We start from the raw sequence: 56,630 nt of genomic DNA, 5'->3' as shown, positions 1-56,630 counted from the left end.
GATGGATAAGGGATGGCTGCGCCAGGCACCGAGACCAACCTCTGCCTCACAGCATTAAGGCCTAAATCGGCGAGGTTCTGTTCAGTTAGCCCCTTCCCAGCCAAGGCAAGTTGGAGAATAGGTACAGTTGAAGCACTGTAGTTAAGAATGATAGGAGGTTGTGTACCAGCTGGCATCAAACGCAACATGGCCTGTGATATAGAGGTTACCTGAGCGTTGGCCGTTGCGATATTTACGTTTGGATGGAAAAATATCTTCACGATACCGAAGCCAGTATATGAGTTAGCCTCAATGTGTTCGATATCATTTACGGTCGTAGTAAGCGCCCTTTCAAATGGCGTCAACATACGACCTGACATCTGATCTGGGGACATGCCGGTATATTGGAATGCAACCGCAATTACCGGGATGCGAATCTCAGGAAAAATATCTGTTGGCATCCTTAGTGCAGACAAAACTCCACCAATCAAAATTAGAATTGCCATTACGATAAATGTGTAAGGGCGACTCAGTGCAATCTGTACTATCTTGACCAACTCAGGCATCCTCCTTTCAAGTGATGGGGTTTTGGAATTGAAGAGTTAAGAAACTCAGTTAAAAGTTGAAGGGGCCGAACTTGTGCTGACTTTGGGGAATTGAATCAGCATATGGCGGGTAAGGACTATCTTTTGGCTTTTTGGTTAAGTCAGGGTAATCATTTTCTTTATTGAGCTTTTCTGGTCGAGGATGATTATTGATAAAGGCTGCAACGTCATAAGCCTCATCGTCTGTTAACAGTGGCTCATTTGCATGAATACCAAATGGCATGTTGCCTTTAATGTATTTGGCAGCGGTTAGAATCCTTGCCATGCCGGCACCATCATTGAATGAGTCAGGCCCCCATAATGGAGGGAAGATGTAGCCACCCTCACGCAATCCATTTGCCCCCAGCTTGCCTTGACCATCAGCACCATGGCAGCTGATACAATGTTTCCCATAAATAACTGCGCCATTGGTAGGACTTGCAGCCCTTGCAGGTATCTCAAACTTTGTGAAACCCTGTCCGATGATACGTTTGCCTACAGGCGTGCCTTGGCTTAGATGTTTCATGTAGGCCACGATGGCATGCATCTCTTCGCTTTCAAGTTTCAATGGTTTGCCATTGAGACTTCTTTCAAAGCATCCGTTAATCCGCTCTTCAAGTGTTGCTAAACGCCCTTCACGGCCAAGGAAGATAGGAAATACATTCGTCAGACCCACATAAGGTGCTGCAAATGGTTTAGTGCCGCTGTTCAGATGGCAGTTTGCGCACGCAAGACGATTGCCACTGGTTGGATTATTTGAATATGGTCCGAGCAGAGCATAGGTCTCGGATATCAGTGTTTTTCCATACGCAGCTAACTTCCCTTGTTCAGTCTCAGGGAAAGGCGCTGCCTGAAAGTCTTCAGGAATTGACTCTAGACCTCCTGCGTACACTATTCGTGCAAACAAAAGAAACATAAAAATACAGCCATAAACTATGGAATGAGGGGCTTCTCTTGATGACAAGTCGAAATTCCTTGTGAATCCAATACAGTTAACCGATAACACTATACATATTGATTATTAATAAATAAAATTAATAAAAATTGTTAATATTACAAATTAATTTTGTATACATAAAAATGCAAATTACACTTAGACAGCTACAAATTTTTGTTCAAACGTCCAAGAGCGGCAGCACTATTGCTGCAGGTAAAAAAATCGGCCTAACGCAGTCGGCCATTAGTGCGTCCATATCAGAACTAGAAAAAACCCTGGGCATGCCTCTGTTTGATCGAATATCAAAAAGAATCTTCATCAATGACCACGGTAGAGCATTTCTTCCTAAAGCACTTGAGCTGCTTAACTCAGCAAATCACTTACAAACCACATTTCAAAGTAACCAACCTTCACTTTTGGAGATTGGCGCAAGTTTCAGTATTGGCAATTATTTACTCCCCCAATACTTGTCAAAATTGTGGAAGGCACAAAATGTGAACCTTGGAATTGAAGCCTCTCCACTCAAAATCACTGTGGCAAACACAACGGAAATTGCCAACAAGGTCGCGAACTTTGAAATTGATTTAGGCCTCATTGAAGGCACTGCTCAACATCCAGACATTCGAGTTGATCGATGGATTGAAGATGAGTTAGTCATTGTCGGCTCTGCTCAGCATCCATTAGTACGAGCTTTAGCTGGTAAATCCGCAACTTATACGCAGCTCAGTAAAGTGAATTGGCTACAAAGAGAGCCTGGCTCAGGTACCCGTGAAATTCTTGAACAGGAACTGCTAATTAACTTACCCTTCATCAAATCGAGTCTAGAATTTAATGATCATCAAGCTATTAAACAAAGTGCCGCTGAAGGCTTAGGAATTGGCTGCCTATCAAAATTCGTAGTCAATGATTATCTTGAAAACGGAAAGCTCGTTCAGATCAAAACGCCAAAATGCCCAATCATCAGACACTTCAGCATTTTGATGCACAAGCAAAAACAAGTGACTCCTGGAATGCGAGTGATACTTGATCAACTTGGAGCATAGCAAAGTCAGTTTTCTGTTCAATATAAGAATGTCACGGCCACATTTGCTGAGCGGCCCATGCCTGGAACATTAATCCCCCATGGAATAATCCCTGACGTCATAGAAAACCCTTGGCCAAGATAAGCTCCCCCTAACGGCGAGTAATAAAGCTTATTCAGAGCATTCTCCAGACTCAAATCCACTTTCATGAATTTATTGCTGTAGCTAGTCCTTAGATTAAGCAAACCATAGCCATCTGTTTCTGTCTCATTTCTAATTGCTGATACATGAGTCTTGGCAGACACCATTTGAACCTCAGCCTGAGAAGTCCAACCTCCTAGTTTATGCTCCAGTGTGAATCGGCCATTCAACGGCATGATGTGGTACAAGTTGTCTCCGGTACTCGTATCCTCTCCTCTCACGTAACCCGCCATTGACTTTGCAGTCCACTGCCCGAATTGGCCATCTGTCACCAATACTCGATACGCAGAAAAATCCATCCCATATAACCTCGCAGATTGATTCGCATATTGGAGTGTCACGAAACCGTCAGTTCTGGTTGTATTTGCTGTTCCGCAACTAGCTAAAGTGCATCGCACTGCATTAATATAATCTTGGACATAAGTTAGATATACGCTAGCCTTCGTTCCCCACATGGAGCGATTTTCATCATGCCAATCCAAGGAGAAACTGGCTGTGTGAGCTACTTCAGGTTCAAGCGACGAATTACCTATGTATGCATTACCATCACCTGCAAAGTTGTTCATCAATGCAGCCATGGTGAAGGAAGACCATGGGTAGAGCTCATAAACGCTAGGAGATCTGCTTTTTCTAGCCAGGCCAAACTCATACGATTGAGTACGATCAGGCGTGTAGCGGGCTAATGCAGTCCAATCGTAATTTTGATCTCGTCTTCCCTGAGCCTTCGCATTGAACGCATTTGCATCCGTTTGATATACCCCAGGGCTGTAGCCCTGAACCTTCCCTGCATCAGCATTGATGATATCCGTTCGTAAGCCAAGCGAAGTCACCCAAGTCTCAGTCCAGTTACTATCAACCTCAGCAAATACACCAACTCTATCGCGCTTTCCATTTCTGACATTCCAAAAATTATCGCAACACATTGATCCCGGCCCCATGCCCTGTACAGGAGGCCACCAATCATCCAATTCATAGAGTTTGAAATCCCCCCCTACTTTGAACAAATGATCATTCCAGAATGGAAGTGATGCAGTAAGACTACCCCCTTCGGTCTGTGACTCAGAGAGCATGGGCATAGCGGGCATTGCATAACTTCGCTCGTATGACATATCCATGGCATGCTTAACTCGCTGCCGGAACAATTTGAGATTCAAGTCACCCCAATCAAACAAACCTGTATATCTGAAATTGAAGGACGTGTTTTCATTATTGGTCATGTCCATACGCTGGTTCGGAAATCCTTCGAACCCTACGCTTTGCTGACTAATCCCTAATTGGAATAAATGACCATCACGTTTGAAAGCCATATCCAGAGACTTGTTAACCGAGCCTGATATCGAACTAGATCCGACCTCATCTAAATCTGTTTTCTCCAAACCATTACGTAAAACTGGCGCCCATGTACTTGCATCTTTGAAATTCTTCGCTGCCCTATAATTTGAGGAGCTCAGATGAGACTCTGAGTACTGGAAGCTCAGTTGATCGGTAGCAAAGCCTGCGGAAGCGTTCCAACCATGTGCATACCCATTGCTTCTATAGAAGGTACCAACACTCCCATTTATAAGCTGCTTTCCCACCTCAGCAAAGACTGGACTTAACGAGGACACTTGTATCGTCCCACCAATACTATCCCCTCCCTCGCTCACCGGTGTGATTCCAGTAAAGGCTTTGACACTCCCAACTTTTACGGGATTAATATATGAAAGAATAGAATTCATGTGATTTGGACATGCTGCAGATAGGTCCATACCATCTACTTGAATCTTCAACCTTTCATCTGCCAACCCATGTATGGCTGGTAAAGCGGAGATCGCACCGGCCTCATTCACAGTCAGCCCAGGAATATCCTCTAACAAACGCGTAGTGTCCAAGGTGGTGGAGCTACGCGTCTTGATATCTCGCTCACTTATTTCTTTACCTGACAACGGAACAGAGTGCGCCCTTACGCCCTCGACTTCGACGACAGGAATATCCAACGCTGCAGATACTTCAGCAGTATCTGCATATGAGGGGGATGAAGCTAATGTAAGAAATATGACACTAAGCTGCACCGAAGCACTTAGTTTGACCGGTTGATATTTTGAGTGTGTCTTCATATGTGTCACCGCGCCTGAGCTCAGGCGCGGCATTCCTCCTTAATTTATCTACTGAGGGTTTTTTGTCTGGAAGACAGACCCATAAAAGCTAAACCCAGTAATAACATTGCATATGTCTCTGGCTCAGGTACTGGAACAGTCGTCATACTGATAACTTGTGAAAGTGGATAGCCACTCATGGTGCCAACTGAACCATAACCACTTGCTGAAGTACCTGTCATACATGAAGCACCCATGATTCCACCTGCTGAGCAATCTGCATAAGCCAGTTTGTTGATCTGAGCCTGAGTCAGTACCGTTAATGGATTATCAGGAACGAAAATTAAGGCGTAGGCATTACCTGGATTAGCACCTGCTGATGGAAAGCCATAGTAGATACCGCCAGCGGCTACTCCGGATGCTGGGCTCCATCCATTTCCACCGGCTCCTGTCCAAAAGGTATTTGTACTGTTATTTTTGAAAGTTGCTGCAAAAGTACCTCCCAAGGAGGCGTCATACCAAGAAACCAATTGGTAGTTCAAACTCAACCAAGTCATATTGTCGGCACCATTGATACCTGTACTTGCGTTGTAATTGACTGATCCAGTCATAGCCTCACTTAACTTTCCTGCTAAGCTAGTGATGGTTTTTGTAGTACTGTCATAGTTAAATGAACCCACAAAATATGTGTTTTTAGGCTGGGTGTCTGGCTCAAACCAAGTGGTTGTAATGTTGTAAGTTGCAACCGTGGCGAAGGCTGAATTGCTCAGTGCTAAAAAGGCTGTAGTGGCCAATAATTTATTAATAGTATTCATATCGATTCTCCAAATTTTGTAAGTGATTTAATGTGCTGTTGCCTTGCTGGAACGCCTAACCTGCCAAGCCAAGAACGAAAGACCTGCCAACATCAATGCATAACTAGTTGGCTCTGGAACTGCAGCAACAGATAACGTGGCGGAAAGTCCGTAATTGCGGACTGAGTTCAAAACATCGGATTTATTGGCAATGTCATTACCACCTACAAAGATGCTGTAGTCTCCTGCTGATAGGAAAAAGGTGCCTGTGACAGAGTGTGTAGTTGAGGACACTGAGCCTTGATATGTAAAACTCGTTAATGCACTTTCAACACCTGAAGGATCCCCATCTCCACCAATCTTCCAACTGCCTATGGCATTCCAAGAGCCATTAGTTGCACTGAAGTCAGAACCAGGCCCAATATTTGCCTGAGCCCATTCACTACGCCATGCCAACGATGCGGCAGAAGTGTCATAGTCCGCGCTAGTTTGAGGTGCAGGAAAAGGAGTTAAGGCCGCAAGACCAGAGTAAATAGAAAACCCTGGGATCAATCCGTCTACGGAGCTAGCTGTAGCGGATGGGTTTGCTATCACCGAGAAAGTTACCCATGCATCATTTAATAAGCTGAAACTAAAAGCTTTTGATTTGTGACTGTCACCCAAATTACCGTCAGCCGCATCGGCCCACGCATAATTGCCAGAAACAGCCTGATTACTGATAGTCGCACTAGCATTCTCAAGCCCCGAGAATGTCCCAAAGGCTCTACCGGTGTAACTTAAATGCGCAAACGCGCTCTGTGACATCGTAAAAAATGCCACCAAAACTAATGATTTTTTCATCTAACCTATCCTCTTGTTTGCTTCATTTAGGCGGATCAAATGAACTGAATAATTTCCTGTAAATTAGGAGTAAATATTCAGCCAAAAATAATCCGGTCAGCACGAAATGTGTGCTTTAAGGTTGAGTTAACAAGCGGTTTCGCCTGCAGATACGCATGACACGCCAATGGAAGGAGTGACCTGATCTCGCTTATCTGAAGAACGACTGCTTGAAAACTAGCTGAAGAATCGAGGGGGAGCGCGGGTTGTATGCGCTGTAGGTTTGAAGTTTGATACGACAGGAGCTTTATAGCTACTTAATGCAATCTTGGTCTGTGCAAGTTGAAATAATACAAATGAAGGATTTTGTGAAGGCACAACCACTTGATCGGCCGAGATATGGCAAAACGGACAATGGTTTAAGTGATGATCTAGTGAAATTGGTTTTTCAGATGGCTTGTATTTAATAAAAGTGGAAATTTGTTTACCTTGGGTAGTAATCACCTGTATTACTTTAGTGCCTTGAGTAGAAGAGCAAACTTGTTGGATGAAACTTGTTTGGTTATGCATTGGAAATGCGATACTCAAAGTAGGCACGAGGCTGATCAAAAGCATTGCCATCATGGCAATCCTTGCAATCATTCGTTGTACTTTTTGATTTCCCATATCCAATTTTAGCTTCTACTAGATTTTCAGATTATTATAATTCACCAGTCACCATTGGTGCCTGGTGATCACTCTCTTACTTGGTTACACTTTTCACAGCGTCTAAAGCACGCGCTGAGTATACCAATGCTGCACCTGCGTTCATCGCTACTGCTACTCCCAATGCCTCAGCGATTTCCGCCTCAGTTGCACCTGCTTTTACGGCAGCTTCCGCGTGAACAGTAATACAACCATCACAGCGCGTTGTTACGGCCACGGCCATTGAGATCAATTGACGTATTTTCTCATCCAGATTATTTGTTTTAGAGCCAGCTTTGCTAGCCATCATGTATCCGCCAACCGTATCTGGAGATAACTTACCCAAATCACCAATACGGCCCATTAGTTCGGTTCTATAATTTTCCCAGTTCATCATTTTTGTTTCTCCTGTTTCATTTATCGGAATCTCTGTTAACAGAGGTTATTTCAATAGATACTTCCATATCTATTGGAATGCGCCCCAATCATTCAATCACAGCCATTTAGGCCACATACTTGTGCACGTTCCTGGCTGGAGAGCTGCTGAGAGATCTTTAATGAATTTAGCGACTCCAGAATAGTTTCTGCAGGATGAGCACCAGACACAACGACTCGTCCATCAAACACAAACAGCGGAACACTACTTCCATATCTTGAAGATGCTGCTTCATCTTGATATACAAGTGCTTCCAGCCTTTTGTTTTGCCAGGCGTCGTCAATCACCACTGTTGAAATACCAGCTTTGATTGCAATTGACTTCAAAGAGTCTTTATCAAAAATAGACTTTCCATTTGATGTTGACTCCTCATAAAGCAGCTCAACTAGTGCGGCCTTACGTTTTGGATCAATGATTGCTTTCACCAATGCATGTGCTTGCAACGTATCCCCAAAAAGCATACTTTCGAAGTCATAAACCAAACCTTCAACTGCCGCCTGCTCTGCCACCATCCCCATAAGCTTGTTTGCTCTAGCTTCACTTCCAAACTTTTGGGCCACAGCGCTAGTAAATGATTCTGGCGCAGCATTAACAGACAGCCTAAACGCTCTATAAATGATCTCGACTGCATTTTTGTGCTCAAACTTTTCAAGTGCTTGTTCAAGGCGCCGCTTGGCAATCCAACACCATGGACAAATGAAATCAGACCAAATCTCGATCGTTATCACTTGTTGCGTCGTCATTAAAGTTTACCTCTCATCAGATTGAATAATTAGCCTGCATCGTTAACATACCATCCGGTTGGTATTTATGCAACTGAAGTATTACGATTGCTTAGATCCAACAACATTCATTCCTACGCCATGCAATCTGCCATTAGTATCAAGCTGGTATACAAGGGTCTGCCCTGTCATCGCTATTGAGGTGAAGTTCAAACCCAGCATTTCTGCAGCTAATGAAAGGTAACCTTGTATAACGTGGGTGTCTCTCCAAACCTGATTCTCTCCACCACTGATATACGAAGAGGTTTTACCAGGCTCAGCTACAAGCATAATTAACTCACCTTCCTGAATGTCAACCGCTCTATATAAGCTTCTCAGAGGTTTGGGGCTTAATCGCGTCACCGCCTCAAGGGTATGGTTGAAAGGGTTATATCTGCGTAAAACCTGCTCTCGTTGGTTCCAAGTCAGCATCTGTATCGGATAAACACTAGACTCTTCAAAGCATGGTCTCAAGCGCTGGTAATGGCGCATAGTGTGTTTCTCTGAAAACTGTTGCCTGGAGGTTAACCAAAATAATGCTCCAAGCGTCTCCAACGAAACCAATTTGAAGGCCTGTTTGGAATTTGCCCCAAATGGAATGTGGTCTACGGTATACGCCTGATAGTTTTCCGGGACTGGCAAGTGGATAGTGTCAGAGGATGCCCAATCAAAAGCTTGATATTGCTCATTTACCATACCCCTTCCCCCAGAACTTAAGACAACTGGTTTACTATTCATAATGACATCGACTCAGAGTTGGATGGCATCCGACGACGAATGCCATCTCAAGTGGTTAGGCGGCCTTATTCTGCTTTTTAACGTACAGGTCAGTAATCGTGCCCAAATTCATTTCCGCTGCGAAACAAATGGTTTCAGACAGCGTTGGATGCGGATGGATTGTTTGGCCAATCTCCCAAGCTTTAATAGAAGATTCGATTGCCAACACTGCTTCGGTAATGAGCTCACCGGCATTGGTACCTACAATTGCAGCACCTAGTAACTGATTGGTGTATTTATCAAAGATCAGTTTGGTCATGCCTTCTGTGCGATTGATAGACATCGCCCGCCCACTCGCAGCCCAAGGGAAAGAAGCAACCTCAACACCGATACCGCGTTCTTTGGCTTCATTTTCAGTGATACCTGCCCAAGCAATCTCGGGGTCTGTATATGCAACTGATGGAATAACAGATGCAGTGAACTCAGTGGTGTAGCCTGCAATAACCTCGGCAGCAATCTTGCCTTCATGGGTGGCTTTATGTGCAAGCATTGGATTGCCCACGACGTCACCGATAGCAAAGATGTGAGGCACATTGGTACGCATACTTTTATCTACCGGTATAAATCCTCTTTCATCGATATAGACACCGGCATGTTCCGCTCCAACTAAATGACCATTTGGCTTACGGCCAATGGCAACAAGCACTTTATCAAAGACTTCATCCTCAATATTATTGTCGCCAGAGAAACCAACATGGATGCCATCCTCTTTAGGGGTGACGTGATCTACTACGGTATTCACCATGATTTTTTCAAAACGTTTGGACATGCGACGATGTAGTGGCCGAATGACATCTTTGTCACTTCCCTTCATCAAAGTAGGAGAGCGTTCAGCGATGGTGATACGTGAACCAAGTGCATCGTATACTGTGCCGAGCTCAAGACCGATAATCCCACCACCCACGACAAGCAACCGCTCTGGAATGTCTTCTAATGCTAATGCCTTTGTCGAATTCATAATGCGAGGATCGTTTGGAACACCCGGCAAAATTGCGGGTGAAGAACCTACAGCAATAATCGCATTCGTAAATTTGATGATTTGAGTAGCTGAATCAGAGGTTTGGACTTTCAATTCATGAGAAGAGATGAAAGTGCCTTTACCTTGAATGACCTGAACTGAACGTTGCTTGGCCAATTGATTTAAACCTCCAGTCAATTGATCTACAACATTGTTAGACTTCCAATTCCTGAGAGCATCCAGATCAATAGTTGGCTTCGTAAACTTGATTCCGTGTGCACTCATTTCTTCTGCTTCTGTCAGTACCTTCGCAGCATGAAGTAATGCCTTGGACGGAATGCAACCAACATTCAAACACGTGCCGCCCAGAGCATCCCCTTTATCAACTAACACAACTCGGAGTCCTAAGTCTGCCGCACGAAAAGCTGCCGTATAGCCACCCGGTCCAGCGCCAAGAACCAATACATCTGCTTGGATTGCATCCGGTGTGTGATTTGTTTCTACTTTATGCATTTATTTTCCTCTGATCATTTTGTTTATAAATCCGCTGTTGCCTTTTGATTACCTATTAATGGTGAGGCTTGTTTATCAGCGTGGTAAGACGAACGAACCATGGGCCCACAAGCCGCATGCAAGAAACCAAACTCTTTGGCTTTCTCTGTATAAAATTCAAACTTTTCAGGAGTTATATATTCTTTCACTGGCAAATGGTGCTCACTGGGTTGGAGATATTGCCCAATCGTCAACATGTCGACTTCATGGTCTCTCAGGTCCTTCATCACATCCAGGACCTCTCTTTCGGTCTCCCCTAAACCAACCATTAATCCAGACTTGGTTAATACTTGCGGATTGTCTGCCTTGTAACTTTCCAGCAAACTTAGCGAGTGAAGATAGTCTGCCCCAGGCCTAACTTGCTTGTATAAGCGAGGTACCGTTTCAAGATTGTGGTTAAGCACTTCAGGAGGATGTTGACTCAAATTCTCTATAGCCACTCCTAACCGACCTCTGAAATCCGGGACCAGTAACTCAATGGTTATTTGTGGGTTTAACTGCCTTACAGATTTCACGCACTCCATAAAGTGCTGCGACCCGCCATCTAGTAGATCGTCTCTATCCACGCTAGTAATAACAACATACTTCAGCTTCAGGGCTTGAATAGCTTCCGCAAGATGTAATGGCTCTAGCTGATCTGGAGGTTTTGGCCTTCCGTGAGGGACATCACAAAAGGGGCAGCGCCGGGTACAAAGATCTCCCAGAATCATGAATGTAGCAGTACCCTTGCTAAAACACTCAGCAATATTGGGGCATGATGCCTGTTCGCAAACAGTCACTAGACTCTGCTCTCGGAGCAGATTTTTAACCTCCATAAACTTAGGCCCGTGGACTGGATGCATCTTTATCCAATTCGGCTTCTTAAGTCGGGGTTCGGGAACAATCTTAATTGGAATCCGAGCAGTTTTGGATTCGCCAGTCTCCCTGATTTCTGTCATTGGTCTCATTATTTCCAACCATTTAAAAAGCCCATTATTCAGTAGGAAATAATGGGCTTTGTATTAGTTAAACTCCAACGGCTGCCTTATAGCCGTCAACATCGATCAGAAGATCAAGCTCGCCTGGATTAGACATTTTGACTTTAACAATCCAGCCTTTGCCATGAGGATCATCGTTGATCAAAAATGGCTCTGAAGTGAGTGTTTTATTGACCTCCATTACCACGCCACTAACAGGCGCAATAAGGTCGGAAACTGTCTTTCGAGATTCCAGTGACCCAAATGGGACACCAAGAGAAATAGTGCTACCAACTGTTGGAGGGTATACCTCCACAATGTCACCTAATGTATCTTGTGCAAAATCGGATACACCGATTAACACGTCATCACCCTCGATTTTTTTCACCCATGCGTGCTCGATGTGATACAAACAATCATTAGCTAAACTCATACAAACCCTCCTGTTATTATTTATGTAGTTATTATTTACAGGTCGCTGGCAAGCCGTCTTTATTCCATTGCTCCATTCCACCAATCATGGAAACGGCCAGGCTGTAACCTAGCTTTTGGATGGACTGAACTGCAAGAGCGCTACGTGACCCGGATCTGCAATACACAAGCATTGGCAAATCTTTCTTCTGTAAATGTTCAAGCTCCTTGGAATTCTCAGGATCCAGTTTGAATTCCAGAACGCCACGAGGGACATTAACTGCACCAGCAATGTGCCCTTCAGCAAACTCACCTGGTTCACGAACATCCACTATCAAAGTCTTAGAATCTTTGATCATTTCATTCGCTTTATTGACATCAACTTCTTGAATGTCTTGTTTTGCCAATGCCACCATTTGTTTAGAGGTTAGAGTTTCCATATTTCATTCCATGTAGATACGAGAAGCTCACTGTTGCCAGTGAGCTCTATGGGGTTTATTGATTTAAAGCAAGAGAATGAATGGGATTACCATTCAGAGTCGTTTGGCCAGTTACCTTTTGAGCACGGGCTAAAATGTCCATAACAGGACAATGACCTTCAACAACCTCAATCAACTGCTCAATTGCTTTAGGGTCTGCTGAGCTACGGAGCGTAGTTGTATAAGAGATTTGTTGATAACCAGCACTGATTGACTGATCAATGCTCAGCAGGCCTCGCAGGTCCAGGTATCCTTTGACCTCTACTTTGCACTCATCCAGCTGGATACCCATGAATGCAGAGTACGCTGAGTACATGATTTCCTGGCAGGTGCCTAGTGCAACAAGAACCAGTTCTACTGGGTTCATGCCTTGATCACCACCACCCAGATCTGGCGGCTCATCAATGGTTAATGGAGGGAAGTTACGAACCGTTGCAGAACAACGAACATCCTCTTCTAATTTTGTTGAAGCACGGAAAACTACCCGTGATGCAGCTGGATTTGTTTTAATGTTTTCGATCAAACTACCTAAAGCGTGTTTTACTGACTCCTGAGACATTCTTAAACCCTCCTTGGTCGATTCATTTAGATTTTTAATTTGTACTTCGCTTACAACATTTGCGGATTTGTACCTCTTCCCGGTAAATCGGCGTTCCTTTTCAGCAAGACTGATGCCAAGCTAGATAAATGCTTGTTTTGTAGAGAGTTAATCGTTTTACGTTTGATTTAGTGCGTTCTGAACTGCGGTTAGCAGTGCCAAAAACGACATGCATATGTCGGATATGGCATGCAGATTGTCAAATTTGGCAAACGCTTGAAGGCCTAATAAAATGCTGAGAAGAGAGAGTGTTTTGCCCATTGTTAGACACGTTATGTCTCCCAGAAATGAGACAAAGTAGAACTGCTAACCCTTACAAAGCTGAGACTAGGCCTTGTAAGCTGTTAGGCCTGACTATTGAGATGTTATTCGACGAATTTACCGGCAGGATGTGTTTGATAGTATGGACATGCACGAGACTTTTGCGCAAAGTAAGCCGCCAACTGAACAACTTCCTCTTCAGTGACATCTTTGGCATGCGGCACTCTTAACTCAGCTGGTTGATTTTGTTGTCGGTACTCGGTCATTTTGGAAATGAAATATCGTTGATCCAACCCTGCAATACCAGGCACTAGTGAGTCACTTAGAGTATTAACCCCATGGCACGAGGTGCATGAATTCGCTATGGACTTGATCTGGAGGTTTACAGCGCCTGCATCCCCAGCTTGAAGGGTAGAAGAAATTACTGAAGCAATCAAAAGTGAGAACAAACGACTTGAATACAATTTGATTTCCTCAGTCAGCAGACGCCGTAAACTCTATTTTAGTACGCTATTTTTTACCTAGTTGACACTTACATCCGTCGAAGAAGTAAAAGTACCTCCTTCGTTATCTTTAATCACCACGGTAAGCTTGCCTGGCTCATTTGTTTTCAGGGGGAATTGAATATTTGGGTCTTCGCTCATCCCAATAAACGTGTCGGCATCCATGACAATCTTGTCATTGAATTTCGCAATAATTTTATTGATGAAAAATGCTGGTCTGAAACCTTGCGACACCAGATCGCGTTGAAGACCTGTATACATTGGGTGTTTGATCAATAAACGCGCCATTGCGATGTTCTGATCATTAGCGTCTGGTGAAACAGATAACCGCATTTTTCCAGCTGCTTGCTTAGCCGCTGCTTCGTCATCACCAATTGAACCTCCACAACCACCTGTCGCACGAATCGCAATTTTGTTCATCAAGTACTGCCCATCACTCGTTTCCGCGACCACATGGACAAATGAATCAACTTCAAGACGAATTCTTGTATTTATTTCGGCGCTTCCCGATTCAGGAGTGAAATGATAAACCGCCACCAATGGCACTGGATTTGCATCGGCAATAACAGAAACTGCCTTGATGTAGTTTCCATTTGTCATTGGGTGATTAATTTTGAAAGAGAATGGCACCTGTGCACCACTCTCAGCGCGACGAGGCGCCGTTAATTGAACTGAATCAGACTCTTGTAGCTGCTTATTAGGGAAATAATCGTTCTGCATTTGTCCCCAGTATTTATCGACAGCTTCAGCACTGGCTCCGAAAGATAGAGTTAGTGCAAAAATTGAACTGCAAATCAATGATATTTGTTTTACATGCATTTAAATTCTCCTGATTAACATACCTTCTGGTTGGTATGTTATTATTATGGTATTATTTGTCAATACCCAAAAGAACTAATTCTGGAGAACCTACGATGGCTACAACTAAAGCAGAAGCAGCTGCAGCATCCAAGGCTCGCATCCTCGAAGGTGCGCAAGATTTAATAATGAATCGCGGCTACGCAGCTATGACAGTTGATGCCATTTGCCAATCTGCTGGCATTACTAAAGGTGGCTTCTTCCATCACTTTGCCAATAAGGAGGCCTTAGGCGAGGCGGTATTAACAAAGTTCTGGGCGGATGTGGAAGAGCGTCAGGCTGCAGCTCCATATCATGCTAAGGCAAATGCGGTTGAATTCCTGGAAGGTTATATTGATCACGCAATCCTTTCGTACCAGGATCCAAAACTACAACAAGGTTGCATGCTTGCCATCTTCACTATGGAGCTGGCTGAAAGTAATCAAGCGCTGTTTGAGATTGCTTCAACGCATTTTGCTACTTGGCGCAAAGAACTCATTGAGATGTTCAATAAGGTTGCTGAACAAACGGGTCAAAGCATCGACGCTCAGACCTGGAGTGATTTTTACATTTCCACCTTGGAAGGCGCTTTGCTGTTAGCTAAAGCTAGTGGCGACCCCAAGTCTATTACTCGTTCACTAACCCTCTATAAGAAGCTGTTGATCGATTCAATTCGCAAATCGTAATCTTTCAACGAGTTTTACATTGCCCAAGGTTACGTTCACCTCGGCAATGATGGAGTGTTTGTATCATGGCTTTTTCGCTTCTAAGCTTTCTATTTTTCATATTCTTTTTTGCTGCGTCTGCCATTTCCCCAGCATATGTAATGCTGCAACATGAATGGCATTTCAATAACTTCCAGATGACGGTAGCTACTGCGGGTTATAGCCTCCCCTTACTTGGAAGTTTGCTCTTATTCGGACCGATGTCTGATTACATAGGAAGGAAGCCATTACTACTAGCGGGATTGATCATACAAACCGCTGCCATGCTGCAATACTGCAACATGGACGGCATTGATGACCTGATTATGGCTCGTGTTGTTCAAGGAGTAGGTACTGGAATTATCAATGGAGCTCTTGCGGCCGCCATTATTGATCACTCCCCTATTAATCGAAAAGAGTGGGGGCCTTTTGTAACAGGGCTTTCACCACTACTTGGACTCTCCGCAGGGGCGATCCTATCTGGACTTGCATTGCATTACTCCAATAGCCCAATCCAAATCCTCTTTGGAACATTGGCATGCACTACATTGATAGGTTGCATGCTCACTCCATTTTTGAAAGAAACTGTAACGCCGAGGCCGGGAGCATTACGCTCAATGATTCCTAGCGTAAAGCTTTCAAAAGCCTCAAGAGAGGTTGTTATTCGAAGTACTCCGATATTAATCATGACCTGGGCTACTGGATGTCTTTACCTGGCTTTCGTGCCGTCCATATTCAGCCGACTGTTCGATATTCAAAACGAGACAGTTATGGGACTAACAATCGGAATGCTATACGGGACTGCAGCACTTTCAACGATCTACTATCGCTCGATGGAAATGCGCAAAATAAACCTTTATGCATTGTCCATGCTGATGGGCGGCATTACTCTTATGCTGACTTCAGAGTTAATGCAATATCCTCCCCTGTTTTATCTCAGCACGGTGATTACGGGATTCGGGTTCGGAGGAGGCTTTTCCACATCTTTGCGAGACATTGGCACAAGAGTATTGCCACACGAAAGAGCGGCAGCTTACGCCGTAGTTTTCATCATAAGTTATTTCTCCTTTGCCCTACCCGCTTTAATCGCAGGATACACAGCAGACCTTATTGGCCTGATAAATACCACCATGCTATTCGACTGCTTTTTAATGGTTGTAGCTCTTTTGGGCGTTTATTTACAAACGAAATCCAGCGCAATCCCCACTATCTAACGACTCCACAAACTGAGAGGGACAAAAATGTCCCTTTCCATCCCTCTCACAAAAAAATCTATGCCAGATTTGGCATTTTTCTTCCTTTACTTCAAACGGGCGTTTTAACGATTTTTGTTAATTAGTTGCTTAATTTCAATTGCTTGCGCCGGTTGGCCTATCAATTGCTATGTAAGCCCAGCTGCTTACAGCTAGTTACATATTTGTAAGGTAACGATTAACAATTAACCAATGGCCATTTGACTCTATGTAGTTGAGCCAATTCCAGGAGGGAAGAAAGTATGCGTACGTTAAGTACAATTAAAAAAATAGCTTCACCAATTAAATTTGCGGTTGCGGGTCTCTTTGTATCAACTTCTGCATTTTCAGCAAACTATGGTACTGATCTGAACAATACAATGCTGCCAGCTGCAGGGGGTGTAGCAGGCGTTTCAATTGCTCACTCAATCGAACCAGCTGCTGCAGTTTTCGGCAACCCTGCAACTCTTACCCAATACAATGAAGGTACCAAATTCAGCTTCGGAGCGACCTTCTACAAGCCAGATGTTAAAGCAAGCCATAACGGCGGTAATACAGGCGTGCCTTGGAGCGGTAAGTCCAAAGCAACCAATTACTTGGTTCCAACGATCGCGGTAACACAAGCCTTCAGTGACAAAATGGTAGCTGGCCTGGGCTTAACAGTTCAATCAGGCATCGGCTCAGATTTCCGTGATAAACCTGGCAGCCTCAATCCAGACTCAGAATTACTGGTATTCACTGCCAATGTAGGCTTAGGCTACAAGTTGACTGACAACCTTTCTTTAGGTGGTGCAGTTACTATCGGGAATGGTTATCTGCAAATGGGCCTGTCTTCAAATACAGCCTCAAGCCATGGTTTTGGCGTAAGAGGTACTTTTGGTGCTAAATACGATGTCACAGACTCCACAAGCTTGGGCGCGTACTACAGAAGCCCTTTGAAAATCAAATACGACAATGTCGTTGATAATGGTGTTGCTATCGCTCCAGGCAAAGGTAATTTCTGGGACGTCAATGTTGAACAACCACAGGAGTTTGCAATCGGTATATCGAACAACTCTCTGTTGGATGGCAACCTGCGCATCGGCGCCGATGTGATTTATAAAGACTGGTCTTCAGCAGATTTGTACAAAGACATCTTCCGCGATCAAACAATTTTTGCCCTGGGTGGCGAACTGAAAACTGGTGCGGCGAAATGGCGTCTTGGTTATACCCACGCTCGTGATCCAATTAAGAGAAATGTTGGCTCCTCAATCGCAGGGGTCACATCTATGGGTTCACCAGTAGGTACCTTAACGCTGAATCCATCATTAGTGCAGTACTTCCAGGCAACCAATGCTGAACCAATCTGGGAAGATCAAGTGACTGCAGGCTTTGGCTATGCGCTTACAGAGTCTCTCGCCTTGGATACACATGTCGCATTCGCACTCAAAAACCGCGAAACAATCGGCTTCACTTCTGTATCAGCGAGCACTTGGCAAGCAGGTTTGGGTCTGACTTGGTCCTTTAAGTAATATCATCATTGAATCTCCAAGTTGCATAGAGCCCATGTTGGTGGGTTCTATGCTTTTTTAAATTACCCCTCTGAAACTAATTGAGCTTCCTCAATTTTTCGCATCAACATACTTGCAAACACCAGATATTGAGCTGCTGTTACCTCTGTCATATCATGATCTAAAGTATGTGCCTGTGGATTCCTAATCCCCTGATAAGCCCCTCTTAATATCTGCATAAAACCTTTTTGATCGCTCTTTCCGGATTCTGTGTTTATATCGCTGAAAACTAAACAAGGTTTATCTATTGAGAATGCTTCGTTAATTAAGGTACTTCCGTCCTCCTGTAGACCGCTCCTTTCGCGAATAAAATCAAATAGAGCAATCATTGAATTCAGCACAGCCTCTCGCAAATAACCGTCATGATAGAGTTTTAGTGGTATTTGAGCGATCCTTGCATGAAGTAGAAATGAAAAGTCGCCCAGTATTGGTTGAATACGATAGTAATCCTCGACGCTTTGCTTTTTGAGAGGCTCTCTCCGACTTTTCACCTTCTCAATAGCATCAACCAAAGTGCGGTATTTGAGTATAGACTCAGAAGGCATCACATATGCGTCTTCCAAAGAAAGATCCGTAGATCTGCCCCCAAAAAATGGCAAGTCATACAAGAATTCAGCAAAACGGTTAATGAGCACTCTAGGATAATGAAGCTCTTGCTCTATATCTCGCAGATACAGAATTGAGTCTGGCTCGTCGCGGTATGTGTGAACCAACATGTTAAATATCGGTTTCATATTGTTCAATATAGTGAGCTGCCGCTGGCTCCATGTCACAGATCAAACTCAAGGATTCAATTTTGAGATGGTAAACATCACCCTGATTTGTAATATATGTATTGGTCTCAAGATAATCCAAAACCTCTAGATAGTCAGAATTGCCGACTCTGAATTTTTTAACTACAAAAGGTGTGTCACTGATTTCGTTTCGAAATACCTTTACTAAAAGGTCAATGTGAACTTCTTCCAAAAGAGTGTTTTTCATTTTCTAAAGTTAATTTATAAAGGCAGTTTTATCATTCAAAATAACGATAGATTTATACTACGAAAGCATCATCTTCGGTTAAATCTAGAACGGTTTGCGGCTATGCAATTAGATTTAGATTTGGGCATCTATGGAAAAAAGTGCCCAAACCTCCTGAATCAGAAGAAATGGGCATAGCAAGGATGCACGCAAGTCAAAATGACAAGCATCCTTTGGCACGACTCCAGAGAAGAATCAAAATTGAGTCAAAGTAAAATTACTAGCCTACTCTACAACCTGGCTCTTAATCTCTTTGAGTTTGCGATAAAGTGTCCGTGGGGTTAGACCAAGCTTATCTGCCAAATCTCTTTTGGAATCATTACTTTCGCTCACTGCCCACTGTAAATACATAGACTCCAACTCATCAAGAGGGAGAATATCACCTCTGAAATACTTATTAGATGATGGGTGGTGGCTCTGATCTGGAAATACTTCATCAGGGGTTAAATGATGCTTAGAAATCACCTGGGAGTCGCAAAGCAGTATTGCTCTATCGATCATATTGCGAAGCTCTCTGATATTGCCTGGGAAAGAATAGCTCTGCAGAAACTGCTTAGCACTGTCCTCGAAAGTCATCTCTTTGTTTGGAGAGAGTTTTTTCTGAAAGTACTCAGCTAAGATCAGAATATCCTCTGGCCGGTCCCTAAGAGAAGGGATTTGAATTGGGAAAGCGTTGATTCGATAATACAAATCCTGCCTAAAGGTGCCCTCTTGGACCATTTTTTTCAGGTCTCGGTGAGTAGCTGAAATTAAACGGAAGTTAGTGCGCTTAACCTCCAAGCCGCCAACTTTTCGATATGTGCTGGACTCAAGCAATCGTAAAAGTTTCACCTGCTGACTCAGTGGAATATCACCCACTTCATCAAGGAACAACGTACCGCCATTGGCCATTTCGACCAATCCTTTTTTTTCATGATAAGCGCCGGTAAATGACCCTTTCTCATGTCCAAACATTTCACTTTCAAAAAGCGTCTCAGTCAGGCCTGAACAGTCAACGATAATAAAACTATCTGCACTCCGCGTGCTCTTCTTGTGCAGCAGATGAGCTATAACCTCTTTGCCAGTACCCGACTCACCCAATAAAACTACTGGCGTATCACTACTTGAGGCTCGCTCAACCAATCCCAAAACACGCGTAAACCATGGACTTTTACCAGCAACACAGTCGGGGCTATGTTGTTTGAGATGATGATTTTGATTTCTCAATGTCTCGATATAAAAAGCCGGCTGACCTTGCTCATCCAGGATCGGAGTTAGCTCAACATCCACGTGTTCTCGGCCTCTAGGAGTGTGATGGATGTGAAATACACGGTGCGTTGATTTCGTCTCTTTTGCGACTTTTAGTGGACAAGATTCACCTTGTTGATCGCATGGTTTGAGGTAATGGTGCGAAACCTCGTAACAGTGTTTTCCTTTAAGCGGCTTCCCCTCCCCAAATATCTTCTGATATGCGTGGTTTGAAGCAATAATCTTGTAGTCTGTCCCAAGCACAAGCCTTGGCTCAGGTAGTGAATTTAAGAAATCAAGTAGGTCTTTGCTTACTGTTATTTCAGTAGTCATGACTGCCCCCAGTCCTTCCCAGAACATTATTAGAGTGATTTTTTATTGTGAAGTCTGTAACAATTGTTACATCTAAATACAATATATACATTTATAAATTGTACTGTCAAGAAAATGACATACTGGTGTTCATTTTTGGCGTACTTGTATTTTTGATACTCTAAATATAGAGTTAGTTCATTGATAAATAAGATTTTTTTTCAACTAAGCTGATCACAACAACTAGTGCCATTTATGACATAAAGTTCATAAAGCTGTTGATTTATGTGCCATTACTGTCCGTTATTTTGACGGTTGTTACCGCGCCCTTTAGTAACAATTTGAAATATCTACTTACAAATCAGACGATTAGCTGAACTGGCACAAGAGTTGCCTTAAAAGGTCACGCAAGTAACTTATTTGTTATGCGTTATTCACTCAATTTTTTAAGAAGTAAATTCTAAAAAGTTTGTATTAGATAGGAGAAAAAAATGTATCTTAAGAAAAAGTTTTTAAAACTGAAGACGGTTACACAAGCCGTAAGTATGGCTGTTGTGATGGGTGTTGCTGTTCAAATGCCGAGCGCGATTGCTGATGAAACCAGCTGCTCTCCGTTCACCCCACTCGTCAAAGGTCAAGAAGACTTTGTCTACGTCTGGACTCTCGGTGTAAAAGGTCTGGGCGACGAATCCGACAAGTTGGTAACTGTGGATGCCAATCCAGCATCTAAAACATACGGTAAAGTAATTAGCAAACTGTCCGTAGGTGGCCGTGGTGAAGCGCACCACATGGGCTTTACGGATGACCGCAAATACATGTGGGCAGGCGCTCTGGATAGCAACAAAATCTTCATTTTCGATGTTGCTACAGATCCTTCCAAACCAAAACTGGTTAAAACACTCAACAATTTCGTTGCTAAATCTGGCTTAGTTGGCCCACATACATTCTATGCAATTCCTGGCCGTATGATTGTTGCAGCATTGTCAAATGCTAAAGATCACGGTGGTCAAACTGGCATGGCGATCTACACAAATGCTGGTGAGTATGTATCAACAACCATGATGCCAACCACAAACGGTGGCGATGGCTTCGGCTATGATGCTGCGATCAACCCAAACAAAAATGCAATGTTAACCACTGCATTTACTGGTTGGAACAACTACATGATGGACTTGGGTAAGTTGATCAAGGATAAAGATGCAATGAAACAGTTTGGTAATACCACTGTGATGTGGGATTACAAAACTATGAAGCCAATGAAGATCTTCAATACACCAGGTGCGGCATTGGAAGCACGCTGGTCATATGCTCCAGGTGACAACTGGGCTGTGACAACAACAGCACTGACTTCAGAAATCTATGTTTACAAACAAGATGACCACGGTGAATGGCAACAACATAAAGTTGGTACTATTGGTGACCCAGCTAAAATCCCTCTGCCAGTTGACATTAGTTTGGTTTCAAGCGGTAAAGGCTTGTGGATCAATACGTTCATGGATGGTACGACCCGCTATTGGGATATGACTGACCCTCTCCATCCAAAAGAAACTTACACCAAGAAAATTGGTGAACAAGTAAACATGGTTTCACCTAGCTTCGATGGCCAGCGTGTTTACTTCACAACATCACTTCTTTCCAACTGGGATATGAAGGGCAAGTCCGACGACCAATTCCTGAAGGCTTACAACTGGGATGGTAAAGAGTTGAAGTTGGCTTTCGAAATTGACTTCTACAAAGAAAAACTGGGCCGTGCTCACCATATGAAGTTCCAAGCTCGTGATCTGAAGACATTGCAGCCGTTGCAAGCCTCTACAGCGAACAAGCTGAACTTCGCATCGAACCCTTAATCTCCACCCCTTCAACCTTGCTTTAGATGGTTTAAATATGATCTACAACTTGCAGTTTAAATTTCTAATAGCAGGGTTGATTTTTATAGCATCTGTCGTGATTGGATATTTCCTCCGCTCGGATATTCAAAATTATGCATTGGCAGATGCTCTTTCTAACACCACTATTGGCCAGAAGATCTCTGGGCCAATCGAAAATAAATTCAACAAAGAGCTCCAGACAAGAATTGCAAAACAAGGTTTGGCGGCCGCAGGGACATACGAGTTAAGCAAAATTTTCAAAGCACCTGATGCAGAAGTACTGAACGGCAAAGGTGAAACAGTCAAACTCAAAAAATTCACCGAGGGTAAATATACCCTTCTTACTTTCTTCTATGAGTTCTGCTCTGATGCTAAAGGCTGCCCTTTTGCAATGAGCACAATGCAAATTGTGAAACAGTACCTAGAGAAGACTCCATCGCTCTCAAAACAAGTTCGTATGGTGCACATTAGCTTTGACCCTGAACGTGACACTCCGGTCATGATGGCTGGTTTGGAGAAGAAGACTAACCGTGAAAACAAACCATACAGTGTCGAATGGAAATTTCTTACCACTAAAAATTACGATGTATTGATTCCACTAATTGATGGTTATGGTCAAAACGTGGACATAGCGATTGATCCGAAAACCGGGAAGCGGACTCTAGACTTCCCTCATGTACTGAAAATATTCCTGATTGACCCGAATGGATATGTGCGCGAAATTTATTCAACAACATTTCTGAACCCAGAAATGTTGTTGAATGATATTGAAACATTAATGATAGAAACAGAAAAAGGAGTTAATAAATGAGTGGGGTTAGAGCAGCAATCGCAACTGTTGTATTACTGGCCGCTGCCATCGCAGCAGTGTTAGGTATCACAACAGATATTCATCCACCTGACGATTTAGGCTTGCCTAAAATTATCGAACCGGAAGACAACCCAACAACGGACGACAAGGTTGTTTTGGGGCGGAAGTTATTTATGGATCGTCGTCTTTCACATAACAACACCATCTCATGTGCCATGTGCCATGTGCCAGAACAAGCCTTTGCTTCAAATGAACTAGCAATGGCAGTTGGGATTGAGGGTAGAACAAATAAACGAAATACACCTACCATTCTCAATGCAGTCTATTACACCAGATTCTTCCATGATGGCAGAGAACATAGTTTAGAAAATCAGGTTATTGGCCCACTTGTAGCGTTCAACGAAATGGGCAATCCCTCGGTTGGTTATGTTGTGGAAAAAATCAAATCCACGAGTGACTATGATGGGATGTTTGAGAAAGCATTCGGCAAACCGGTCAATCTCGACAATATCAACAAAGCAATTGCTGCCTACGAACGCACGCTAGTTTCTGCAAACTCAAAATTCGACCGTTATCAGTATAGCAACGAAGCAAAAGCTATGAATGCCTCTGAGATTAATGGCTTCAAGCTTTTTATGGGTAAGGCTCGCTGCGTGACTTGCCACGCAATACAAGAAAAATCAGCGATCTTCACAGATCAGGGGTTCCACAATACTGGAATTGGTTACACCAGGAATAACACTGTATACCACCGGGAAGCAACAATGCCTATTACATTGGCACCGGGCATTACTGTTCAGACGCCTTCAGATCATTTTGACCATGCAAGTGAACGTCCACCAAATGATGTAGGCAGATTTGAGGTTACAGAGAACCCGAAAGATCGCTGGGCATACAAAACACCATCATTACGTAACGTGGCTTTGACCGCACCGTACATGCACGATGGTTCATTGCTGACCCTGGAGGCTGTCGTGGACTTCTACGACAAGGGTGGAGAAGACAACCCACTCAAAGATCCACTACTCACACCTCTTAATCTAACTAAACAGGAGAAGGCTGAACTAGTGGCATTCATGAAGGCGCTTACAGGGGCCAATGTAGCTAAACTGGAGAAAGAAGCTCGTGCTGCTTATTACGTAACGCCAGTTGAAATGCCGGCTGCCTCAGTTAAGGATAACTAATATGAAATCAACATACTTATTAATTGGTCTTTTAACACTCTCGATGAGTGCAATTGCTGAGGTAAAGATTGAAGCTCCATGGATCAGGTCAACTCAACCAGGGCAGCAGGTTGCGGGTGGCTACATGACTATAACCTCCGATACAGAGAAACAACTAGTCGGTGGCGTTTCCGCACTTGCCGAGGCGGTCGAGGTTCATGAGATGCGCATGCAAGGTGACATCATGAAAATGCGTAGATTGGATAAAATCACCATCAAACCGGGTGAGCCGCTGGTTTTAAAACCCGGTGGCTATCACTTGATGCTGACTAATATTAGAAAGCAAATGAAGGATGGTGACCATGTCCCAATTACTCTCAAATTTGCAAATACTGACGGTACAGAGTCTCAGATTTATGTTGTGGTCCCTGTAAAAGATCCAGGAAGTGATAGTCACCAAAACCACAATCACTAAAGCCTAAAAATAACAAAGCCCTTTTAATAAGGGCTTTGTTATATGTGAAGATCCTATCTCCCTCAATGTCCACAAGCGGTACGTCATATTCAAGCGCTTTTTGAAAGCAAAAAAGTTTCTGGACTGATAAAACTGTTTTGTAACACACCCATGATTCAAAATGGCCTTGAACCTTTCGCTACAGCTCGGCATAGACTTGTTGTTTAGGAGGGTAGAAAAGAAATCGGCCTTTTGGGCCGATCTTAATTGCTTATTGTAGCTAAGGATCAAATCAAACTTCAGAACACTTTGTAATCCACTCCTTACCCTTGAGCATCCCTGCCCAATAAAATCTTGGCAGGAATGAAGCTTTCAAAGCCCAAGCGGATTTTCTCGGTTTCGTTGGGTCCAATGGGAATGTGGGTAACAGCTTTCCACCATAGCCAAATTCAGCCAGGATAATTTTTCCCTTCTGAACAGTGAGTGGGCAAGAACCGTAGCCATCATATTTGGAAGATAGTTGTTTGTGATTACGCAGAGCTAATAGGTTTTTTGCCACAACTACCACTTGCTTACGTACTGCAGCAGCGGTCTTGGCATTTGGCGTGGAAGCGATATCTCCTAGAGAGAATACGTTAGGGAACGCGGGAGACTGCAGCGTTGCATTATCAACCAGACACCAGCCTGCGGCATCGGCTAGTGGGCTCTCTTTAACAAAGTCATGAGGTACTTGTGGTGGTACAACATGAATCATGCTGAACTTACGCTCTACGCGCATCACGCTTCCATCCTCAGCCTTTACATCAAACCAGGCTGTTTTACTCGGGCCGTGCACTTTGACTAGCGTTGAACTGAAATTCAGTTTTGCGTTGTATTTTTTAACATACTCCATGAGTGGGCCAACAAACTCTTTAACACCAAACAACACAGCACCTGCATTATGAAATTCAACATTGATGGATTTCAAGACTTTGTTTCTCAGCCAATAGTCACATGACAGATACATGGCTTTCTGAGGCGCACCTGCGCATTTGATTGGCATTGGTGGCTGTGTAAAGAGCGCCGTCCCACTTCGAACCTTTTCTATGAGCTCTCTCGTATATGGGGCAAGTTCAAATTTGTAGTTTGATGTAACTCCGTTTTGACCCAACGTATCCTGCAAACCTTCAATTTTTTCCCATGCCAACCGCAAACCAGGGCAAACAATTAACTGACCATAAAATACTGTTGAGTCATCTGACAGCTGCACGGCATTTCTATCAGGATGTAATTTGCTCACTGCAGCTTTAATCCAGGTCGCATTAGATGGGATCACATCGGCCATAGGGCGCCTTGTTTTCTCAATCGGATAATCACCACTACCTACCAGAGTCCACGCTGGTTGATAAAAGTGAAAGTTACTGGGTTCGATAATCGCAATTCTTAAATCAGAATCACGTTTCAAAAGACTTGCTGTAACACTGATGCCTGCTGAACCACCCCCTACAACCACCACATCAAATTTTTGATTTCCTAATACTTTCTGGCTGAATTTCGCCATGCCTCTTTCTCCATTTTTAATTTGATATTTACTACTTGGTCGTTCCTTGAAAGCAAGACCTTTGCCATAGCTTTCAAACACCTGATTAATATCAATTTATTGAGAATATAAGACCAGCCAACGCAGGATTTAAGTTTATTGATTGCAATAAATGGCACTAAATTATTGAATATTCAGAGTTTTGTGCCAGTTATGACACCACCTATTTGAAACAAAAAATAAATACTCGAATTGATCTGCAAATACCTTTTGGAGCAAATGCAAATACATATAATGAATTTCAGAAGTATGGAAATTCTGCATTTTTTTGGTAAACCGTATGTTTAAAGATGAATCAAACCAAGCTAGCTCATTCAGTAAAATGGCTCCTGAATGGCTTAAATCCTACAAGAGAGCGTATCTTCAAGGGGATATGTCTGCAGGTATTATTGTCACAATTATGCTCATTCCACAGAGTTTGGCATATGCATTACTAGCAGGCCTACCTCCCCAAATTGGACTTTATGCCAGCATTTTGCCCTTAATAGCTTATGCCGTTTTTGGCACAAGTATGACATTAGCGGTAGGTCCAGTCGCTGTGGCTTCACTTATGACAGCAACAGCACTTACGCCTTTAGCAACCCCGGGGTCAAGTGAATACACTTTTCTGGCTATGCAGTTGGCAATGTTTACAGGCGTGATTTATTTGCTTTGCGGTGTATTCAGATTAGGATTTCTTTCTCACCTTTTAAGCCATCCGGTCATTAATGGTTTTATTACTGGCTCTGCAATCCTCATTGCGATTAGCCAGCTTAAAGGCATTTTAGGGGTAAGTATTCCAAACGGAAGTGTCGTTGACACCCTATCCAGTCTTTATGCTTCTCTGGGACTTATAAATTACCCAACGCTATATATTGGCATCGCATCCATAGCCTTCCTTTTTTATGCAAGAAATGGCCTAGCCAACTTATTGAGTAAGTTGGGGCTAAGTAAAGAACAGGCAGGGTTGTTAACAAAACTCGCCCCGATGGTAGTAGTCATCATTTCAACCTTGCTCGTAGCCACTAATGATTGGGCAGAAACGCTTGGCGTCAAGATTGTAGGAAGCATTCCAGAAGGGCTGCCTAGTTTGAGCTACTCGCTTCCAACAGTCGCTCAAAGTAAATCATTACTGATGCCAGCTTTGCTCATTTTTATCGTTGGCTTTATTGAAAGCGTATCTGTAGCCCAGTCTCTAGCCCTACGTAGACAACAAAAAATAAAGCCTAATAAGGAGTTATTTGGCTTAGGGGCAGCAAATGCTGCCAGTGCACTATCTGGTGGATATCCAGTCGTCGGCGGTTTCGCACGATCCGTTGTTAACTATGCGGCCGGTGCCAACACTCCCCTAGCGAGCATCTTTTCTGCAGTATTGATGCTAATTGTATTATTAGGGTTCACAGGCTACTTTTTCTATCTTCCGCATGCCGTATTGGCTGCCACCATTATCGTTGCGGTTCTCGGAATGGTCGACTTCAGTACAGTTAGACATACTTGGAAGTACAGCAAGGCTGATGGCCTATCACTCCTAGGAACAACGTTAACAGTGATATTAGTTGGTGTTGAGCCCGGGATTCTGGTAGGCGTTTCCATATCAATACTCTCCTACCTATGGAATGCCAGCCACCCCCATATTGCCATCGTTGGACGTGTGGACGGCACGGAGCATTTCAGAAATATTGAGCGCTACAGCGTCCAAACCCTACCCAATGCCGTGTTTATCAGAATTGACGAGAACTTGTTCTTCGGAAATATTCAGGCAGTTGAGGAAACAATTCACAGCGTCCTGCATCAACATCCCGAAGTACAAAACATTGTCATTCTTGGGCCTGCAATCAACAGCATTGACTCCACGGCTCTTGAAGTTCTATGTGCCTTAAACACACAGATTGGTGCCATGAAGAAGAAATTACACCTGGCAGAGATAAAAGGGCCTGTGATGGATCGCCTACGCGGAAGTGACCTGATTTCAGAATTAACCGGCAACAATTTCTTGCATGCTTACGAGGCTTTTGAAGCACTGGCAAGAAGAGCTTGAGACCTCGTGCAAGCATTTTTAAACAACCACATACAGAGAATTGAGTAATAGCGAAGGAACAATCCCCATGAAACCTACAGTTGAATCTTTTTTTGATGATGTAACCTACACCATCACCCATGTAATCAGCGATGAGGTCACTAAATCTTGCGCCGTAGTGGATGCAGTTTTGGATTACGACGCCAAGTCAGGGCGTACCTCTACCAAGATGGCAGACAAAGTGATTGAATATATCTTGTCTAACGATCTACGCCTTGATTGGATTCTTGAAACTCACGCCCATGCAGACCATGTCACCGCTGCCCCCTATTTACAGAAAAAGCTGGGAGGCAAGATCGGCATTGGTGAAAACATTCTGAAAGTACAAACAGTCTTCAACGTTGTATTTAACTATGACAAGTTAGAAGCTTCAGATGGCACAGCATTTGACCATCTATTTGCGGACGGAGAAAATTTCAATATTGGGAATCTTCGTGTTCAAGCAATTAATGTCCCTGGCCATACCCCGGCTGACATGGCTTACATAGTAGAGGACCAGATGGTATTTGTGGGTGACACAATCTTCATGCCTGACGTGGGGACCGCTAGGTGCGACTTCCCAGGCGGGGATGCCCACATTCTCTTTAAATCAATCAAGCGCATATTCTCCATGGCGCCTGAGACAGCGCTTTACATGTGCCATGACTACCCTCCTTCCGGTCGTGAACCCCAATATAAAACCACTGTTGCTGAGCAGCGCAAAAGTAATATCCACGTAAAGGACTCAATTAGTGAAGATGAGTTTGTACAGATGCGAACAGCGAGAGATAAAACGCTAGCCTTCCCTACTCTCATTCTCCCATCTATCCAGTTGAATATTAGAGCTGGGAAAATGCCTGGAGCAGAAGAAAATGGCGTTAGCTACCTGAAAATTCCAATCAATGGCATTTAGGATATCTGTATGAAAAATATTACTCGTGTGGCTGTTGTTATAGCAGCTATGGCCTTCATTGCTGGTGTCATCTACACTGAAGGTCTGGGCTTATTCCCAACTGCAAACAAAGCTGAGTCGAACAACCCAGTCTATGCTCTTTCATATCCCGACAAGGATAAGAATGCTTATGACTTTAGTCAGCTTCGTGGGAAAGTTGCAGTTGTGAATTTCTGGGCAACTTGGTGCGGGCCTTGCAGGGATGAGATGCCAGATCTAAATCAATTAAGCCAAAGCTACAAAGACAGCGATGTCGTATTCATAGGGATTGCCGCTGATGATGCTGAGCAGGTAGGTGAGTTCTTGGAGTCCACTAAAGTGGACTACAAAATTGTGACTGCAGAGTTTGATGCTATTCCGCTAAGTCAAAGCCTGGGTAATAACAACAGCGTCTTACCCTTTACCTTGATAATAGACCAGACAGGGAAAATACTGGATCGACATGTAGGTAGAATTAAATCTGATGAGATACGTTCGATTGTTGATGCTGCACTAACATCAAAACAAAACTAATCGAATATCCAATCACTTTTCACTTCATATTTCTCGACTATTAATCCTTGGGGAATGAATTCTAATTCCCCAAGGATTAATGTAACTTCCTTTTCAGCTGGGACTTTTGGATTAGCGAGGGTTATCGCAACTACTCCAAACTCCCCCAACCTTTCAGCGTTAATAACATAAATGAAACCATCCGTCGTATTTCCTGCAGTTGCAAAATTTTTCGCAATGGCTGCGGAGGTTGATGTGGAAATAGCTCGTGGACTATAAGGCTTGGTATCCATTTGCTGCGCTCTTACAGTATTTTCAAAACATGGGCCGTACTTAAAGTTATCGCCATAAGTAATTAAACCATCATGTTTAGCGACCACCATGCTGTTTGTTCCCTTGGCTACAAGTCTCCCATCATTTTCATGGTCCAGTTCTTTACTAACACCGCGATAAAGTAGTTTATTCATGAATAACCCTTGCAAGGAATGAATTCAAATAATCCAACCTCGCTCGTGATAAACGTATACCGTGGATGAGGTTAGAATAGAAATGGGGATTGCCTCAAGGTTTAATGATAACCCACCCTTCCGAGCCTCTAATTACCAATTCACCATTGGCTGAAGGTACAAATCCAATGAAGTCATAGAACTGCGACTTTTCTAGCTTCTTTTCTTTTAAAGTGTTTAAGCATTGAACAACAATTACGCCTTTAGAAACCAGGTCTCTTAGGACTGCCTCATAGCCACTTGATTTCATCATAACCTCAGACCCTCCTGAATAGGCAACCAACTCGACCTGCACTTTTCCTTTTAACCGAGGATCCTCAAGTAGATTGTTGACGTTACGAAAAGCCTTTTTGATTATCTCAGGATTATTACTATCCAACTGATAGATTGCACGATAGGTTTCCTTACTTGCTTCAGCTCCCACATACAATCGGTTATGCTCAAATGGATCTTCGGCGGCAATCGAAGACTGAGCAAAGAGCAGTGCAAATATTGAAATCAAAATATTCTTTTTCATGAGTTTCCTTTATCGATTTGTTTCTTTGAAGACAAACTTAGCGAGAATTTCGTTCAAGAACAGTCTGCATGCAACTCTTTGCACATTATTAAAACCATCCGGTAATTAACCTTGCCGGCTCTCAACTTTGCTAGAGCCTCATTGGCTAGGTACATGGGAGTGGTCTCAACTCTAGGTATCACCTCGAATAAAACGCTGAAATCTAACGCTCGCTCACTTTCATACGGTGTGCCTGTGAAAGACCCCTCGACACATCTTTCCCCACCAACAAGTCCTCCGGGTGATATTTCTAATGTGGCTTTTCCTGCTCCCAATAGAATTACTTTCCCCTGAGGGGATAATGCACTTAGAAATGGAGCAACATCCGAAGCGGTTGGGACCGTCGAAATGATTGCCTGAACTCCTCCAGCACTTTTTAGCTGATCAATTGAATCCGCTCTACTGGCATCAATGAATAAATGAGCCCCTAAATGCCTAAGATCCTTAACATCATGTTCTCCTCTGCCGATTGCAATGACCTTAAACCCCATCTTGCGAGCATATTGGATTGCCATGTGACCCAAACCACCAATCCCGAGAATCGCTACGCTATCACCAGCTTGGGCTGAGCTTTTTTTAAGTGCATTAAAGGTGGCCAAACCTGCACAAAGAATTGGAGCGGCTTCTTCAGAAGACAATTCGTCAGGAATAGCGATTAGCCCGGTATGTAACACCAACATCATCTCAGCATACCCACCCTCACAAGTGGCTCCGACGTAGAGTTGGTTAGTACAGAGATGAAACTGCCCTTTCCGACATTGCATGCACTCATGACAATACCCAGCCAAACGGCCAACTCCAACCCGTTGACCAATTTTCCAGCAGTTGGGAACATCCTCTCCCTTTGCAGTAATTCGACCAACAACCTCATGACCTGGCACCCTCGGAACTTCACTCGACGCGGCGCTATCAATATCTGATATATCAGCACCACACATCCCACATACCTCAACTTCAATAAGCACCTGCTTACTGCTTGGCAGCTGCACCTTCTTTTCAAGAATTTCAAGCTCTCCAGATGCAGAAACTTGCAATGCTTTGTAAGTCTTCCTCATATTTACCCCTTTAACTCTCAGCCTTAGCAAGCTTCTGTTGTAACAGTTGATTCACCCCATTGAATGAAGCATCCACGGCTCCTGCGATATAGCCAGGATATTGGGTTGACCACTCTGTCGCGATACCGATTAGCCTCTGTCTCCAGGGCTCTGAAGCAATGCAAGGCGGCGGTATCGGATGTGCATCCATATGATCTAAATCTGAAAGTGTTGAAGTGTATTTATCTGCACTCCAATCCTTTATGAAATCAAACTTGGGATTGGCGGCTTCAGGCCCGAACAATCTTTTCAGTTGCTTGCGACAGCGCTCCTTCAACTCCGACTCGGAAAAGGTACTGCGAACGGAGGCTGGCAACTCAAAAAAGCCAAAAAGAGCTGGCACACCTATATCTGAGGAGGCATCGTGAATTTCCCCAAGCGGTCCATAATCACTACGTGCATATCCAGATAAATGATCTGTCTTCCAGAATGGTTCATCATAAATCGCTAGATATTTGGCGTGAGTTGCCATCCAAGTATCAACCCCCATCCATGCTTGATAAGTCTCTTCGGGCAATTGAGGAGAAAAGTCGATTGTTGATGCAGCTAGCCTTGGGGGAATTGCCAGCAAGACATGATCTGCAATCCATCGTGTACCGTTTGCAGTTATACAAACCTTGTTGCTACTGCATTCAACCCCAGTGACGGTATGATCTGTTAAGACTTTGGCAGGCTGGATTGCTTGCTTGATGGCATTGATCAATGCGTGCATGCCGCCCGAAACCCTCATCATTGGTGGATAAGAGGCGTACCCACTGACACGAATTGGTCTTCCCAAATCAGCTCGATCAATGAGCATTTCCCCGACTTCGTGTTGCGGGTAAGCTTGCAAACCCATTCGCTTGATGACAGCGTCTAAACGAGTTTGAATCTTGGGCCAGTACCATGTTCCCCCGAGATCGAAATGCTTAAGCTGCTCGTTAAACTGCACATGCTCATCACCGACAGTGGGTGAACTCAACCTACCTCCCAAGGAGTCTTTGGCTTCAAACAGAATGTAATCAGTGATACCACTTTGTTCGAGGAGGTATGCAGCATAAAGCCCACTCAAGCCCCCCCCTATAATTGCAACTTGCACTTCGTTCATACAGACACACCTTGATTAACAGCCAGGGCAAGATGGCCAGTCTTGATGTATATACAAGCTTTGCTATCACTAGCATGAATATCTGGGATATCACCAATAGGCAATCTCACCCAGCTTCCCACGGGGTAATGCAAGCCATCAATGGTTACCTCACCCTCTAAGACTAAAATTTCGCAACCATCAAATTCTTTCGTAGAGAGTTTTGTTTTGGGTCTAATTCGCTCTAACCACACACACTCGGTTTCGCTTGAATACAGGGGACAAACTTCATGCGTCCCCCAGTTGATCCACTCTGATGGATCTTTAGTATTAATACGGACCCTGCCAGTGTCGTTTTCGCCCATCTGCCAAAGCTTCACAAAAATAACGGTGCCAGATGAACTTGATGGTTGATGTTTAGAGCCAGGAGGATTACGGAGGTACCAACCTTCAGGATATTGTTGGTCCCCTTCGCAAAATGTGCCATTCAACACCAGAATTTCCTCTCCCCCCGGATGTAGATGGGTAGGAAAATGTGATCCCTCCGCATATTTCACGATGCTAGTTGCTCGGCAGCATTCACCGCCGAAACGGTCAAGCATTACTCGCTCGACACCTGGTTGAGGTGATTCAACCCATTGATATAAATCCGGGGTTAATGAAGCTCTGAGAAGAAAGTCTGAATTAATTAGCATTTGATTAAATCTTTACTATGGGACGGCCGGCCATTACGCCTCCATCAACAGGAATCACTGTGCCTGTAATCCAACCAGCTTGCTCTGAGGCTAAGAACAAAATTGCCTCAGCAACATCAGCAGGTTGGCCATTACGGCCCAGTGGATGAAAGGTATTAAATGTTGAAAGAACCTTCTCGACCTGCTCTTGGCTCATAAAGGTGTTATAAACAGGTGTTTCAACTACTGCAGGGGCGACTGTGTTGACCCGAATGTTTTCGGGAGCTAATTCAATAGCCAGATTTCTCGTTAACGCATGCACGCCAGCATTAGCTGCCGAATAAGCGGCAGACGGCGTTGCGCCGATTGCTTGTAGTGCCCAAAGTGAACCTGTTTGTACGATGGCACCGCCCCCACGGAGCTTCATGGCTTTCGCTGCAGCTTGGGCCATGAAAAACTTACCTTTAAGAATAGTGTCCAGGAACCACGAATATTCAGTCTCTGTTAGTTCTAAAAATGGCTTTGGGTGAAACACCCCTGCATTGTTGAACAGTACGTCAACACCACCAAAAGCTTGAGTTGCCATCTCTACGAGTGAGTTACTAGTCTCAAGTTTTGCAATATCCCCAGAAACAATGCGTACATTCTGCCCCGAAGTATCAATCTCGCTTGCTGCCTGCTGTAACTTAACTGCATCTCTGCCACCAATAACGACTTGGCCGCCAAGCTGTACGAATCTAATAGCCACCTCTTTTCCAATACCCGATCCACCTCCGGTAACAATGGCAACCTTAGAAGAAAAACTACTACTCATAATAAACTCCCTAATAAAAAGTAATGAATAGTCCACCGCTAAGCATCTTCCGCATGATCCTTAGTGATGAGCATTCTTTTACTTTTGATCCACATTCACAAATGAGATATTCTGTCGACAATTGAAAGAAAATCTATCTCACATGAAACTACCTGCTCATTTGAACGCCCTCAGGGCATTTGAAGCCAGTGCAAGACATCAAAGCTTCTCTGCTGCCGCAAACGAGTTGAACGTCACTCCTGCAGCCGTTGGCCAGTTAGTACGTGGTTTAGAGGATTGGTTAGGAGCGCCCCTGTTCCACCGGAACACCACAGGAAAGGCCAGGCTTGTTGTTACTGACCAAGCAAAACAAGCCCTACCTATCATTCATGAGGGGCTTGAAAAGTTAAGTCTCGGATTGAAAACATTGAAAGACGGTAGCCGCAGTGGAATTCTGACCGTGACTGTTAGTCCAGCCTTCGCGGCGAAGTGGCTATTACCTCGAATAGAGCATTTTCAGGCACTGAACCCTGAGACGGATGTGCGATTGGATATGAGTCTTAAACCGATCGACTTCGTGAAGAATAATATTGATGTTGGGGTTAGATATGGTGCTGGCGAATGGGCAGGCCTAGTTTCTGAAAAGTTAATGGATGAAGAGATTTATCCTGTTTGCTCGCCCAGCTATTTAAGCAACCATCCAGAACTAACGGCAGATCCTTTAAGCTTGATCAATCAAACTTTGATTCATGACTTATCCATAGGTGAAAAGCTGGAGTTTGTAAATTGGACCAAGTGGTTCAACAAACTTGGTTTGTCTTTATCCAGTGGGAACCGAGGCATGCAAATAAACAACTCCGCCGCGGTATTGCAAACTGCAATAGATGGCCACGGAGTTGCCTTAGCCAGGAGTGTGATGGCTAGAGAAGATATCGTCAGTGGAAGATTGATTCGCCTCTATCCTGAGATTACCTACATCTCAGAACTTGCTTATTACGTAGTTTACAGACCTGAATGGTCTAGCTTGCCCAGAATGGTGGCATTCAGGAATTGGCTTGTGGAAGAGTCATCGAGACAAACCCAGTAAATAATCCAAAAAGTGAAAAGTGAGTTCTCAATTTTTAGGTTTGGGAGGTATTGGAAATTCACTTTCTCCAGTTAAGTGATCTAGAGAGAAAAGAAATTAAATGTGCACAACTTGAAACAAACTAAAAACCCTATATATATAAGGAATAATAGTTGAATAAATGTGCACAATTGAAGTGTTTAGATAAGAACCCCCGTCCGCAAGCCCTCCACAGACAGTTCTACATACTTAGCTGTGTTGTTTATATTTAACCAGGCACCCACCAACGAGCAAGCAGATGACAAGCGAGTTGCCTTGGATTTAATGCCTTACCAAGCAACCCGGTAAAGCACGATCCTCTCTAAATGACGCTGCTGCCGGTTACCCGGCCCGACCGAGAGGCTCTTCGGTGCAGCGTTCAGCCGGGATTAAGCGGCTAAAGCGTAAGTTTCGTCGTTTGCGACTATACTTTTTCAGATGGATTTACGAGGGAACCTGAATCCTCGGTATGCCCTGCACTGCTTTGCAACCCACGTCGAAACCGGGTCAGCCCCAATACAGAATTTGGATTATACGCCTTAAACGGTGGTGAGCCAAACTTAAAGGCGCATTGCTTCGACATGGTACAATTTATAAATGTTCAAGAAAATTGTGATTTTTGGGGTAGGTTTAATAGGGGGCTCCATTGCGCTGGCCCTTAAAAAACACCCTGGGGCTCCTCACATTGTTGGTGTGGGCCGCGCTCAACAAAGCTTGCAGGAAGCACTGGATTTGGGTTTGATTGACAGTGCGGAAACGGATATTGCTTCTGCACTTCACGCGGCGGATCTGGTTATCATTGCCACTCCAGTGGCACAGACGCCGGCGATTTTAAAGGCCATCCGCCCCTATTTGGACGAGTCGACCATTATCACAGATGCCGGCAGCACCAAGTCGGACGTGATGGCGTACGCGAGGGCCGAACTTGGGGACCAGGTTAATCAATTTGTGGGCGGTCATCCGATTGCTGGGGCGGAAAAAAGTGGCCCTGCTGCTGCCATGGCTGATTTGTATCTCGGTAAGAATGTCATTCTGACGCCTGATGCGCAAACCTCTAACTCAGCGCTCGATCAAGTCAGCAGACTTTGGCAGCAATGTGGTGCAGTGGTTTCGCACATGAGTGCGCAAGAACATGACAGCGTATTTGCAGCCGTCAGCCATTTGCCCCACCTGCTTGCCTTCGCACTGGTGGAGGATCTGGCCAAGCGTAGCAATGCGGAATTGTTGTTCAAATTTGCCGCCAGCGGTTTCCGCGACTTTACGCGCATTGCAGGCAGTCATCCTGAGATGTGGCGGGATATTGCACTGGCTAACAAAACCGCCTTATTAAGTGAACTTAGGCTCTATCAACAAGCGCTCAGCGACATGACGGCACTCTTGGAGGCTGATGACAGTCGTGCTTTGCACGATTTGTTTGAACATGCCAGCCGTGCACGTAATGACTGGGCCAAGTCAAAAATTCAATAATTACCAATCGCTATGGAACAACTGCATTTACCCGCTGCCCACCAAGCCCAAGGCGCAATTACCTTGCCTGGCTCAAAAAGTATCTCAAACCGTACGCTATTGCTCGCAGCACTTGCTGACGGTGTCACTGTCATTCGCGACTTACTCGCCTCAGACGATACCGCCAGAATGCTGGAGGCCTTATCAGCGTTAGGCGTCAAGCTGGAAAATATCTCTGAAAATGCCTGGCAAGTCATGGGCTGTGGCGGCAACTTTCCCAATAAGCAAGCGGATTTGTTTCTGGGCAATGCGGGGACGGCCTTTAGGCCCTTGACTGCCGCACTGGCATTCTCAGGCGGTGACTACCATCTGCATGGGATTGCGCGCATGCATGAGCGCCCGATTGGCGATTTGGTGGATGCCTTGCAACAGGTGGGCGCGCAAGTCAGCTACCTGGGGAATGCGGGCTACCCTCCCCTGCAAATTTCGCCAGCGCAGCTGGATGTCAGTCAAGCGATCAAAATACGAGGTGATGTTTCAAGCCAGTTTTTGACAGCCTTGTTGATGGCCTTGCCGCTAACAGGCCAGGCGGCCAGTATTGAAGTGGTAGGCGAACTGATCTCCAAGCCTTATATCGAAATCACGCTCAACCTGATGCAACGCTTTGGCGTGACCGTGCAACGGGATGGCTGGCAGCATTTTTACATTGCTGCAGATGCGCGTTATCACGCGCCAGGAGAAATATATGTAGAAGGTGACGCGTCAAGTGCCTCTTATTTTATTGGTGCGGGTATTGTTGCGGGGGACGTCACCGTCAACGGCGTCGGCGCGCAAAGCATACAAGGCGACATCCGCTTTGCTGAAGCGGCCAACCTCATGGGCGGACGGATCAGCTATGGCGACAACCACGTGCGTGCTGAAAACACAGGCACATTGAAGGCGATTGACCTTGATTGTAATCACATCCCCGATGCGGCCATGACTTTAGCCGTGATGGCCATGTTTGTGCGTGGTGATTCGGATCAGCACCGTACAACCACCCTACGCAATATCGCCAGCTGGCGCGTAAAAGAGACCGACCGCATTGCAGCCATGGCAACAGAACTGCGCAAAGTCGGGGCCACAGTGGTCGAAGGCCCGGACTACATTCAGGTCACTGCCCCCTTGCAACTGACACCTAACGCAGTAATTGATACCTATGATGACCACCGCATGGCCATGTGCTTTTCATTGCTCAGCCTGGCCGGCGTGCCCATTACCATTAATGACCCAAAATGTGTGGGTAAAACCTTTCCAGAGTACTTTAAGGTATTCGCCAGCATTGTTCGCTAGCCATTCTCAAGCCGCATACGCCCACTCATGCTCGTCAGGCTCTGCGGCAGGCGCCGCGTCGTGAGAATGCTGATGCTGTTGCCAGGCACGCTCGTGAAAATAAAACACCACGGTGTTGCAGGCCGGTTCAACCAGCGCCATCAGCCCTCCCACCAGCAGGCTGCCTGTGAAAAGATAGGCAATGGTGAACGCGACGCTAAAATGCAGCATGGCAAAAGACATGGTTTTAATCATGGTGTGCTCCTTATTAACGATGCAGCCATGATATAAAAGCCAAAAGTCAAAATCCAATTCATTGTTTTTAACTGATCGATAAGTAAAATTTATTATGAATAATCCTCTCCCTCCAGTCATTGCCATTGACGGCCCTTCTGCTTCTGGCAAGGGCAGCGTCGCTGAACGCGTGGCTACCCATTTTGGATTTCATTACCTGGACTCGGGTGCGATTTATCGTCTATTGGCTTATGCCGCTGTTCAACAAGCCGTGGCCTGGTCAAATGCAGATGCACTGGCTGATATCGCGACACAGATGCAGATCAAGTTTGAGCATGGCCAAGCTTATTTAAACGGCGAACAAGTCAGCCACCATATTCGTACAGAACAGATGGGCAAAGGGGCCTCTGAAGTCGCTGTCCACCCTGCCGTACGTACCGCGCTGTTGCAAACGCAACGCAATTTCAGGCAAGCCCCTGGGCTGGTTGGTGATGGCCGCGATATTGGCTCTGTCATTTTCCCGGATGCCGGATTGAAAATATTTTTGACAGCCGCGGTCGAAACGCGCGCAAAAAGACGCTACGATCAGTTAATTCAACGCGGCGATCACGCAGATTACGCTTTGATTCTAGCTGATTTGCAGCAGCGCGATTTACGCGATAGCCAGCGCGCAGTCGCGCCACTCAAGCAATTGCCAGATGCGGTTTTGCTGGACACCACCGACATCAATATTGAGCAAGCGGTGAATATCATTATCGAAGCATTTAAAAAAGCGGCGCAAACTAAATAAAAACACACATAAGTCATTGAACCCAATAATTTTTTTGTGTATAGTCTTGGATTCGGGTTGCTCAAGTCACGCTTGGGCAATATTTTTTAAACCTTTTCCATTGTTGGCGCTTTTGCCTTGCAATGGCTCGCTGCAAGATGCCTGTCTTCATGCGAGTAAAAATTGGACAATTTTTTAATGGCTTCTATTTCTAATACATCCTCTTCCATGGAATCTTTTGCAGCCCTCTTCGAAGAAAGCCTGGCCCGCCAGGAAATGCGCGCTGGTGAAGTAATCACCGCCGAAGTAGTTTCTGTAGACAATGATTTCGTTATCGTGAACGCCGGCTTGAAATCCGAGAGCGTAATTAACGCCAGTGAATTCAAAAACGCACAAGGCGAACTGGAAGTTGCCGTTGGCGACTTCGTTAAAGTAGCGATCGAAAAACTGGAAGATGGTTTTGGTTCTACACAACTTTCTCGCGAAAAAGCGAAGAAAATGCAAGCATGGCTGGATCTGGAAGAAGCCATGAACGAAGGCCGTGTAGTTAAAGGTTTTGTCAGCAGCCGTGTTAAAGGCGGTCTGCGCGTTTCTGTCAGCGGCATCATGGCTTTCTTGCCAGGCTCACTGGTAGACATTCGTCCAGTTAAAGACACCACTCCTTACGAAAACAAAGAGTGGGACTTCAAAGTCATCAAGCTGGATCGCAAGCGTAACAATATCGTGGTTTCCCGCCGTGCTGTGATGGAAGACACCTTGGGTGCCGACCGTGAAGCATTGCTGGGCAGCCTGACAGAAGGTGCAGTGATCAAAGGGATCGTTAAAAACATCACTGACTACGGCGCGTTCGTGGATCTGGGTGGTATCGATGGCCTGTTGCACATCACTGATTTGGCATGGCGCCGTGTGAAGCACCCATCTGAAGTGCTGACCGTTGGTGAAGAAGTTGAAGCCAAGATCCTGAAATTCGATCAAGAGAAAAACCGTGTTTCTCTGGGGATCAAACAATTGGGCGACGACCCATGGGTGGCATTGAGCCGCCGTTACCCAGTCGGTACACGCCTGTTCGGTAAAGTGTCTAACCTGACTGACTACGGTGCGTTCGTTGAAGTAGAACCAGGCATTGAAGGTTTGGTACACGTGTCTGAAATGGACTGGACCAACAAGAACATCCACCCGGGCAAAATCGCTCAACTGGGCGACGAAGTTGAAGTGATGATTTTGGAAATCGACGAAGACCGTCGTCGTCTGTCACTGGGCATGAAACAGTGCAAACCAAACCCATGGGATGATTTCGCTGCAACCCACGCTAAAGGCGACAAAGTTTCAGGCCAGATCAAGTCTATCACTGACTTTGGTGTGTTCATTGGCTTGCCAGGCGGTATTGATGGCTTGGTACACTTGTCTGACCTGTCCTGGACTCAGTCTGGCGAAGAAGCGATCCGCAACTTCAAGAAAGGTGATGAGCTGCAAGCTGTTATCTTGGGCATTGATGTTGAGAAAGAGCGTATCTCTCTGGGCGTTAAACAGTTGACTGAAGATCCAAGCGGCAACAGCGCACCAATTGGCGAAGACAAAGGTGGTAAACCAAAAGCCAAAAAAGCAAAAGTGGATGATGTCATGATTGATGAAGCTTCTGCCGGGACAACTAACCTGGGTGCTTTGCTGAAAGCCAAACTGGATAGCAAAAAATAAGAAGGCTTTAGATCATGACAAGATCTGAACTAATAGACCTGCTTGCCCAGCGCTTTCCGCAACTTGTGCTGAAAGACGCAGAGTTATCCGTCAAGACCATCCTTGATGCAATGACGGAAAACCTGGCAACAGGTGAGCGTATCGAAATACGCGGTTTTGGCAGCTTTAGCTTGAACTACCGCCCGCCTCGTTTGGGACGTAACCCGAAAACTGGTACCAAAGTACAGGTGCCAGCGAAATACGTGCCGCACTTTAAGGCTGGTAAAGAGTTGCGTGACCGCGTAGACGCGATCGAATCTTAATTTTTGTGATTCAGCAGTAAAAAACGGTATCTTCGGATACCGTTTTTTTTTGGCCGCTCAGACCGCTATTGATGGCGCATTGAGGAGCGCTTGGGTAAAATGTCATGTGATCAAACAAGAGAGCTTTTATGCTGGTTGAATTCGAGTATTGGTGGTTATTGATTCTGCCTCTGTTTTTTACATTGGGCTGGATTGCAGCCCGCGTGGATATCAAGCAACTGATTGCTGAATCCACCTCATTGCCAGCCACCTATTTTAAAGGTCTGAATCTGCTCATTGCTGACCAGTACCACAAAGCGGTGGATGCGTTCAGTGAGGCGCTTTACATGAACAAAGACTCCCTGGAACTGCATTTTGTATTGGGGAGCCTGTTTCGCCGCACAGGTGAGACAGACCGCGCGATTCACTTGCACTTAAATCTCCTAGAAAACTACGAACTCACCGAGCAGCAATCGACATCAATCAAAGTTGAATTGGCGCAGGATTACTTCAAGGCAGGCCTATATGATCGTGCCGAAGAAATTTTTCAAACACTGCGCCATACTCGCTATGAACAAGCGGCCTTACGTCACCTGCTTGAGATTTATGTCAAGGAACGCGAATGGTCACTCGCCATTGGCATTGCCACCGAATTAGAGCGTTCGTCAGGCGTCTCTTATCGCAAAGAGGTCGCTCAGTATTATTGTGAATTGGCTGCCAATGCCATGATCAAGCAGGATTGGTCCTCTGCAAAAGTCCAACTCGAACAAGCGCTGGACGCCAATAAGAACTGTGTACGCGCAAATGTCTTATTGGGCGATATCGCTGCACATCAAGGCCACCATTCTGATGCGATTGCACTTTGGAAACGCATAGAAATGCAGCATCCAGAACATCTGGGCCTGGTCGCGCAAAAAATGCTTAAAAGCTATGCTGCGCTGTATGGTGAAGAGGAAAGCGAAGGCGACCTCAAACTGTCCAGAGGCTTAAAGGAAGGCCTGAGCCAACTCCATTACTATCTGGAGTTGTATCAACTCAGTAGCATTATGTCGGTGTTGTATGAGGCCACCCTGCAGGCTGAAGGTGCGGATAAAGCGGCAAAACTTGCCCGTAACGAGTTGATCCGCAAACCCAGCCTCAAATCGCTGGATCAATTGCTCCAAGCGCGCGCCATGCTCCAGGATGAACAACATGATTTACAGTTGATGCAGCAAACCGTTCGCAATGCCATTGGTGACCGTGCCGCCTATTATTGCGACCAATGTGGTTTCCGGGCCAAACAATATCATTGGCAATGCCCAGCCTGTAATGCCTGGGAGTCGCTGCCGCCCGAACCCACTGAAGCGACCATTCGAGATATCAAGTTACTTAAACGAAAATAAAACCGTTTGGCGCCCTTCCCCAACCCGTTTCATTCCTAAGACAATTCCTTTATGACCGACAGTAAAATTGTTGTTGCCCTGGATTATGCAGATGCCAAATCGGCAATCGCGCTAGTAGATCGGCTTGACCCAAGCCTGTGTAAACTCAAGGTGGGTAAGGAACTGTTTACCGCCGCCGGGCCTCAGCTTGTCGAACAACTGGTTGCGCGGCAATACGATGTGTTCCTCGATCTCAAATTTCACGATATCCCGAATACTGTGGCAAAAGCCTGTCAGGCCGCCGCAAATTTAGGCGTATGGATGGTCAATGTTCACGCCAGTGGTGGGCAACCCATGATGCAGGCTGCACGTGAAGGCTTGGATAAAGCCTTTGGTGATCAAGCGCCGCTGCTAATCGCTGTCACGGTATTAACCAGTATGGATGCGCCAACGTTGCATAGTTTGGGGATCCAGCGCGCCCTGCCTGAACAGGTACTCGCATTGGCCACACTGACACAACAATCTGGCTTAGATGGTGTAGTTTGTTCAGCACAAGAGGCCAGCATGCTCAGAAAAGCATTGGGGCCTGACTTTTGTCTGGTCACCCCGGGCATTCGCCCGAAGGACTCTGCAAAGGACGATCAAACCAGAATTGTGACGCCTGCAGATGCCATCGCATTAGGCGCCAGCTACTTGGTGATAGGCAGGCCAATTACACAAGCAGATGACCCGATTGTTGCATTAAATACAATTATTAAAAATATTTAACATTTTTAAATTAATTTAAGGACGTTAACCTTCCGATCAGGAACGGCCTCAGTAGAATTAAAAACAGGCGCAATGCCTGTTTTTTTATACTTAACGATTCTGGAGGTCATATGATGAAAACGCTTATGGGTTACCTGATGTATTTCCTTTTATTGCCAGCCGCTTATGCGGTGGTTGATATCAATACAGCCAGCCAGGCTGAACTTGAAAGCCTGAATGGTATCGGTCCGGCCAAGGCGCAAGCTATCATTGAATATCGAAAAAAGAGTGGTGGCTTTAAGTCAGTGGAAGAGCTGGATCAAGTGCCAGGCATAGGCCAGGCAACGTTGGCAAACCTGAAGAAAGATGTGAGCGTCGGCGCCAAGAAAGCAACTGCGGCTGAGGCTAATAAAACCGAAAAAGTAGCAGAGAAAAAGAAATAACGGTCTACATTAAACAAAAAGCACCCTATTGGGTGCTTTTTTTATTTGGCGGAGAGAAAGGAGTAAAGGCTTCAACAGATACATAAGCGACTGCCGGAACTATTGAAAATATATACAACCGTATGAGGAGTCTATAGCTGACCTTGAGCCATTCCGAGACATCCTCTCACATAAGCGCAAGAAAAAAGACAAAGCTGACGCTAAGGACGCATGGACGAAAGAGGAAGTATTACTTCTATGGAATACGGCCAACCTCAAAGGCAAACAAGACCTTGTAGACCTGATGTCCCTTGCGGCTTACACTGGAGAGCACGCATTGAAGAGATATGTAGCCTGAAGGTTGAAGATGTCTCAGATAACGCCTTTAACATTACAGATGCCAAAACTAAAGCTGGGATAAGGTCTATCCCTATCCACAGCAAGATTGAACCTGTAGTGAAGCGTCTTAAGGAAAACTCTAAGGATCGTTACTTACTATCCGGTCTGACCTTTAATAAATACGGCGAGAGGTCTAATGCCACAGGTAAGCGATTCGGGACGCTTAAGACTTGTTTGGGCTTCAATAAAGACAAATCCACTCACAGTTTCAGACATTCGCTTATTACCTTCTTGGATGATGCTGGGGTGCAGACAACACACATACAGGATTTTGTCGGCCATGAGAAATATGGCACTACGGGCAAGGTGTACAACAAGCCTGCACCTGTGAGTGTACTTAAGGTGGACATTGAGAAGCTGGCGTACCCTCTTCCTGACCTTAGTTGATTTGTTTTTTTATGCACGCTAAAGTGGGGAGGTTATAAATCTTTATCAGAAAAACTAATTATGACGATGTCTTTCAGTGAGCGGAAAGGCTTAAAACCCAGACCTGAAGTTATCCAGATTGAAACAATGAATAATGCTTTACGTAATAGTTTATGGAACGTATTAGACATGATGTTATGGTCTACCAAAAACTTTACTTCCGCCGATAGTTACAGAGTTGCAGGCATTAAACCTTTTAGCAGATTTCTGTGGGCAAATTATTTCAAGCTGCCTGTTGATAAAAGGCCTCAACATGGTTATGAAATTCTTGAGGCGATTAGAAACTATTATTTCAAGGCATCATGGAATGAGGTTTATGACTTTATAGAGTTTGTTGCGAATTTCACTGTCAGGTTAAACAGTCACATTTATGAAGCGCTGAATGGTATTTTAGAAAGGGAACTATCCGCTTATCGTTTCGTTAATGGTCAATTGACAGATATTACGAGCGAGCAAGAGGTGCGATTGCTAGATGAAGCATTAGCCGATACTCAATTCACTGGCGTGACTATGCATTTACAACGAGCTTTAGAGTTATACGCGGATAGAGTTAATCCTGACTATCGCAATTCAATTAAAGAATCAATTTCGGCTGTTGAGAGCATGGCGAAGATACTAACAGGAAATAATAAAGCGATGCTCAGTGACGCTCTTAAGGCTCTCGAAAAGAATGGTCAGCTTCACAGGGCGCTAAAAGATGGCTTTGAGAAGCTTTACGCATATACAAGTGACGCTGATGGCATTAGACATGCGATGCTAGCTGAAGACAATCTTACTCAGGCAGATGCTCGCTATTTCTTATTGTCCTGTACATCGTTTGTGAATTATCTGAAGTCGAAAATGTAACTTGATGAAGATAATTATCCTCCTCCTTCTCCTTGTTTCCTTTGAAACTAGTGCCTCTGAAGACTTCAGCATCGAAGAACACTTTACAAAGCCGGTTAAGATTCCTGCGCCAATTAGCACCTATCTGAATAAAGAGATGAGAGAGGACATAGCGCTTTGCGAAGGTGTAAAACCAGAAGATATGTTTGAGGTTAAGACTATTCACCTGAATAAATCTTCAAAGACTTATTTGGTAAAGCCTGCCAGTACATGTTTATGTGGTGTTTACTATTGCCCAATGTGGATTTTCCAAATGAAACATAACACCGCGCATCTCATTTGGGATGTATCAGGAACTGGATTCTTAGAAGTATTAAATAAAAAAACAAATGGTTTTAAACAGCTTAAAGAGTTAGGTGGAGCTGCCATGCATGGGCATATGTCTATTTGGTCTTGGGATGGTAAGAAATATATAGAAATTCATAGGCAGCTTTACTCTAGAAATAATGCTAAAAATTGCTTTGATATAGAGACCTTTCACTTAAAAAACGGGAAGTTGATACGTGCAACAAATAAATGTCTAGACGAATTACCTTAGAGAAACTCTTAGCGCCACAGCAGTAGAAACGATAATAGGTAGTGAAAGCAGACCCTTAAAGGGACTCTTTCGCTACCTATTTTCTGAATAGTTGACTAAAGTACAAGGGTATTAATGTCTGTATCTATGTAAGCTAATCAATCAGACAACAGACCGCCCTGAATCATCAAAGGAATATTGTCTGAGGATATCGCTAAGTCCAACATCGGACACTTCAAGCCAGCTAGAGCCAGACCTGCTGACATACCTATAGCCATCTTGAGGAGTTCTTCAGGGGTGTGCTTGAACACGCTGGTGACTGTCTTCAGTTCATTGATGATGGATTGTTCTAGTTGTTTTGAAGCGTGTTGCATTGTCTATTACTTATATATACGTTGAAAATAAATATCAACGAGCTAGGAACATCACGCAAACGTAAGGTAAAAGCGTAAGGTAAAAATAAAAAACCTGTTATCCGTAACTTATTGATTAGTAACAGAAAACAGGCCTTATTTTACTGCTGGCGGAGAGAGAGGGATTCGAACCCTCGATAGAGTTGCCCCTATGCCACCTTTCCAGGGTGGTGACTTAAACCGCTCATCCATCTCTCCGAAATAAGGCGGGATTATACCCATAAAAGTTAAAGACGCCAAATCATTTTATGGTGTAATCAGTGGCGACTTTCACACTTCATATGGCCTGTTTTAGGGCTAGCAAGATGTCAGGTCTGCTATCTTATAAAACAGTATAAAGTTGGCTAAAAAGCTTGCTTTTGTTATTTTTAAGGTTTAATGTTTAGCACACAAACACACGGCTAAGCCTTATAAAATAAGGTGTTAACGTATGTTTATCGCGATACATAGTTGCGATTTGATGTAGGCGGTTTGGAGAGCAGTTCTGCTACGATATTAATAGAAAAAACACAGGAGTTACTATGAGTTTGGATCTTCTCAAGGCGATGGGCGTTAAAGTGCCCTATAAAGCCAAGTATGATAACTTTATCGGTGGAAAATGGGTTGCACCGGTCAAAGGTGAATATTTTGATGTCATCTCGCCTATTACTGGCAAGCCCTACACACAAGCTGCACGCTCTAGCGCCGAGGATGTTGAATTAGCATTGGATGCAGCGCATGCAGCAGCCGATAAATGGGGCAAGACTTCTGTCGTTGATCGCTCCAACTTGTTGCTGAAAATTGCTGATCGCATCGAGCAAAACCTTGAGTTGATCGCGACTGCGGAAACCGTCGATAACGGTAAGCCTATCCGCGAAACCATGAATGCCGATATTCCATTGGCAGCAGATCATTTCCGCTATTTTGCCGGGGCGTTGCGTGCGCAAGAAGGCAGCATTAGTGAACTGGATGAACATACCGTTGCCTACCACTTTCACGAGCCACTAGGCGTGGTCGGCCAGATTATTCCGTGGAACTTCCCTATTCTGATGGCCGCCTGGAAACTGGCGCCAGCTGTGGCCGCGGGTAACGTGGTGGTAATGAAGCCTGCAGAGTTCACGCCGATTAGCCTGCTGATCCTGATGGAAGTGATTGCTGATTTGATTCCGCCTGGCGTCATCAACATCGTCAACGGCTTTGGCCGTGAGGTAGGTGCCCCACTCTCTACCAGCAAGCGTATTGCGAAAATCGCCTTTACTGGTTCGACAGCCACCGGTCGTTATATTGCCCAGGCTGCAGCCAGCAACCTGATTCCAGCAACCCTCGAACTGGGTGGCAAATCGCCTAACATCTTCTTTGAAGATATCATGTCTGCCGATGATGATTTCCTGGATAAAGCCGTAGAAGGCTTGGTGCTGTTTGCATTTAACCAGGGTGAAGTCTGTACCTGCCCTTCCCGTGCGTTAATCCAGGAATCCATTTACGACAAGTTTATGGAGCGTGTATTGCCACGTGTTGCCGCCATCAAACAAGGTAACCCACTTGACCCCAACACCATGATTGGTGCGCAGGCATCCCAAGACCAAGTGAACAAAATCCTCTCCTACATGGATATTGGTCGTCAGGAAGGTGCGCAGTTATTGTGCGGAGGTGAGCGTAATGTACTCAGCGGTGATCTGGCTGAAGGCTATTACATCAAGCCGACCTTGTTCAAAGGTCATAATAAAATGCGCATCTTCCAGGAAGAAATTTTTGGACCTGTGCTGGCAGTGACCACCTTTAAAGATGAAGCTGAAGCACTGAGCATTGCCAACGATACCATTTTCGGCCTGGGTTCAGGCGTCTGGTCGCGTGACGGCAGCCGCGCTTACCGTATGGGCCGTGGCATCAAGGCTGGCCGCGTTTGGACTAACTGCTACCACGCTTATCCTGCGCATGCCGCATTCGGTGGCTACAAAGAGTCTGGCATTGGCCGTGAAACGCATAAAATGATGCTGGACCACTACCAGCAAACCAAAAACCTGCTGGTCAGCTACAGCCCGAAAAAACTGGGATTCTTCTAAATCTTGGCGGGAATGCTAAAACAGACATTTGTTTGATCTAAAGGAGCGAATTTTTCGCTCCTTTTTTTATCTATCTATCACAATATAAACAGGGGAAGAGCATGACTGAACGTGTTTCTGCAACGCCAGCGGCCATCGCGCTCATTGAGCAATTAACCGCCCAGCATGGCCCAATTGTATTTTTTCAATCAGGCGGATGTTGTGAAGGCAGTGGCCCGATGTGCCTACCAGCTGCCGAATACATCGCCAGTCCGATGGATGTCAAACTGGGAACCTTGCCCGGTGGTGCTATTTTTTACATGAGTGACAGTCATTTCAGTTTTATGCACAGTACGCACACCATCCTCGATGCGATGCCGGGCTCGAGTGGCTCATTTTCACTCGATTGTGGCAGTGGCATGGCCTTTATCACCCGAGGCCGCTTATATTCGGATGAGGAACTCGCTGCGCTAAAACCCGAAGAGCGCGTCGGGCTTTAATAAGTAGAAGTCTGCCTGATCAATAAAAAAGGCATCCTAAGATGCCTTTGCCAGGATGACACTGGATAAATGCTGAGAATTAAAAGCCCAGGCTTTCGAGCAGATCATCCACCTGTTCCTGATTGGCGACCACATCCACGGTGTTATGTGGATCAATTTGTGGACCATTCATCAAGGAGTCCTCGTCTTTTTTGGCCGCAGGAGAAAAATCTACCAACACTTGCACCAATTGTCTCTCCAGGTCTTGTGCCAGTGAGGTCACTTTCTTGATCACCTGGCCGGTCAGATCCTGAAAGTCCTGCGCCATCATGATATCCATCAGTAACGATTTGGTCGTCGATGTGTGTTGACTGACCAGTGACATATATTCCAGTGTTTCATGGACAACAGCATCGTATTCCGATTTGAGCGAAGCACGCTGCATGACCTCTTCCCAACGTTGCTTCAACACTGCAGCCCGATCAGATAACTCTGACTGTAAAGGCGTGGCCAGATCAGTGGCGTTCAGCACACGCTCAGCCGCCTGTTCAGTCATTTTTGCCACATAACTTAAACGGTCTCTGGCATCAGGAATTTCCTGCGCAACTTGTTCCAGCACCTTGTCATAGCCCAGCGCACTCAGATTATCGTGCAAGGAGCGGGTCATGTGTCCAATCCGGCTGATCATTTCCTCTTGCTGATTGGGACTCATCGTGGAAATCAGGTTAGAGGCAAGATCCATCGCCGCATGATCCTGATTCGGATTGATCGCTTCGGTCATGGTTACACCTCGCCTTTTTCCAATTTTTCAAAGATTTTGGATAACTTCTCTTCAAGTGTGGCAGCAGTGAAAGGCTTCACCACATAGCCACTCGCTTTGGCCTGGGCCGCAGCAATAATGTTTTCTTTTTTTGCCTCGGCAGTGACCATCAATACAGGCAATTTGGATAATTTGCTGTCTGCACGGATATTCTGCAACATGGTCAAACCGTCCATGTTGGGCATATTCCAGTCGGAAACCACGAATTCAAAGTCACCATTGCGCAACTTGTTGAGGGCATCTGCACCATCTTCTGCTTCTTCAACATTGTTATAACCAAGTTCTTTGAGCAGGTTGCGAACAATTCTACGCATCGTAGAAAAATCATCCACTACCAGAAATTTAGTATTTGGGTTGCCCATTTGTTACTCCGCTATCATTTAATTACTAATCCCGTAGCCTGTATTATGGAACGAACCATGGTCAATGCTAATCAGGATAAAGCTGGGATTTACCGGTTTATTCCTCACAGTACTATACGCGAATGGCGCGTTCACTGTTAGTTGCAAGATGTTGTAGCACCAGACGTGGCAAGTCTTTTAAATGCCCGACTTCGTGAACACCACCATGCGCAACCGCTTCGCGTGGCATACCATACACCACACAGCTTTCTTCGTTTTGGGCAAAATTGAAAGAGCCGGCATTCTTCATGCGCAACATGCCCGCGGCGCCATCTTTGCCCATGCCCGTTAAAATGATCCCGACGGCGTTTTTACCTGCGTTTGTAGCCGCTGAATCAAACAATACATCGACTGATGGCTTATGTCTATTCACCGGCTCGGCGTCAGATAAACGGGTGACATAGTTGGCGCCACTTCTGGCGAGCAGTAAATGCTGATCCCCTGGCGCGATATAGGCATGGCCAGGCAATACGCGCTCACCATCTTCGGCTTCCTTGACGGCAATTTTGCACAGACTGTCCAGACGACTAGCAAAGGACTTGGTGAAGCCTGCAGGCATGTGTTGGGTAATTAAAATGCCGGGGCAATCAGAAGGCATCTGCATTAAAAAGGACTTGATCGCTTCGGTGCCGCCAGTAGAGGCGCCAATAATCAGCAGTTTTTCACTACTGATGAGCGGATTGCGGATGGGACTTTGTTGTATCTGCGTATTAGACGCTTTGGCAATACTTTGCAAGGTGCTGATTTTCGCTCTGGCAGCAACACGGATCTTGTCAGTAATCTCGGCGGCATACTGCTGCATGCCCTGGGTAATGCCCATTTTGGGTTTGGTGACAAAGTCGGTGGCACCCAGCTCCAGTGCACGCAAAGTGATTTCAGAGCCTTTTTCTGTCAGCGTGGATACCATAAGCACGGGCATCGGACGCAAACGCATGAGTTTTTCTAAAAAATCCAGACCGTCCATGCGTGGCATTTCTACATCCAGCGTGAGTACATCCGGATTCAACTGCTTGATCATCTCGCGCGCGACCAGCGGATCCGGTGCGGTTCCAACCACTTCCAGATCCTTGGTGTCGTTAATGATTTCGCTCAACAAACTGCGTATCAATGCCGAGTCGTCAATCACCAGCACTTTTGTTTTCATGGCATAACCCCTTGTTTTAATTATTATTAGAACAAATCGATATCTCCACCCACATCGTTGGTTTGCAGCTTGCTGGAGTAAGCTTGCTCGCGCTTGACCAAGGTGTAGTTGTTCAATTGTTTCAGCTTTTTAACCAGTACTTTACCGGTTTTGGGAAAGAAATAAACCTTGCGGGGATAAATATCCAGCAAATCTTCGCCGGTGACTTTAATCCCTTCTTCTTTCAGATACTTTTTGACAAACGCAGCATTACGATCACCCACGTTATTGGTGGTAAAGCTGCGCAAGACGTTGCCGCCCCCAAAAATTTTAGCTTCGAGGTTTTCGCGCTTGGCGCCGTTACGCAACAGCTGGTTGATCAAGACTTCCATGGCATAAGTGCCATAGCGCATCGACTCAGAGATCGGGCTGTCCTTGTCTGCACTGCCCCCCTCGGGCAACATGAAATGGTTCATGCCACCAATGCCGGTACGGCTGTCACGGATACAGGCAGAAACACAGGACCCAAGCACGGTGACAATCAACATGTCCTTGTCTGTGTAGTAATACTCCCCTGGTGAAATTTTGGCAGCATTGCAATTAAATGTTCTGTCAAAATACAGGGTGTTAGAAATTTCTTCTTGCATGACACTCATAGCGATTTCCGATGCGTAAAGAGGCTGGAACGTGCCGCGCCACTGGTTTTTAATTTATAGACGGTTTTTCCCAACAGTTGCAGGTGGTCGGACACATACAAAAAGTTTTCTGAATGGCCTGCCAATAACAAACTGTCTTCATGCATGAGGTTGACAAATTTTTCAATGATTTTGCCTTGTGTCGGCTTGTCAAAATAGATCATGACATTGCGGCAAAAAATCACATCAAAGCCATCATGAAATGGCCATTGTGCATCCAGTAAATTCAATTGGTGAAAATGAATCAGGTCACGGGCGGCTTTTTTGACACGGACCAGGCCGTCATGCTTGCCTGTGCCACGTTCAAAAAATTTGCGTACACGACCGTCATCCATTTTCTTGACCCGGTCTAGCGGGTACACGCCTGCACTCGCCGTCGCCAGCACATTGGTATCAATGTCTGTGGCAACAATTTCTACAGGCGGTTTCAAGCTATTAAACGCTTCGCAAGCGGTGATCGCAATCGAATAAGGCTCTTCGCCCGTCGATGCCGCAGAACACCAGATGCGTAGCGGTTTTCCTCGCCGGTTGGCTGACAGCTTCACCAGATGTTCGGCCAAAATCGGAAAATGATGTTCTTCCCGAAAAAACGAGGTCAAATTAGTGGTTAGCGCATTGGTAAATGCCTGCCACTCATCCGCATTGTTCTGCTGCTCGAGCGTGTCCAGATAGTGTTTGAAACTATTCATGTCCAGCGCGCGCAAACGCCTTCCGATTCGGCTGTAGACCATATCGGTCTTTGCATCGGATAATGAAATGCCTGCATGGCGATAAATCAGACTTTTAATTCTGACGAAATCATCGCGCGTAAACAAAAACTCGCGATCTTCTTGCTCTTGTTTTTTTAATGCACTCACTTCGTTATCCTATGCAAATCCGCGGGCATACACTGCCAGAATTAAGCGCGTGTCGTGTTGATACGCTCTCTCATTTGTGAAATGGCCAAATCAACTTGCTGATCATCTTTAACTTGGGTTTCATAGCTGTTTTTTGCATGCTTGCTGCGCTCTTGCATTTGAGAAATTGCTAAGGCAGCAGCTTTGTCTTCAGCACGACGGTTTTGTGCTTCCGGAGTTTGTGCAGCAAATGGATGCAGCGCTTCCTTGTACTGCTTCACAACGTCAGCAGCTTTAGGCTCACGCGCAACGGCGGCTTTAATCGCCATTTTTGTTGCACGGTAGTTCCAGTCCTGGATACGGTCATCCATGTCAGCTTTACTGTCGATGAATACACCAACACAGATAAATACATCATCTGCTTCTTCCAGCGGGATCGTACCGTCAGCGACGCAATCCATTACAGCCATCGCTACACCACGTTGTGCCGGGCCAAACATTTGTGTTGCCTGACGTCCATCTTTGATGGTCACCTTGTTAAACATTACGGTGTTTGGTTTTACCATCATGTTTGGCGCTGCAATCGCCAACAAACCGTTTACGCCTTGTTTTTGGTCGGTGAGCGTACGACAAAATGCGTCTTCTGCAGCGCTACCGCGTGGACCCATAATCAAGTCAATGTGGGCCACATTTTTCAAATCCAAACCACCTTCTGGACGCTCTTCGATGACTAAACCTTCGCCAATCAATACTCGATCAATCACTGCCATTTTTAACTCCTGATATAAAAAGTACTACTTTATTAAAGGGCATTCGCTACCCTGCCCTAACCGTTGCTGACCTGACGATAATCGTCGTCCCAGTCTGCATTTCCTGCGCGATGGCTGGACGCTTTTGCCTGTCCATCCACAATAAATACCCCTACTGCACTAGCCAGCTCGTTGGCGTGATCCATCAGGGATTCTGCAGCCGCAGCAGCCTCTTCAACCAAAGCTGTGTTTTGCTGCGTCACATCATCCATGCGGATCACCGCATCGTTGACCATGGCGATGCCGGCACTTTGCTCATTCGATGCCGATGCAATTTCACCAATAATCACACTGACCCGTTTCACGGAATCCACGATTTCATGCATCGTGTTTCCAGCTTCCTGCACCTGACGGCTACCTTCTGCTGTTTTGTTCACGGAGTCAGTAATCAATTCTTTAATTTCACGTGCGGCTACGGATGAGCGTTGCGCCAGGCTACCCACCTCGGCCGCCACCACTGCAAAACCACGACCTTGCTCACCGGCCCGGGCTGCTTCTACCGCTGCATTTAGCGCCAGAATGTTGGTCTGGAAGGCAATGCCGTCAATCACGGAAATAATGTCTTCAATCTTGCGGGCACTCTCATTGATATCACTCATGGTGGCCACCACCGCACCGACAACCTCGCCACCTTTGACGGCAACTTGTGAGGCCTGTGCAGCTAAATTATTCGCCTGCTTGGCGTTTTCGGCATTCTGTTTCACGGTCGATGCGAGCTCGTCCATACTGGAGGCTGTTTTTTCCAGGTTGGCTGCTTGGTCCTCAGTACGGCGACTCAAGTCAGCATTGCCCTGGGCAATTTCCTTGGCAGCAATATTGATAGATTCCGCTGCGGTCTTCACCGTCAACACTGGCTCTACAATCATGTCCAGCGTATTGTTCATGCCTTGCACAATCTTGCGATAATCGCCTGGGTGTCTGTCTGCATTGGCGCGGACGGTGACACGACCCTCTTTGGCGGCTTCAGCAAGCATTTGGGCGTCTGCATTCAAGGCTTTCAGGTTGCTGCGCACTTGCTCTATGGTTTGATTGATTTTTGCCTTGAGGCCTGGGAACTGCTCCAGCGGTGCATCAAAATTACCATCACCAAACGCTTGTACGCAGGCCATGGCTTTTTGATTCAACTCGATATGTCCAGCCACGATATTGTTGATACTTTCAGCCAATAATGAGAACTGGCCTTTGAACATGTCTGCACGCAGGGTCATATCAATATTGCCTTTTTCGTGCTCGGCATTGACCCAGTTTACAGAGTCTACAATCCCTTTCAGGTTGCCGCGGATACGATCTACGCTCTTGTTCATGGCGGCTTTCTTGCCTGGCATGGCTTCCAGTTGCGCCGTCAGGTCACCCCGGCCAATACTGTCCATGACTGCAATAAAGCGCTCGGTTTCGGTCACATAGCCATGAATCATGCGATTCACAACGTCAGCCACCACTTTAAAATCACCCTGTAATTGACCGCTATTCAAACGCGCATCCGTTTCACCTTCGGCATGGTTTTTAGACATTGCTGTCAGGTCCTGAATCAATGCCTGTACGTTAGATTTGAGGCCATCGAAGCCTTGATTGAAGGCATGCAAATGTTCTGGCAAGCGTTCAAGCTGCGTATTCAGCTCACCACGACCCAGCGCCTCAACGGCGCGGCCGGCTTTTTCCATACTGGCCACATGCATGTTTAACAGATGGTTCACGCTTGCGGCAGACTGGCTCAGCTCCCCTGCAAACGCAGTCACATCCAGCTGCGCGTTAAGGTTGCCTTTGGCATGCTCGGCTTCTATCAGCGCCAATTGCTGTTTGAAGTTTGCAAAACCGGCTTTTGACTGATTGATTGCATCTGCCACCGAGGCTGTGGCTGCGCTTGTCTGCACAGCAAAGTCACCCTGCGCCAGAGATTGTGCGGCTTGCAGTGTTTGCAAGGGCTCGCCACCTACCACGTGCTTCACTGAAGCGGTCAGACCGCATGCCATGAATATGGCCAACAGCGTTAATCCTGCATGAAGCATGAAACCCATACCTGAGCCGGTATTTAAAACCAGTGGTGCCAACAGACTGCATACCAGCACGCCCAGTATCATCGTCAGTTGTAATGAAAGCTTAGTACGAGAAAGTCTTCCCGCAAGCGCACCCCATTGATCAGCGAACATGCGTTTCACTCCTTTTTTCCAGATCCAGATAATTTATTATTTGGTCTATTTATCGACCTATGTCAGCGATTATTCAGCATGCAAGCCACTTTTGAATTGCATGTAAAAAGGGGAAATTTGGTTCTTTTGCGGTAATTGCCCCCCTAAAGAAATTCTTATCGTCGTAATTACTTACCTGGCAGGGTGGTTTTGATCATGGGGATTATTCGAGCCATTTAGCTTTTGCAGCAGCAAACAGGGGGATTTAAGCCCTATGAGCTGCTACAGAAGGCAATTTGGCGCTTAAAAACTTTCCCAGCTATGATCGTGCGTGCCCGTTTTGAGCAACTTGCCCGGATCACCAGCGCCACGGCTTGGGCTGCCTTTGTGTTTATGCATAGCAGTCAGGTTGACTGCACGTTTTTTCTCAGACACGCGGTGCGTGTTTGCGTGCGCACTGGAAAACCCGCCAGCGGCCACGCCCTCCAGTTTAAACTGACTAATAGCATCGGCTAATTGATTGGCCTGATCGACCAGGGATTCAGCCGCAGCAGCGGCCTCTTCAACCAGTGCAGCGTTCTGCTGGGTGGTTTCATC

Annotated in this window: 60 protein-coding genes, 1 tRNA gene, 1 other RNA gene and 1 pseudogene (1 of these 63 running past the window's edge); 25 read left to right on the top strand and 38 right to left on the bottom strand. The window is 45.3% G+C overall.

What is annotated here, in order from left to right:
• A protein-coding gene (locus INP77_RS00315; RefSeq protein ID WP_194747468.1) for an efflux RND transporter permease subunit crosses the window boundary here: on the bottom strand, positions 1-536 show its 5' end (the start). It extends 2,662 nt beyond the left edge of the window; only the first 536 of its 3,198 coding nucleotides appear in the window; its start codon is at positions 534-536; its stop codon lies off the left edge, out of view.
• Between the two features lie 58 nt (positions 537-594).
• Positions 595-1,527, bottom strand: coding sequence for a c-type cytochrome (locus INP77_RS00310; protein WP_228518621.1), 933 nt, complete (start codon positions 1,525-1,527; stop codon positions 595-597).
• 116 nt (positions 1,528-1,643) lie between these two features.
• Here INP77_RS00310 and INP77_RS00305 point away from each other — a divergent pair, with 116 nt between their 5' ends.
• Entirely contained in the window at positions 1,644-2,543 is a 900-nt protein-coding gene (locus INP77_RS00305) for a LysR substrate-binding domain-containing protein (RefSeq protein ID WP_194746728.1), read from the top strand.
• Positions 2,544-2,560: 17 nt separating this feature from the next.
• Here the strand turns inward: INP77_RS00305 and INP77_RS00300 are convergent, their stop codons facing one another.
• The 14 genes from INP77_RS00300 to INP77_RS00235 all read right to left on the bottom strand — a co-directional run bounded on the left by INP77_RS00300 (position 2,561) and on the right by INP77_RS00235 (position 14,606).
• The gene (locus INP77_RS00300) at positions 2,561-4,819 is read right to left on the bottom strand and encodes a TonB-dependent siderophore receptor (protein WP_194746727.1); all 2,259 of its coding nucleotides are present in this window, start codon (positions 4,817-4,819) and stop codon (positions 2,561-2,563) included.
• A 44-nt stretch (positions 4,820-4,863) separates the two neighbouring features.
• Complete coding sequence (locus INP77_RS00295) at positions 4,864-5,613, bottom strand: PEP-CTERM sorting domain-containing protein (protein WP_106288040.1); 750 nt, start codon at positions 5,611-5,613, stop codon at positions 4,864-4,866.
• Positions 5,614-5,640: 27 nt separating this feature from the next.
• The gene (locus INP77_RS00290; RefSeq protein ID WP_106288041.1) at positions 5,641-6,432 is read right to left on the bottom strand and encodes a PEP-CTERM sorting domain-containing protein; all 792 of its coding nucleotides are present in this window, start codon (positions 6,430-6,432) and stop codon (positions 5,641-5,643) included.
• Between the two features lie 216 nt (positions 6,433-6,648).
• Positions 6,649-7,035: a DUF2946 domain-containing protein gene (locus tag INP77_RS00285; RefSeq protein WP_228518620.1), complete on the bottom strand. Its 387-nt coding sequence runs from the start codon at positions 7,033-7,035 to the stop codon at positions 6,649-6,651.
• A 118-nt stretch (positions 7,036-7,153) separates the two neighbouring features.
• Positions 7,154-7,492, bottom strand: a complete 339-nt coding sequence (locus INP77_RS00280) for a carboxymuconolactone decarboxylase family protein (protein WP_194746726.1) — start codon at positions 7,490-7,492, stop codon at positions 7,154-7,156.
• 92 nt (positions 7,493-7,584) lie between these two features.
• Entirely contained in the window at positions 7,585-8,274 is a 690-nt protein-coding gene (locus INP77_RS00275; protein ID WP_194746725.1) for a DsbA family oxidoreductase, read from the bottom strand.
• 81 nt (positions 8,275-8,355) lie between these two features.
• On the bottom strand, positions 8,356-8,988 hold the full coding sequence (locus tag INP77_RS00270) for a hypothetical protein (protein WP_194746724.1): 633 nt from the start codon (positions 8,986-8,988) through the stop codon (positions 8,356-8,358).
• 97 nt (positions 8,989-9,085) lie between these two features.
• Positions 9,086-10,540 (bottom strand): dihydrolipoyl dehydrogenase, encoded by a 1,455-nt coding sequence (gene lpdA / locus INP77_RS00265; protein ID WP_194746723.1) that lies wholly within the window; start codon positions 10,538-10,540, stop codon positions 9,086-9,088.
• A gap of 23 nt (positions 10,541-10,563) precedes the next feature.
• Positions 10,564-11,517, bottom strand: coding sequence for a lipoyl synthase (lipA, locus tag INP77_RS00260; protein ID WP_194746722.1), 954 nt, complete (start codon positions 11,515-11,517; stop codon positions 10,564-10,566).
• Positions 11,518-11,584: 67 nt separating this feature from the next.
• Complete coding sequence (locus INP77_RS00255; protein ID WP_194746721.1) at positions 11,585-11,968, bottom strand: glycine cleavage system protein H; 384 nt, start codon at positions 11,966-11,968, stop codon at positions 11,585-11,587.
• Between the two features lie 31 nt (positions 11,969-11,999).
• Positions 12,000-12,386, bottom strand: coding sequence for a rhodanese-like domain-containing protein (locus INP77_RS00250; RefSeq protein WP_194746720.1), 387 nt, complete (start codon positions 12,384-12,386; stop codon positions 12,000-12,002).
• Positions 12,387-12,441: 55 nt separating this feature from the next.
• Positions 12,442-12,984: an OsmC family protein gene (locus INP77_RS00245; protein ID WP_194746719.1), complete on the bottom strand. Its 543-nt coding sequence runs from the start codon at positions 12,982-12,984 to the stop codon at positions 12,442-12,444.
• Positions 12,985-13,388: 404 nt separating this feature from the next.
• On the bottom strand, positions 13,389-13,748 hold the full coding sequence (locus INP77_RS00240) for a c-type cytochrome (RefSeq protein ID WP_194746718.1): 360 nt from the start codon (positions 13,746-13,748) through the stop codon (positions 13,389-13,391).
• Positions 13,749-13,805: 57 nt separating this feature from the next.
• Entirely contained in the window at positions 13,806-14,606 is an 801-nt protein-coding gene (locus INP77_RS00235; protein ID WP_194746717.1) for a quinoprotein dehydrogenase-associated SoxYZ-like carrier, read from the bottom strand.
• A gap of 95 nt (positions 14,607-14,701) precedes the next feature.
• Between INP77_RS00235 and INP77_RS00230 the strand changes: the two genes are divergently transcribed.
• The 3 genes from INP77_RS00230 to INP77_RS00220 all read left to right on the top strand — a co-directional run bounded on the left by INP77_RS00230 (position 14,702) and on the right by INP77_RS00220 (position 18,071).
• On the top strand, positions 14,702-15,310 hold the full coding sequence (locus tag INP77_RS00230) for a TetR/AcrR family transcriptional regulator (RefSeq protein WP_194746716.1): 609 nt from the start codon (positions 14,702-14,704) through the stop codon (positions 15,308-15,310).
• 65 nt (positions 15,311-15,375) lie between these two features.
• Complete coding sequence (locus INP77_RS00225; RefSeq protein ID WP_194746715.1) at positions 15,376-16,542, top strand: MFS transporter; 1,167 nt, start codon at positions 15,376-15,378, stop codon at positions 16,540-16,542.
• Between the two features lie 281 nt (positions 16,543-16,823).
• Positions 16,824-18,071 carry an OmpP1/FadL family transporter gene (locus INP77_RS00220; protein WP_194746714.1) on the top strand — a complete coding sequence of 416 codons (1,248 nt, stop codon included), beginning with the start codon at positions 16,824-16,826 and terminating at the stop codon, positions 18,069-18,071.
• A gap of 62 nt (positions 18,072-18,133) precedes the next feature.
• On the opposite strand, the gene INP77_RS00215 is transcribed toward INP77_RS00220, so the two are convergent.
• The 3 genes from INP77_RS00215 to INP77_RS00205 all read right to left on the bottom strand — a co-directional run bounded on the left by INP77_RS00215 (position 18,134) and on the right by INP77_RS00205 (position 20,690).
• Positions 18,134-18,844: a TIGR02391 family protein gene (locus tag INP77_RS00215; RefSeq protein WP_194746713.1), complete on the bottom strand. Its 711-nt coding sequence runs from the start codon at positions 18,842-18,844 to the stop codon at positions 18,134-18,136.
• Positions 18,828-19,091: a hypothetical protein gene (locus INP77_RS00210; RefSeq protein WP_194746712.1), complete on the bottom strand. Its 264-nt coding sequence runs from the start codon at positions 19,089-19,091 to the stop codon at positions 18,828-18,830. The genes INP77_RS00215 and INP77_RS00210 overlap by 17 nt, the downstream gene beginning before the upstream one ends.
• A gap of 264 nt (positions 19,092-19,355) precedes the next feature.
• Positions 19,356-20,690 (bottom strand): sigma-54-dependent Fis family transcriptional regulator, encoded by a 1,335-nt coding sequence (locus INP77_RS00205; protein WP_194746711.1) that lies wholly within the window; start codon positions 20,688-20,690, stop codon positions 19,356-19,358.
• A 470-nt stretch (positions 20,691-21,160) separates the two neighbouring features.
• Between INP77_RS00205 and INP77_RS00200 the strand changes: the two genes are divergently transcribed.
• From INP77_RS00200 to INP77_RS00185, 4 genes are read left to right on the top strand one after another with little or no spacing between them, the layout of a single operon-like run.
• Entirely contained in the window at positions 21,161-22,516 is a 1,356-nt protein-coding gene (locus INP77_RS00200) for a selenium-binding protein SBP56-related protein (protein WP_194746710.1), read from the top strand.
• Between the two features lie 37 nt (positions 22,517-22,553).
• A complete protein-coding gene (locus INP77_RS00195) occupies positions 22,554-23,348 on the top strand; it encodes an SCO family protein (RefSeq protein ID WP_194746709.1) in 795 nt (264 codons plus the stop codon).
• Entirely contained in the window at positions 23,345-24,532 is a 1,188-nt protein-coding gene (locus tag INP77_RS00190; RefSeq protein WP_194746708.1) for a cytochrome-c peroxidase, read from the top strand. The genes INP77_RS00195 and INP77_RS00190 overlap by 4 nt, the downstream gene beginning before the upstream one ends.
• Position 24,533: 1 nt before the next feature.
• Positions 24,534-24,986, top strand: coding sequence for a copper chaperone PCu(A)C (locus tag INP77_RS00185; protein ID WP_194746707.1), 453 nt, complete (start codon positions 24,534-24,536; stop codon positions 24,984-24,986).
• Positions 24,987-25,257: 271 nt separating this feature from the next.
• Here INP77_RS00185 and INP77_RS00180 read toward each other — a convergent pair whose 3' ends face one another.
• A complete protein-coding gene (locus INP77_RS00180) occupies positions 25,258-26,586 on the bottom strand; it encodes an FAD/NAD(P)-binding oxidoreductase (RefSeq protein WP_368667867.1) in 1,329 nt (442 codons plus the stop codon).
• Positions 26,587-26,824: 238 nt separating this feature from the next.
• Between INP77_RS00180 and INP77_RS00175 the strand changes: the two genes are divergently transcribed.
• From INP77_RS00175 to INP77_RS00165, 3 genes are all read left to right on the top strand, one after another.
• Positions 26,825-28,561 (top strand): SulP family inorganic anion transporter, encoded by a 1,737-nt coding sequence (locus tag INP77_RS00175; RefSeq protein ID WP_228518619.1) that lies wholly within the window; start codon positions 26,825-26,827, stop codon positions 28,559-28,561.
• Positions 28,562-28,628: 67 nt separating this feature from the next.
• Positions 28,629-29,492 carry an MBL fold metallo-hydrolase gene (locus INP77_RS00170; protein WP_194746706.1) on the top strand — a complete coding sequence of 288 codons (864 nt, stop codon included), beginning with the start codon at positions 28,629-28,631 and terminating at the stop codon, positions 29,490-29,492.
• Positions 29,493-29,501: 9 nt separating this feature from the next.
• A complete protein-coding gene (locus tag INP77_RS00165; protein WP_194746705.1) occupies positions 29,502-30,044 on the top strand; it encodes a TlpA disulfide reductase family protein in 543 nt (180 codons plus the stop codon).
• Here the strand turns inward: INP77_RS00165 and INP77_RS00160 are convergent.
• From INP77_RS00160 to INP77_RS00135, 6 genes are all read right to left on the bottom strand, one after another.
• Positions 30,041-30,490 (bottom strand): hypothetical protein, encoded by a 450-nt coding sequence (locus INP77_RS00160; protein ID WP_194746704.1) that lies wholly within the window; start codon positions 30,488-30,490, stop codon positions 30,041-30,043. The two genes, INP77_RS00165 and INP77_RS00160, sit on opposite strands and share 4 nt — an antisense overlap.
• 94 nt (positions 30,491-30,584) lie before the next feature.
• A complete protein-coding gene (locus INP77_RS00155; RefSeq protein WP_106288061.1) occupies positions 30,585-31,046 on the bottom strand; it encodes a hypothetical protein in 462 nt (153 codons plus the stop codon).
• Between the two features lie 53 nt (positions 31,047-31,099).
• The gene (locus tag INP77_RS00150) at positions 31,100-32,140 is read right to left on the bottom strand and encodes an alcohol dehydrogenase catalytic domain-containing protein (protein ID WP_194746703.1); all 1,041 of its coding nucleotides are present in this window, start codon (positions 32,138-32,140) and stop codon (positions 31,100-31,102) included.
• A 10-nt stretch (positions 32,141-32,150) separates the two neighbouring features.
• Positions 32,151-33,266, bottom strand: coding sequence for an FAD-dependent oxidoreductase (locus INP77_RS00145; RefSeq protein WP_194746702.1), 1,116 nt, complete (start codon positions 33,264-33,266; stop codon positions 32,151-32,153).
• Positions 33,263-33,940: a cupin domain-containing protein gene (locus INP77_RS00140; RefSeq protein ID WP_194746701.1), complete on the bottom strand. Its 678-nt coding sequence runs from the start codon at positions 33,938-33,940 to the stop codon at positions 33,263-33,265. Before INP77_RS00140 ends, INP77_RS00145 begins: the two co-directional genes overlap by 4 nt.
• A 4-nt stretch (positions 33,941-33,944) precedes the next feature.
• Positions 33,945-34,733, bottom strand: a complete 789-nt coding sequence (locus INP77_RS00135) for an SDR family NAD(P)-dependent oxidoreductase (protein WP_194746700.1) — start codon at positions 34,731-34,733, stop codon at positions 33,945-33,947.
• A gap of 142 nt (positions 34,734-34,875) precedes the next feature.
• Here INP77_RS00135 and gcvA point away from each other — a divergent pair, with 142 nt between their 5' ends.
• Positions 34,876-35,799, top strand: a complete 924-nt coding sequence (gene gcvA / locus INP77_RS00130) for a transcriptional regulator GcvA (RefSeq protein ID WP_194746699.1) — start codon at positions 34,876-34,878, stop codon at positions 35,797-35,799.
• A 189-nt stretch (positions 35,800-35,988) separates the two neighbouring features.
• On the opposite strand, the gene ssrA is transcribed toward gcvA, so the two are convergent.
• Positions 35,989-36,324, bottom strand: a transfer-messenger RNA (tmRNA) gene (gene ssrA / locus INP77_RS00125).
• 90 nt (positions 36,325-36,414) lie between these two features.
• Here ssrA and INP77_RS00120 point away from each other — a divergent pair.
• Positions 36,415-37,284: a prephenate dehydrogenase/arogenate dehydrogenase family protein gene (locus INP77_RS00120; protein WP_194746698.1), complete on the top strand. Its 870-nt coding sequence runs from the start codon at positions 36,415-36,417 to the stop codon at positions 37,282-37,284.
• Between the two features lie 12 nt (positions 37,285-37,296).
• A complete protein-coding gene (aroA, locus tag INP77_RS00115) occupies positions 37,297-38,595 on the top strand; it encodes a 3-phosphoshikimate 1-carboxyvinyltransferase (protein WP_194746697.1) in 1,299 nt (432 codons plus the stop codon).
• A gap of 6 nt (positions 38,596-38,601) precedes the next feature.
• Here aroA and INP77_RS00110 read toward each other — a convergent pair whose 3' ends face one another.
• Positions 38,602-38,829 (bottom strand): DUF2061 domain-containing protein, encoded by a 228-nt coding sequence (locus INP77_RS00110; RefSeq protein ID WP_194746696.1) that lies wholly within the window; start codon positions 38,827-38,829, stop codon positions 38,602-38,604.
• A gap of 94 nt (positions 38,830-38,923) precedes the next feature.
• Between INP77_RS00110 and cmk the strand changes: the two genes are divergently transcribed.
• The 9 genes from cmk to INP77_RS00065 all read left to right on the top strand — a co-directional run bounded on the left by cmk (position 38,924) and on the right by INP77_RS00065 (position 46,331).
• On the top strand, positions 38,924-39,598 hold the full coding sequence (gene cmk, locus INP77_RS00105) for a (d)CMP kinase (RefSeq protein WP_194746695.1): 675 nt from the start codon (positions 38,924-38,926) through the stop codon (positions 39,596-39,598).
• Positions 39,599-39,775: 177 nt separating this feature from the next.
• Positions 39,776-41,272 (top strand): 30S ribosomal protein S1, encoded by a 1,497-nt coding sequence (gene rpsA, locus INP77_RS00100; RefSeq protein WP_194746694.1) that lies wholly within the window; start codon positions 39,776-39,778, stop codon positions 41,270-41,272.
• Positions 41,273-41,286: 14 nt separating this feature from the next.
• A complete protein-coding gene (locus tag INP77_RS00095) occupies positions 41,287-41,574 on the top strand; it encodes an integration host factor subunit beta (protein WP_018985241.1) in 288 nt (95 codons plus the stop codon).
• A 128-nt stretch (positions 41,575-41,702) separates the two neighbouring features.
• Positions 41,703-42,935, top strand: coding sequence for a lipopolysaccharide assembly protein LapB (gene lapB / locus INP77_RS00090; protein ID WP_194746693.1), 1,233 nt, complete (start codon positions 41,703-41,705; stop codon positions 42,933-42,935).
• Between the two features lie 51 nt (positions 42,936-42,986).
• Complete coding sequence (gene pyrF, locus INP77_RS00085) at positions 42,987-43,682, top strand: orotidine-5'-phosphate decarboxylase (RefSeq protein WP_194746692.1); 696 nt, start codon at positions 42,987-42,989, stop codon at positions 43,680-43,682.
• Between the two features lie 110 nt (positions 43,683-43,792).
• Entirely contained in the window at positions 43,793-44,104 is a 312-nt protein-coding gene (locus INP77_RS00080) for a ComEA family DNA-binding protein (RefSeq protein WP_194746691.1), read from the top strand.
• A gap of 237 nt (positions 44,105-44,341) precedes the next feature.
• Positions 44,342-44,869, top strand: a complete 528-nt coding sequence (locus INP77_RS00075) for a tyrosine-type recombinase/integrase (protein ID WP_194746690.1) — start codon at positions 44,342-44,344, stop codon at positions 44,867-44,869.
• Positions 44,870-44,929: 60 nt separating this feature from the next.
• A complete protein-coding gene (locus INP77_RS00070; protein WP_228518618.1) occupies positions 44,930-45,754 on the top strand; it encodes an AbiJ-NTD4 domain-containing protein in 825 nt (274 codons plus the stop codon).
• Positions 45,755-45,758: 4 nt separating this feature from the next.
• Positions 45,759-46,331, top strand: coding sequence for a hypothetical protein (locus tag INP77_RS00065; RefSeq protein ID WP_194746689.1), 573 nt, complete (start codon positions 45,759-45,761; stop codon positions 46,329-46,331).
• Between the two features lie 137 nt (positions 46,332-46,468).
• On the opposite strand, the gene INP77_RS00060 is transcribed toward INP77_RS00065, so the two are convergent.
• Complete coding sequence (locus INP77_RS00060) at positions 46,469-46,684, bottom strand: hypothetical protein (protein WP_194746688.1); 216 nt, start codon at positions 46,682-46,684, stop codon at positions 46,469-46,471.
• A gap of 147 nt (positions 46,685-46,831) precedes the next feature.
• Positions 46,832-46,921, bottom strand: a tRNA-Ser gene (locus INP77_RS00055).
• 323 nt (positions 46,922-47,244) lie between these two features.
• Between INP77_RS00055 and INP77_RS00050 the strand changes: the two genes are divergently transcribed.
• Positions 47,245-48,765: an aldehyde dehydrogenase family protein gene (locus INP77_RS00050; protein ID WP_194746687.1), complete on the top strand. Its 1,521-nt coding sequence runs from the start codon at positions 47,245-47,247 to the stop codon at positions 48,763-48,765.
• Between the two features lie 101 nt (positions 48,766-48,866).
• A complete protein-coding gene (locus INP77_RS00045) occupies positions 48,867-49,244 on the top strand; it encodes a DUF779 domain-containing protein (RefSeq protein ID WP_194746686.1) in 378 nt (125 codons plus the stop codon).
• Between the two features lie 79 nt (positions 49,245-49,323).
• Here INP77_RS00045 and cheZ read toward each other — a convergent pair whose 3' ends face one another.
• The 8 genes and pseudogenes from cheZ to INP77_RS00005 all read right to left on the bottom strand — a co-directional run.
• Positions 49,324-50,004: a protein phosphatase CheZ gene (gene cheZ, locus INP77_RS00040; protein WP_194746685.1), complete on the bottom strand. Its 681-nt coding sequence runs from the start codon at positions 50,002-50,004 to the stop codon at positions 49,324-49,326.
• 2 nt (positions 50,005-50,006) lie between these two features.
• Positions 50,007-50,405, bottom strand: coding sequence for a chemotaxis response regulator CheY (cheY, locus tag INP77_RS00035; protein WP_194746684.1), 399 nt, complete (start codon positions 50,403-50,405; stop codon positions 50,007-50,009).
• Positions 50,406-50,517: 112 nt separating this feature from the next.
• Positions 50,518-51,588, bottom strand: a complete 1,071-nt coding sequence (locus tag INP77_RS00030) for a chemotaxis response regulator protein-glutamate methylesterase (protein WP_194746683.1) — start codon at positions 51,586-51,588, stop codon at positions 50,518-50,520.
• 26 nt (positions 51,589-51,614) lie between these two features.
• On the bottom strand, positions 51,615-52,223 hold the full coding sequence (gene cheD, locus INP77_RS00025) for a chemoreceptor glutamine deamidase CheD (RefSeq protein ID WP_124551641.1): 609 nt from the start codon (positions 52,221-52,223) through the stop codon (positions 51,615-51,617).
• Entirely contained in the window at positions 52,220-53,119 is a 900-nt protein-coding gene (locus INP77_RS00020) for a CheR family methyltransferase (protein WP_194746682.1), read from the bottom strand. Before INP77_RS00020 ends, cheD begins: the two co-directional genes overlap by 4 nt.
• Before the next feature lie 41 nt (positions 53,120-53,160).
• Positions 53,161-53,868 (bottom strand): formaldehyde-activating enzyme, encoded by a 708-nt coding sequence (gene fae, locus INP77_RS00015; RefSeq protein ID WP_194746681.1) that lies wholly within the window; start codon positions 53,866-53,868, stop codon positions 53,161-53,163.
• A gap of 56 nt (positions 53,869-53,924) precedes the next feature.
• Positions 53,925-56,054 (bottom strand): methyl-accepting chemotaxis protein, encoded by a 2,130-nt coding sequence (locus INP77_RS00010; RefSeq protein WP_194746680.1) that lies wholly within the window; start codon positions 56,052-56,054, stop codon positions 53,925-53,927.
• A gap of 282 nt (positions 56,055-56,336) precedes the next feature.
• Positions 56,337-56,630 (bottom strand): annotated as a pseudogene (locus tag INP77_RS00005) (methyl-accepting chemotaxis protein); the annotation flags it as partial.

The organism is Methylophilus sp. 13 (assembly GCF_015354335.1).
GTDB classification, from domain to species: domain Bacteria; phylum Pseudomonadota; class Gammaproteobacteria; order Burkholderiales; family Methylophilaceae; genus Methylophilus; species Methylophilus glucosoxydans.
The sequence above is the reverse complement of the archived record's forward strand: the minus strand, read 5'-3'. Positions and strand labels throughout refer to the sequence as shown.

What these genes read in the sequence shown, in the direction of transcription:
- cheD (WP_124551641.1), bottom strand. Translation starts at nt 52,223, where the DNA reads ATGAGTGTCATGCAAGAAGAAATTTCTAACACCCTGTATTTTGACAGA.
- INP77_RS00305 (WP_194746728.1), top strand. Translation starts at nt 1,644, where the DNA reads ATGCAAATTACACTTAGACAGCTACAAATTTTTGTTCAAACGTCCAAG.
- lapB (WP_194746693.1), top strand. Translation starts at nt 41,703, where the DNA reads ATGCTGGTTGAATTCGAGTATTGGTGGTTATTGATTCTGCCTCTGTTT.
- INP77_RS00270 (WP_194746724.1), bottom strand. Translation starts at nt 8,988, where the DNA reads ATGGTAAATGAGCAATATCAAGCTTTTGATTGGGCATCCTCTGACACT.
- INP77_RS00075 (WP_194746690.1), top strand. Translation starts at nt 44,342, where the DNA reads ATGGAATACGGCCAACCTCAAAGGCAAACAAGACCTTGTAGACCTGAT.
- INP77_RS00295 (WP_106288040.1), bottom strand. Translation starts at nt 5,613, where the DNA reads ATGAATACTATTAATAAATTATTGGCCACTACAGCCTTTTTAGCACTG.
- INP77_RS00280 (WP_194746726.1), bottom strand. Translation starts at nt 7,492, where the DNA reads ATGATGAACTGGGAAAATTATAGAACCGAACTAATGGGCCGTATTGGT.
- INP77_RS00290 (WP_106288041.1), bottom strand. Translation starts at nt 6,432, where the DNA reads ATGAAAAAATCATTAGTTTTGGTGGCATTTTTTACGATGTCACAGAGC.
- INP77_RS00300 (WP_194746727.1), bottom strand. Translation starts at nt 4,819, where the DNA reads ATGAAGACACACTCAAAATATCAACCGGTCAAACTAAGTGCTTCGGTG.
- INP77_RS00210 (WP_194746712.1), bottom strand. Translation starts at nt 19,091, where the DNA reads ATGAAAAACACTCTTTTGGAAGAAGTTCACATTGACCTTTTAGTAAAG.
- cheZ (WP_194746685.1), bottom strand. Translation starts at nt 50,004, where the DNA reads ATGACCGAAGCGATCAATCCGAATCAGGATCATGCGGCGATGGATCTT.
- INP77_RS00145 (WP_194746702.1), bottom strand. Translation starts at nt 33,266, where the DNA reads ATGAACGAAGTGCAAGTTGCAATTATAGGGGGGGGCTTGAGTGGGCTT.
- INP77_RS00215 (WP_194746713.1), bottom strand. Translation starts at nt 18,844, where the DNA reads ATGAAACCGATATTTAACATGTTGGTTCACACATACCGCGACGAGCCA.
- INP77_RS00170 (WP_194746706.1), top strand. Translation starts at nt 28,629, where the DNA reads ATGAAACCTACAGTTGAATCTTTTTTTGATGATGTAACCTACACCATC.
- INP77_RS00050 (WP_194746687.1), top strand. Translation starts at nt 47,245, where the DNA reads ATGAGTTTGGATCTTCTCAAGGCGATGGGCGTTAAAGTGCCCTATAAA.
- INP77_RS00010 (WP_194746680.1), bottom strand. Translation starts at nt 56,054, where the DNA reads ATGTTCGCTGATCAATGGGGTGCGCTTGCGGGAAGACTTTCTCGTACT.
- INP77_RS00225 (WP_194746715.1), top strand. Translation starts at nt 15,376, where the DNA reads ATGGCTTTTTCGCTTCTAAGCTTTCTATTTTTCATATTCTTTTTTGCT.
- INP77_RS00120 (WP_194746698.1), top strand. Translation starts at nt 36,415, where the DNA reads ATGTTCAAGAAAATTGTGATTTTTGGGGTAGGTTTAATAGGGGGCTCC.
- INP77_RS00065 (WP_194746689.1), top strand. Translation starts at nt 45,759, where the DNA reads ATGAAGATAATTATCCTCCTCCTTCTCCTTGTTTCCTTTGAAACTAGT.
- lipA (WP_194746722.1), bottom strand. Translation starts at nt 11,517, where the DNA reads ATGACAGAAATCAGGGAGACTGGCGAATCCAAAACTGCTCGGATTCCA.
- INP77_RS00135 (WP_194746700.1), bottom strand. Translation starts at nt 34,733, where the DNA reads ATGAGTAGTAGTTTTTCTTCTAAGGTTGCCATTGTTACCGGAGGTGGA.
- rpsA (WP_194746694.1), top strand. Translation starts at nt 39,776, where the DNA reads ATGGCTTCTATTTCTAATACATCCTCTTCCATGGAATCTTTTGCAGCC.
- INP77_RS00245 (WP_194746719.1), bottom strand. Translation starts at nt 12,984, where the DNA reads ATGTCTCAGGAGTCAGTAAAACACGCTTTAGGTAGTTTGATCGAAAAC.
- INP77_RS00255 (WP_194746721.1), bottom strand. Translation starts at nt 11,968, where the DNA reads ATGAGTTTAGCTAATGATTGTTTGTATCACATCGAGCACGCATGGGTG.
- pyrF (WP_194746692.1), top strand. Translation starts at nt 42,987, where the DNA reads ATGACCGACAGTAAAATTGTTGTTGCCCTGGATTATGCAGATGCCAAA.
- INP77_RS00160 (WP_194746704.1), bottom strand. Translation starts at nt 30,490, where the DNA reads ATGAATAAACTACTTTATCGCGGTGTTAGTAAAGAACTGGACCATGAA.
- fae (WP_194746681.1), bottom strand. Translation starts at nt 53,868, where the DNA reads ATGGCAGTGATTGATCGAGTATTGATTGGCGAAGGTTTAGTCATCGAA.
- INP77_RS00275 (WP_194746725.1), bottom strand. Translation starts at nt 8,274, where the DNA reads ATGACGACGCAACAAGTGATAACGATCGAGATTTGGTCTGATTTCATT.
- INP77_RS00185 (WP_194746707.1), top strand. Translation starts at nt 24,534, where the DNA reads ATGAAATCAACATACTTATTAATTGGTCTTTTAACACTCTCGATGAGT.
- INP77_RS00205 (WP_194746711.1), bottom strand. Translation starts at nt 20,690, where the DNA reads ATGACTACTGAAATAACAGTAAGCAAAGACCTACTTGATTTCTTAAAT.
- INP77_RS00155 (WP_106288061.1), bottom strand. Translation starts at nt 31,046, where the DNA reads ATGAAAAAGAATATTTTGATTTCAATATTTGCACTGCTCTTTGCTCAG.
- cmk (WP_194746695.1), top strand. Translation starts at nt 38,924, where the DNA reads ATGAATAATCCTCTCCCTCCAGTCATTGCCATTGACGGCCCTTCTGCT.
- aroA (WP_194746697.1), top strand. Translation starts at nt 37,297, where the DNA reads ATGGAACAACTGCATTTACCCGCTGCCCACCAAGCCCAAGGCGCAATT.
- INP77_RS00285 (WP_228518620.1), bottom strand. Translation starts at nt 7,035, where the DNA reads ATGATGGCAATGCTTTTGATCAGCCTCGTGCCTACTTTGAGTATCGCA.
- INP77_RS00110 (WP_194746696.1), bottom strand. Translation starts at nt 38,829, where the DNA reads ATGATTAAAACCATGTCTTTTGCCATGCTGCATTTTAGCGTCGCGTTC.
- INP77_RS00165 (WP_194746705.1), top strand. Translation starts at nt 29,502, where the DNA reads ATGAAAAATATTACTCGTGTGGCTGTTGTTATAGCAGCTATGGCCTTC.
- INP77_RS00070 (WP_228518618.1), top strand. Translation starts at nt 44,930, where the DNA reads ATGACGATGTCTTTCAGTGAGCGGAAAGGCTTAAAACCCAGACCTGAA.
- cheY (WP_194746684.1), bottom strand. Translation starts at nt 50,405, where the DNA reads ATGGGCAACCCAAATACTAAATTTCTGGTAGTGGATGATTTTTCTACG.
- INP77_RS00080 (WP_194746691.1), top strand. Translation starts at nt 43,793, where the DNA reads ATGATGAAAACGCTTATGGGTTACCTGATGTATTTCCTTTTATTGCCA.
- INP77_RS00220 (WP_194746714.1), top strand. Translation starts at nt 16,824, where the DNA reads ATGCGTACGTTAAGTACAATTAAAAAAATAGCTTCACCAATTAAATTT.
- INP77_RS00190 (WP_194746708.1), top strand. Translation starts at nt 23,345, where the DNA reads ATGAGTGGGGTTAGAGCAGCAATCGCAACTGTTGTATTACTGGCCGCT.
- lpdA (WP_194746723.1), bottom strand. Translation starts at nt 10,540, where the DNA reads ATGCATAAAGTAGAAACAAATCACACACCGGATGCAATCCAAGCAGAT.
- gcvA (WP_194746699.1), top strand. Translation starts at nt 34,876, where the DNA reads ATGAAACTACCTGCTCATTTGAACGCCCTCAGGGCATTTGAAGCCAGT.
- INP77_RS00060 (WP_194746688.1), bottom strand. Translation starts at nt 46,684, where the DNA reads ATGCAACACGCTTCAAAACAACTAGAACAATCCATCATCAATGAACTG.
- INP77_RS00150 (WP_194746703.1), bottom strand. Translation starts at nt 32,140, where the DNA reads ATGAGGAAGACTTACAAAGCATTGCAAGTTTCTGCATCTGGAGAGCTT.
- INP77_RS00230 (WP_194746716.1), top strand. Translation starts at nt 14,702, where the DNA reads ATGGCTACAACTAAAGCAGAAGCAGCTGCAGCATCCAAGGCTCGCATC.
- INP77_RS00095 (WP_018985241.1), top strand. Translation starts at nt 41,287, where the DNA reads ATGACAAGATCTGAACTAATAGACCTGCTTGCCCAGCGCTTTCCGCAA.
- INP77_RS00195 (WP_194746709.1), top strand. Translation starts at nt 22,554, where the DNA reads ATGATCTACAACTTGCAGTTTAAATTTCTAATAGCAGGGTTGATTTTT.
- INP77_RS00235 (WP_194746717.1), bottom strand. Translation starts at nt 14,606, where the DNA reads ATGCATGTAAAACAAATATCATTGATTTGCAGTTCAATTTTTGCACTA.
- INP77_RS00175 (WP_228518619.1), top strand. Translation starts at nt 26,825, where the DNA reads ATGTTTAAAGATGAATCAAACCAAGCTAGCTCATTCAGTAAAATGGCT.
- INP77_RS00250 (WP_194746720.1), bottom strand. Translation starts at nt 12,386, where the DNA reads ATGGAAACTCTAACCTCTAAACAAATGGTGGCATTGGCAAAACAAGAC.
- INP77_RS00140 (WP_194746701.1), bottom strand. Translation starts at nt 33,940, where the DNA reads ATGCTAATTAATTCAGACTTTCTTCTCAGAGCTTCATTAACCCCGGAT.
- INP77_RS00045 (WP_194746686.1), top strand. Translation starts at nt 48,867, where the DNA reads ATGACTGAACGTGTTTCTGCAACGCCAGCGGCCATCGCGCTCATTGAG.
- INP77_RS00030 (WP_194746683.1), bottom strand. Translation starts at nt 51,588, where the DNA reads ATGAAAACAAAAGTGCTGGTGATTGACGACTCGGCATTGATACGCAGT.
- INP77_RS00200 (WP_194746710.1), top strand. Translation starts at nt 21,161, where the DNA reads ATGTATCTTAAGAAAAAGTTTTTAAAACTGAAGACGGTTACACAAGCC.